This window comes from Arthrobacter rhombi, assembly GCF_900163545.1.
Lineage (GTDB): Bacteria > Actinomycetota > Actinomycetes > Actinomycetales > Micrococcaceae > Arthrobacter_H > Arthrobacter_H rhombi_A.
On the sequence record NZ_FUHW01000024.1, the window covers coordinates 1 to 56,329 of the forward strand.

General features: G+C 63.6%; 60 protein-coding genes (1 of these 60 cut by a window edge). 34 read left to right on the forward strand and 26 right to left on the reverse strand.

The window, feature by feature from the left end; translation table 11 throughout:
- Window positions 1-315 precede the first annotated feature (315 nt).
- Complete coding sequence (locus FM101_RS06140) at window positions 316-1,794, forward strand: DNA cytosine methyltransferase (RefSeq protein ID WP_086997004.1); 1,479 nt, start codon at window positions 316-318, stop codon at window positions 1,792-1,794.
- Here FM101_RS06140 and FM101_RS06145 read toward each other — a convergent pair.
- From FM101_RS06145 to FM101_RS06170, 6 genes are all read right to left on the reverse strand, one after another.
- The gene (locus tag FM101_RS06145; protein WP_143269233.1) at window positions 1,787-2,455 is read right to left on the reverse strand and encodes a hypothetical protein; all 669 of its coding nucleotides are present in this window, start codon (window positions 2,453-2,455) and stop codon (window positions 1,787-1,789) included. The two genes, FM101_RS06140 and FM101_RS06145, sit on opposite strands and share 8 nt — an antisense overlap.
- Window positions 2,456-2,547: 92 nt before the next feature.
- The gene (locus FM101_RS06150) at window positions 2,548-3,435 is read right to left on the reverse strand and encodes a hypothetical protein (RefSeq protein WP_086997010.1); all 888 of its coding nucleotides are present in this window, start codon (window positions 3,433-3,435) and stop codon (window positions 2,548-2,550) included.
- On the reverse strand, window positions 3,432-5,276 hold the full coding sequence (locus FM101_RS06155) for a hypothetical protein (protein ID WP_086997013.1): 1,845 nt from the start codon (window positions 5,274-5,276) through the stop codon (window positions 3,432-3,434). The genes FM101_RS06150 and FM101_RS06155 overlap by 4 nt, the downstream gene beginning before the upstream one ends.
- Complete coding sequence (locus FM101_RS06160) at window positions 5,273-6,268, reverse strand: PD-(D/E)XK motif protein (protein WP_086997016.1); 996 nt, start codon at window positions 6,266-6,268, stop codon at window positions 5,273-5,275. Before FM101_RS06160 ends, FM101_RS06155 begins: the two co-directional genes overlap by 4 nt.
- The gene (locus FM101_RS06165) at window positions 6,265-8,997 is read right to left on the reverse strand and encodes a Z1 domain-containing protein (protein WP_086997019.1); all 2,733 of its coding nucleotides are present in this window, start codon (window positions 8,995-8,997) and stop codon (window positions 6,265-6,267) included. The genes FM101_RS06160 and FM101_RS06165 overlap by 4 nt, the downstream gene beginning before the upstream one ends.
- Window positions 8,998-9,739: 742 nt before the next feature.
- Window positions 9,740-11,389 (reverse strand): MFS transporter, encoded by a 1,650-nt coding sequence (locus FM101_RS06170; protein WP_086997022.1) that lies wholly within the window; start codon window positions 11,387-11,389, stop codon window positions 9,740-9,742.
- A 103-nt stretch (window positions 11,390-11,492) separates the two neighbouring features.
- Between FM101_RS06170 and FM101_RS06175 the strand changes: the two genes are divergently transcribed.
- The 6 genes from FM101_RS06175 (at window position 11,493) to FM101_RS06200 (ending at window position 17,589) form a co-directional block, all read left to right on the forward strand.
- Window positions 11,493-12,722, forward strand: a complete 1,230-nt coding sequence (locus FM101_RS06175; protein ID WP_086997025.1) for an MFS transporter — start codon at window positions 11,493-11,495, stop codon at window positions 12,720-12,722.
- A gap of 224 nt (window positions 12,723-12,946) precedes the next feature.
- Entirely contained in the window at window positions 12,947-14,251 is a 1,305-nt protein-coding gene (locus FM101_RS06180; protein WP_342744367.1) for a TrkH family potassium uptake protein, read from the forward strand.
- On the forward strand, window positions 14,244-14,942 hold the full coding sequence (locus FM101_RS06185; protein WP_245806638.1) for a potassium channel family protein: 699 nt from the start codon (window positions 14,244-14,246) through the stop codon (window positions 14,940-14,942). The genes FM101_RS06180 and FM101_RS06185 overlap by 8 nt, the downstream gene beginning before the upstream one ends.
- Window positions 14,943-15,023: 81 nt before the next feature.
- Window positions 15,024-15,980, forward strand: a complete 957-nt coding sequence (locus tag FM101_RS06190; RefSeq protein ID WP_086997033.1) for a metal ABC transporter substrate-binding protein — start codon at window positions 15,024-15,026, stop codon at window positions 15,978-15,980.
- Window positions 15,977-16,717 carry a metal ABC transporter ATP-binding protein gene (locus FM101_RS06195; protein ID WP_086997036.1) on the forward strand — a complete coding sequence of 247 codons (741 nt, stop codon included), beginning with the start codon at window positions 15,977-15,979 and terminating at the stop codon, window positions 16,715-16,717. Before FM101_RS06190 ends, FM101_RS06195 begins: the two co-directional genes overlap by 4 nt.
- A 5-nt stretch (window positions 16,718-16,722) precedes the next feature.
- Window positions 16,723-17,589 carry a metal ABC transporter permease gene (locus FM101_RS06200; RefSeq protein ID WP_428844146.1) on the forward strand — a complete coding sequence of 289 codons (867 nt, stop codon included), beginning with the start codon at window positions 16,723-16,725 and terminating at the stop codon, window positions 17,587-17,589.
- Between the two features lie 7 nt (window positions 17,590-17,596).
- Here the strand turns inward: FM101_RS06200 and FM101_RS06205 are convergent, their stop codons facing one another.
- Window positions 17,597-18,280, reverse strand: coding sequence for a metal-dependent transcriptional regulator (locus tag FM101_RS06205; RefSeq protein ID WP_086997041.1), 684 nt, complete (start codon window positions 18,278-18,280; stop codon window positions 17,597-17,599).
- Between the two features lie 156 nt (window positions 18,281-18,436).
- Between FM101_RS06205 and FM101_RS06210 the strand changes: the two genes are divergently transcribed.
- The 9 genes from FM101_RS06210 (at window position 18,437) to FM101_RS06250 (ending at window position 22,497) form a co-directional block, all read left to right on the forward strand.
- The gene (locus FM101_RS06210) at window positions 18,437-19,012 is read left to right on the forward strand and encodes an RNA polymerase sigma factor (protein ID WP_086997044.1); all 576 of its coding nucleotides are present in this window, start codon (window positions 18,437-18,439) and stop codon (window positions 19,010-19,012) included.
- Window positions 19,003-19,578, forward strand: coding sequence for a hypothetical protein (locus tag FM101_RS06215; protein ID WP_143269234.1), 576 nt, complete (start codon window positions 19,003-19,005; stop codon window positions 19,576-19,578). Before FM101_RS06210 ends, FM101_RS06215 begins: the two co-directional genes overlap by 10 nt.
- Entirely contained in the window at window positions 19,571-19,924 is a 354-nt protein-coding gene (locus FM101_RS06220; RefSeq protein WP_086997050.1) for a hypothetical protein, read from the forward strand. The genes FM101_RS06215 and FM101_RS06220 overlap by 8 nt, the downstream gene beginning before the upstream one ends.
- 99 nt (window positions 19,925-20,023) lie before the next feature.
- A complete protein-coding gene (locus tag FM101_RS06225; RefSeq protein WP_086997053.1) occupies window positions 20,024-20,527 on the forward strand; it encodes an Asp23/Gls24 family envelope stress response protein in 504 nt (167 codons plus the stop codon).
- Between the two features lie 3 nt (window positions 20,528-20,530).
- Entirely contained in the window at window positions 20,531-20,713 is a 183-nt protein-coding gene (locus FM101_RS06230) for a DUF2273 domain-containing protein (RefSeq protein WP_086997056.1), read from the forward strand.
- A gap of 1 nt (window position 20,714) precedes the next feature.
- Entirely contained in the window at window positions 20,715-21,122 is a 408-nt protein-coding gene (locus FM101_RS06235) for a hypothetical protein (RefSeq protein ID WP_086997059.1), read from the forward strand.
- Window positions 21,119-21,676 carry a DUF6286 domain-containing protein gene (locus FM101_RS06240; RefSeq protein WP_086997062.1) on the forward strand — a complete coding sequence of 186 codons (558 nt, stop codon included), beginning with the start codon at window positions 21,119-21,121 and terminating at the stop codon, window positions 21,674-21,676. The genes FM101_RS06235 and FM101_RS06240 overlap by 4 nt, the downstream gene beginning before the upstream one ends.
- A complete protein-coding gene (amaP, locus tag FM101_RS06245) occupies window positions 21,673-22,263 on the forward strand; it encodes an alkaline shock response membrane anchor protein AmaP (protein WP_086997065.1) in 591 nt (196 codons plus the stop codon). The genes FM101_RS06240 and amaP overlap by 4 nt, the downstream gene beginning before the upstream one ends.
- A 48-nt stretch (window positions 22,264-22,311) precedes the next feature.
- Complete coding sequence (locus FM101_RS06250; protein ID WP_086997068.1) at window positions 22,312-22,497, forward strand: CsbD family protein; 186 nt, start codon at window positions 22,312-22,314, stop codon at window positions 22,495-22,497.
- A 72-nt stretch (window positions 22,498-22,569) separates the two neighbouring features.
- Here FM101_RS06250 and FM101_RS06255 read toward each other — a convergent pair whose 3' ends face one another.
- The 7 genes from FM101_RS06255 to FM101_RS06285 all read right to left on the reverse strand — a co-directional run bounded on the left by FM101_RS06255 (window position 22,570) and on the right by FM101_RS06285 (window position 29,097).
- Window positions 22,570-23,337: a sulfite exporter TauE/SafE family protein gene (locus tag FM101_RS06255; protein WP_086997071.1), complete on the reverse strand. Its 768-nt coding sequence runs from the start codon at window positions 23,335-23,337 to the stop codon at window positions 22,570-22,572.
- Between the two features lie 6 nt (window positions 23,338-23,343).
- Window positions 23,344-24,732, reverse strand: coding sequence for an MBL fold metallo-hydrolase (locus tag FM101_RS06260; RefSeq protein ID WP_086997073.1), 1,389 nt, complete (start codon window positions 24,730-24,732; stop codon window positions 23,344-23,346).
- 33 nt (window positions 24,733-24,765) lie between these two features.
- Window positions 24,766-25,962 carry an NAD(P)/FAD-dependent oxidoreductase gene (locus tag FM101_RS06265; RefSeq protein WP_086997076.1) on the reverse strand — a complete coding sequence of 399 codons (1,197 nt, stop codon included), beginning with the start codon at window positions 25,960-25,962 and terminating at the stop codon, window positions 24,766-24,768.
- Window positions 25,963-26,121: 159 nt separating this feature from the next.
- Complete coding sequence (locus FM101_RS06270; protein WP_245806639.1) at window positions 26,122-26,871, reverse strand: GntR family transcriptional regulator; 750 nt, start codon at window positions 26,869-26,871, stop codon at window positions 26,122-26,124.
- A 109-nt stretch (window positions 26,872-26,980) separates the two neighbouring features.
- A complete protein-coding gene (locus tag FM101_RS06275; RefSeq protein ID WP_086997079.1) occupies window positions 26,981-27,328 on the reverse strand; it encodes a DsrE family protein in 348 nt (115 codons plus the stop codon).
- The gene (locus tag FM101_RS06280) at window positions 27,325-28,290 is read right to left on the reverse strand and encodes a cytochrome c biogenesis CcdA family protein (protein WP_086997082.1); all 966 of its coding nucleotides are present in this window, start codon (window positions 28,288-28,290) and stop codon (window positions 27,325-27,327) included. The genes FM101_RS06275 and FM101_RS06280 overlap by 4 nt, the downstream gene beginning before the upstream one ends.
- The gene (locus FM101_RS06285) at window positions 28,291-29,097 is read right to left on the reverse strand and encodes a DsbA family protein (RefSeq protein WP_086997085.1); all 807 of its coding nucleotides are present in this window, start codon (window positions 29,095-29,097) and stop codon (window positions 28,291-28,293) included.
- Between the two features lie 213 nt (window positions 29,098-29,310).
- On the opposite strand from FM101_RS06285, the gene FM101_RS06290 reads away from it, so the two are divergent.
- From FM101_RS06290 to FM101_RS06310, 5 genes are all read left to right on the forward strand, one after another.
- Window positions 29,311-29,787 (forward strand): hypothetical protein, encoded by a 477-nt coding sequence (locus FM101_RS06290; protein WP_245806640.1) that lies wholly within the window; start codon window positions 29,311-29,313, stop codon window positions 29,785-29,787.
- The gene (locus FM101_RS06295; protein WP_179204256.1) at window positions 29,784-30,182 is read left to right on the forward strand and encodes a BlaI/MecI/CopY family transcriptional regulator; all 399 of its coding nucleotides are present in this window, start codon (window positions 29,784-29,786) and stop codon (window positions 30,180-30,182) included. The genes FM101_RS06290 and FM101_RS06295 overlap by 4 nt, the downstream gene beginning before the upstream one ends.
- Window positions 30,183-30,260: 78 nt before the next feature.
- Entirely contained in the window at window positions 30,261-32,186 is a 1,926-nt protein-coding gene (locus FM101_RS06300) for a glycerophosphodiester phosphodiesterase (RefSeq protein ID WP_086997091.1), read from the forward strand.
- A gap of 44 nt (window positions 32,187-32,230) precedes the next feature.
- A complete protein-coding gene (locus tag FM101_RS06305; RefSeq protein ID WP_086997094.1) occupies window positions 32,231-32,713 on the forward strand; it encodes a glutathione peroxidase in 483 nt (160 codons plus the stop codon).
- Window positions 32,714-32,741: 28 nt separating this feature from the next.
- Entirely contained in the window at window positions 32,742-33,644 is a 903-nt protein-coding gene (locus tag FM101_RS06310) for an alpha/beta hydrolase fold domain-containing protein (RefSeq protein ID WP_086997096.1), read from the forward strand.
- 28 nt (window positions 33,645-33,672) lie between these two features.
- Here FM101_RS06310 and FM101_RS06315 read toward each other — a convergent pair whose 3' ends face one another.
- Complete coding sequence (locus FM101_RS06315) at window positions 33,673-34,812, reverse strand: PQQ-dependent sugar dehydrogenase (protein WP_218778264.1); 1,140 nt, start codon at window positions 34,810-34,812, stop codon at window positions 33,673-33,675.
- Between the two features lie 247 nt (window positions 34,813-35,059).
- On the opposite strand from FM101_RS06315, the gene FM101_RS06320 reads away from it, so the two are divergent.
- A complete protein-coding gene (locus FM101_RS06320) occupies window positions 35,060-36,076 on the forward strand; it encodes a hypothetical protein (RefSeq protein WP_086997099.1) in 1,017 nt (338 codons plus the stop codon).
- Between the two features lie 30 nt (window positions 36,077-36,106).
- Here the strand turns inward: FM101_RS06320 and FM101_RS06325 are convergent, their stop codons facing one another.
- Entirely contained in the window at window positions 36,107-37,117 is a 1,011-nt protein-coding gene (locus FM101_RS06325; RefSeq protein WP_086997102.1) for an Lrp/AsnC family transcriptional regulator, read from the reverse strand.
- Between the two features lie 155 nt (window positions 37,118-37,272).
- On the opposite strand from FM101_RS06325, the gene FM101_RS06330 reads away from it, so the two are divergent.
- Window positions 37,273-38,691, forward strand: coding sequence for an MFS transporter (locus FM101_RS06330; protein WP_179204257.1), 1,419 nt, complete (start codon window positions 37,273-37,275; stop codon window positions 38,689-38,691).
- A complete protein-coding gene (locus tag FM101_RS06335) occupies window positions 38,688-39,884 on the forward strand; it encodes an amidohydrolase (protein WP_086997106.1) in 1,197 nt (398 codons plus the stop codon). Before FM101_RS06330 ends, FM101_RS06335 begins: the two co-directional genes overlap by 4 nt.
- Here FM101_RS06335 and FM101_RS06340 read toward each other — a convergent pair.
- Window positions 39,871-40,191: a DUF2316 family protein gene (locus FM101_RS06340; RefSeq protein ID WP_086997109.1), complete on the reverse strand. Its 321-nt coding sequence runs from the start codon at window positions 40,189-40,191 to the stop codon at window positions 39,871-39,873. The genes FM101_RS06335 and FM101_RS06340 overlap by 14 nt on opposite strands.
- 110 nt (window positions 40,192-40,301) lie before the next feature.
- Here FM101_RS06340 and FM101_RS06345 point away from each other — a divergent pair, with 110 nt between their 5' ends.
- From FM101_RS06345 to FM101_RS06360, 4 genes are all read left to right on the forward strand, one after another.
- A complete protein-coding gene (locus FM101_RS06345) occupies window positions 40,302-41,009 on the forward strand; it encodes a FadR/GntR family transcriptional regulator (protein WP_086997229.1) in 708 nt (235 codons plus the stop codon).
- Entirely contained in the window at window positions 41,006-41,968 is a 963-nt protein-coding gene (locus FM101_RS06350) for an asparaginase (protein WP_086997111.1), read from the forward strand. Before FM101_RS06345 ends, FM101_RS06350 begins: the two co-directional genes overlap by 4 nt.
- Before the next feature lie 91 nt (window positions 41,969-42,059).
- A complete protein-coding gene (locus tag FM101_RS06355; protein ID WP_086997114.1) occupies window positions 42,060-43,472 on the forward strand; it encodes an aspartate ammonia-lyase in 1,413 nt (470 codons plus the stop codon).
- A 79-nt stretch (window positions 43,473-43,551) separates the two neighbouring features.
- Entirely contained in the window at window positions 43,552-44,394 is an 843-nt protein-coding gene (locus FM101_RS06360) for an ArsR/SmtB family transcription factor (RefSeq protein WP_086997117.1), read from the forward strand.
- A 22-nt stretch (window positions 44,395-44,416) separates the two neighbouring features.
- Here the strand turns inward: FM101_RS06360 and FM101_RS06365 are convergent, their stop codons facing one another.
- The 3 genes from FM101_RS06365 to FM101_RS06375 form a co-directional block, all read right to left on the reverse strand.
- A complete protein-coding gene (locus tag FM101_RS06365; RefSeq protein WP_086997120.1) occupies window positions 44,417-46,129 on the reverse strand; it encodes an ABC1 kinase family protein in 1,713 nt (570 codons plus the stop codon).
- A 5-nt stretch (window positions 46,130-46,134) separates the two neighbouring features.
- Window positions 46,135-46,677, reverse strand: coding sequence for a PadR family transcriptional regulator (locus FM101_RS06370; RefSeq protein ID WP_086997124.1), 543 nt, complete (start codon window positions 46,675-46,677; stop codon window positions 46,135-46,137).
- Window positions 46,678-46,811: 134 nt separating this feature from the next.
- Window positions 46,812-47,216: a DUF3021 domain-containing protein gene (locus FM101_RS06375; RefSeq protein ID WP_086997128.1), complete on the reverse strand. Its 405-nt coding sequence runs from the start codon at window positions 47,214-47,216 to the stop codon at window positions 46,812-46,814.
- Window positions 47,217-47,360: 144 nt separating this feature from the next.
- Here FM101_RS06375 and FM101_RS15855 point away from each other — a divergent pair, with 144 nt between their 5' ends.
- Window positions 47,361-47,657 carry a hypothetical protein gene (locus tag FM101_RS15855; RefSeq protein WP_218778265.1) on the forward strand — a complete coding sequence of 99 codons (297 nt, stop codon included), beginning with the start codon at window positions 47,361-47,363 and terminating at the stop codon, window positions 47,655-47,657.
- A 241-nt stretch (window positions 47,658-47,898) separates the two neighbouring features.
- Here FM101_RS15855 and FM101_RS06385 read toward each other — a convergent pair whose 3' ends face one another.
- Window positions 47,899-48,357 (reverse strand): hypothetical protein, encoded by a 459-nt coding sequence (locus FM101_RS06385; protein WP_086997132.1) that lies wholly within the window; start codon window positions 48,355-48,357, stop codon window positions 47,899-47,901.
- A gap of 165 nt (window positions 48,358-48,522) precedes the next feature.
- Window positions 48,523-48,909, reverse strand: coding sequence for a nuclear transport factor 2 family protein (locus FM101_RS06390; RefSeq protein ID WP_143269235.1), 387 nt, complete (start codon window positions 48,907-48,909; stop codon window positions 48,523-48,525).
- A gap of 52 nt (window positions 48,910-48,961) precedes the next feature.
- On the opposite strand from FM101_RS06390, the gene FM101_RS06395 reads away from it, so the two are divergent.
- The 3 genes from FM101_RS06395 (at window position 48,962) to FM101_RS06405 (ending at window position 50,968) form a co-directional block, all read left to right on the forward strand.
- On the forward strand, window positions 48,962-49,486 hold the full coding sequence (locus tag FM101_RS06395) for a GNAT family N-acetyltransferase (RefSeq protein WP_086997138.1): 525 nt from the start codon (window positions 48,962-48,964) through the stop codon (window positions 49,484-49,486).
- Window positions 49,487-49,545: 59 nt separating this feature from the next.
- Window positions 49,546-49,833, forward strand: a complete 288-nt coding sequence (locus tag FM101_RS15935; RefSeq protein WP_245806641.1) for a class I SAM-dependent methyltransferase — start codon at window positions 49,546-49,548, stop codon at window positions 49,831-49,833.
- A 505-nt stretch (window positions 49,834-50,338) separates the two neighbouring features.
- Window positions 50,339-50,968, forward strand: a complete 630-nt coding sequence (locus tag FM101_RS06405) for a class I SAM-dependent methyltransferase (RefSeq protein ID WP_086997140.1) — start codon at window positions 50,339-50,341, stop codon at window positions 50,966-50,968.
- 31 nt (window positions 50,969-50,999) lie between these two features.
- Here the strand turns inward: FM101_RS06405 and FM101_RS06410 are convergent, their stop codons facing one another.
- Window positions 51,000-51,914 carry an EamA family transporter gene (locus tag FM101_RS06410; protein ID WP_179204258.1) on the reverse strand — a complete coding sequence of 305 codons (915 nt, stop codon included), beginning with the start codon at window positions 51,912-51,914 and terminating at the stop codon, window positions 51,000-51,002.
- An 83-nt stretch (window positions 51,915-51,997) separates the two neighbouring features.
- Here FM101_RS06410 and FM101_RS06415 point away from each other — a divergent pair, with 83 nt between their 5' ends.
- On the forward strand, window positions 51,998-52,924 hold the full coding sequence (locus tag FM101_RS06415; RefSeq protein WP_086997142.1) for a LysR family transcriptional regulator: 927 nt from the start codon (window positions 51,998-52,000) through the stop codon (window positions 52,922-52,924).
- Here FM101_RS06415 and FM101_RS06420 read toward each other — a convergent pair.
- A complete protein-coding gene (locus tag FM101_RS06420; RefSeq protein ID WP_218778266.1) occupies window positions 52,914-54,179 on the reverse strand; it encodes an MFS transporter in 1,266 nt (421 codons plus the stop codon). The two genes, FM101_RS06415 and FM101_RS06420, sit on opposite strands and share 11 nt — an antisense overlap.
- A 53-nt stretch (window positions 54,180-54,232) precedes the next feature.
- Here FM101_RS06420 and FM101_RS06425 point away from each other — a divergent pair, with 53 nt between their 5' ends.
- The gene (locus FM101_RS06425) at window positions 54,233-54,784 is read left to right on the forward strand and encodes a CGNR zinc finger domain-containing protein (protein ID WP_179204259.1); all 552 of its coding nucleotides are present in this window, start codon (window positions 54,233-54,235) and stop codon (window positions 54,782-54,784) included.
- A 48-nt stretch (window positions 54,785-54,832) separates the two neighbouring features.
- Here FM101_RS06425 and FM101_RS06430 read toward each other — a convergent pair whose 3' ends face one another.
- Together FM101_RS06430 and FM101_RS06435 are read right to left on the reverse strand one after the other, a co-directional pair.
- Window positions 54,833-55,516, reverse strand: coding sequence for an aspartate/glutamate racemase family protein (locus FM101_RS06430; protein ID WP_179204260.1), 684 nt, complete (start codon window positions 55,514-55,516; stop codon window positions 54,833-54,835).
- Window positions 55,513-56,329, reverse strand: the 3' portion of a protein-coding gene (locus tag FM101_RS06435) for an SDR family oxidoreductase (RefSeq protein ID WP_086997150.1). Its footprint extends 23 nt past the window's final position; the window shows 817 of its 840 coding nt (coding positions 24-840); its start codon lies beyond the right edge, outside the window; its stop codon occupies window positions 55,513-55,515. Before FM101_RS06435 ends, FM101_RS06430 begins: the two co-directional genes overlap by 4 nt.

Sequence of the window (56,329 nt, forward strand, 5' to 3'; positions counted from 1 at the left end):
CGGAATCGTGCTACCAACTGTCCAGACGTGCGCTACCGTCAAGCGCTACTCGCCACATTATCGAGAATCAGCATTCAAGACGTTGTGAGGCCTCCCATCAAACACCGCCAACAACCGCGGCGCACGACAGACAGGCGCCGCCCGTGTAGGTGTCCCCCGGAAGAAATACAGCGCGCCGGCTCCAACGCCACAAGGCCTTCCGGGTAGCTGAGTTCACTTCAGACAATATGCGCAGCGGTTCGCTTACGCGTCCAAACATTCCAATCACCACCTGGTAATGTTATGGGGCTAGTAGAAACCTAGGAGGTTTATCCGGTGATTCCGGTCATTGATGTTTTCGCCGGTCCCGGTGGTCTAAACGAAGGGTTTTCGAGCGTACTCGCCTCAGGCGATACTCCAGCATTTCATACGGTTGCTTCCATCGAGATGGAAGCATCGGCAGTTCGAACCCTGCGCTTCCGGAGTGCAATGCGCCACTTCCGTCGTTTGCATGGCGATGGCTCGGCAGCACTCGACGACTATTTGAATTTTCGAATCTCGCTGCACCAATTAGAACTAGACCCCGGTTTCAAAGAGGCCCTCCAGCTTGCTGACCTCGAGGTACACCAACACGAACTCGGGCCAGAAAATCACGAGGAAACAAGTAAAATCATCACGAACGCCCTCGGTGACAATGGCCAGCCGTGGGTACTAATCGGAGGGCCGCCATGCCAAGCGTATTCACTCGCCGGGCGTTCACGACGCACTAAAGACGCCACCTTCCAAGATGACCACAAACACTTTCTTTACCGCGAGTATTTGCAAATCATCAAATCTCATAGACCGACAGTATTCGTGATGGAAAACGTGAAGGGACTCCTTTCTGCGGTCAATCGCGGAGAACGAATGTTTGACCTAATTCGGGGGGACTTAGAAAATCCGGCGCCAGGACTGTCCTACGAACTACACTCCATGGTTTCCAATGACGTTTCGCCCCCGTCGGGGCAGGACTTCTTGATTCGCGCAGAAGACTACGGCGTGCCTCAAAAAAGACATCGCATCATCATTGTTGGTGTTCAAGTCGGCTCGGGCCTTTCTGCACCAGAAGCCCTAGAGCCTCGTCCCCGAATCTCCGTAGGCGAAGCCATTACAGACTTGCCCAAACTCCGCTCCACTCTTTCGCGAGGCGTGGATCCGTCTGGAGAGCACTGGAAGAAAGTCGCGTACCGCGTTCGAGATTTTTTGGGAAATGCTGGATCAGAGTTTGATCTTGCGCCAAATTTACCTTCGTCTTCCCGAGAACCAGTCAACGCTTCGGCTTACGTGAAGGACAGCGCCAAGGACTACTTTTCATTCGTGCGGCCGTCAAAAATTAGAAAACTGCCTACTTGGAATCATGAGGCACGCGGTCATATGGAAGCCGACCTCGTTCGATACGGAATGCTAAGTGCGCTCTCGAACAAAGCCGGGCGTAGTCTAAAGGTCAAAGACTTGGATAGGAGTTTTTGGCCGAACCACAAAAATATTGAAGCAGAAGTAGTCCCATTCCAAGACCGATTCCGTGTCCAGGTTCTACCATCCCCCTCCTCGACAATTGTTTCGCATATTGCCAAGGATGGTCACTACTTCATCCATCCCGATCCAGCACAAATGAGAAGCCTCACTGTCCGCGAAGCGGCACGGCTTCAATCATTTCCTGACGACTATATCTTTGTCGGGAACCGAACTGAACAGTTCACCCAAGTCGGCAATGCCGTTCCGCCTCTCCTAGCAAAACGCATCGGTGAAAACATCGCGGCGATAATGATCACCTAGATAAGACTATTGCCGCCTCACTTTCGGCGAAGGTTTCATCCACAAATTCAGCGAGCTCCAGTGTCGACAGTCCATAAATGCTGATAACCGCAAGTTTTCGCGTAAAACGCTTCATGGCATCCCGTAAGAGAATCATCTTCTGATCTGTCTCCTCCGAGACTAAATGTCGCTTAGCGATTGCAGAGCCTAGTCTTTGATATCCCCCTATCCGGGGGCGCTCAATTATCTGAACCGCTTCGTCTTCTCCTAGTTGGGACGCAGCATCATTTCCGAGTAAGTGTGCTCGCCACCACAGGCGACCAAATGTCGTGCGCGCAAAGCTGAATACCCGATCGTGAGCAACCGACCACTTCAATTCTGAGCTATTCCACGTACCGTAGCGCCACACCATCACGTCTGGGAGCAAGAGCAAGTTGAAAGCAATCCAGACTTCATTGCAAGACGCGTCTGCCGGGTGAATATCAACGGTGTCGTGCAAAACCTCGCACGCCGCCCTATCAAATTGAGTCCGTTCGTGACTACTGACTCTCGAGGGGAAGCCATGCTTCACCGCGACCCCGAGCACCCCGTCACGTATAGATTTAAACTCCGCGTTGGATACCCTCGACTTTGCAAGCGGGTAAAAGGTGGCGCCGTCTACGGTCGCGAGTTCGGCGCTCATTGAAAGCTCCGAAAGAGACCTCGATTGGAGCTCCGTCCATGTCATCGCCCCCTGGTGCACGCTCATCCGGGGAAAGCAGTGGTTCTGTCTGGTCATTTCTGCACCCTGTTAACGATCGCCTGAAGTTCTGTCTCGACTCTTCCCGCGTCCTCTTCGTATCTTGATCGCAGAACCTCAAGCGCCACTCCAAAGAGATTAACAAAACCGACAAGGAGCTCACCGAGCGAGCTCTCAGGGTAGTCCTCGTTCGAGTCAAGATCAGGAATTCGCAATGCCAGTTGCAGCAGTTGTCGTGAGAAATCAGTGCGTAAGAAATGCATCCACGCGCCAGCGAGCTCACCATCGGGCTCGTTTAGAAGCGGAGCCAAGGCAGAATTGTCGGTGTTTAGCCAGAGCCATATTGCGCCGTCTGCTGGCAAGTACAGATCGTGGGTCATGATCTTTAGCCACCACATCGCGGTGCTCGGATTTGGGAAATCCTGTCCGGCAAATGGAATGGGCAGGATAGGAACTTGGCCGCCGTCACCCTCGAGAACCAACTTATTTTCGGCCGAAAAGACGAGGCTACCAATTCTTGAAGGCGCTAGGACCGAGTCAAGAACGTTGGGAACCCACTTGACCACAATTTGAAATTCGATGGTGGCAATCCCGCCAACTGAATCTCCCGGAAGCTCAAGAGTCAGATGCTGCTCCCCTTCGCAGAGGATGATGGGTTCAGCTGCCGTGACTGCCGGGTTTCCTGTTGAACGGGCTACGAGGAATGCTCCTAAAACTGTTTCGCTTGGGAGCTCCAGTTCAGTCTTGATAGCTGCTAGATCAACAGTCACTTCAGTGCTGGCAGCAACCACAGAGTGGTAATTCCAGCCTTCAAGGACATCTCCCAACATCTCCATAGGATGTCCGTCCAATGAAAACGTCCAAGATACTGCAACGTTCCGCTCGTTCTCGACGACGAGGTGTCCGAGACTCACGTTCTTCACAGCCGCACCTCTCGCAATTCAACCGAGGCTCTCAGGGCCGTTTCACGCGGCTGCACAAATACTGCAGTGACCTCCGTATCGTCCGGGGTCTCCATGATTAGAGTTGATCGGAGTTCGCGCTCCTTCCCGTATCGCCAGCCAGCAAACTCAGGGGCAACGGCGGCTGCTGGACCTTCGTCGCGCTCAATTCCGCCACCCGCGACAACCACACGCGCGCTGGCTAGGAGTTCGACGCAATCCCCACGTTTGCCGCCACGAATCGCATACGTGAACCCTACATGGACTATGCCCTGGATCTGATGCAATCTAGGCGAGCGCACTTGCTGAATTGAGACACGCCTACTGAGCGAAGACTTGGAAGTGGAATCTCTCTCCGCAGCCTGCCCAAAACTCCTCACCGAATTGCCCGCGAAAGAGCCGATCAATGAACCCAAGCTGGCCGAAATACGGCTGGCCCCATGGGTATTCGACGCGCCTGTCGTATCACTGGCCACGGCTGAGGTCGCGGTGAAAGTCTCACGAACCCTCCTAAGCGCTAAGGACACAAAGTTTGCTCGCCTCGCAACGTGACTCATCGATGCGACCCAGTCATCGTGCGTTACAGGTTCGGCTTTCGCGAATTCACCATCCACCTCAGGATCAGCCAAAAATACACCGTATGCATCACCGTCGGCATCAATCGGTGCAACCGGCATGTACTTAACGATCATTCGTGGCTTCCGCATTAGGGCCACCGTATTCGCGTATCCGGCCGTTATCGACGAGCCAGATTCGGGCGTCCGCCGAACAACTAAGTGCCCCAATTGCTGCTTCGGGTTCTTGGACCAAATTTCCTTACCAAAACTTAGGCCATTCGGCGGGCCGAATTTTCCTTGAGACCACTTGTCAAGAGCCTGAAAAGCATGCGCAAAGTGCTTTGTCCGCGGATCCTCGAATGGACGTATCGGGGCCAGTTCAGAATCATCGCTTTTGAACACGAAAGAGACGTTGGGCCCCGCATCGGTCTCGATTGCGTGCGGCCAAGCCCACAGAAGGGCGGCTTCTCGCAAAGCATCAATACGCGATGCTGCGGGCGCCTGTTCCTCCAGTTCGGTGTACTCCAGCGGTACTAAGATCATGATTGACGTACCAGTCATATCGGGTTCCATCACCGGGATACCGAGAGCGATGGCTAATTGCCGCGCTTCGTCCCCGAGGACAGGGTCGACAACGTCGTCCGATGCAATCTCACCCCACCAATTCCTGCCTGTAAATTTATACCCGTCTTCGACGTAGTCCGAGTCGCCTCCAGATACGGCTATAAGCCTCGGCTCCACGACACCGTTGACTCTGGGTTGCGAGTAGACAATACATACGCCAACCTCACTTGCTGAGTACAAGGCCCCCTTGCCGAGACCGTAGGTGCCACCTTCCAACCCCTTTAGGTGCGAACGTCCAAAGTTTCTGATGAAGTCGGCGAAGTCACTTCGTTCGCCTTCCCCAGGAGCAACGTTCGCGCGTATTGGACCACCTAGACCGCGGGTACAAGTATCGGTTATTGTCAGGACCCGGAAACGATTCAACATGGACAGTCGCCTGATCTTTGTTGATTTCCCTTCAGGCGGCAGCTCAGCGAAAACCAAGTCTGTCACCACAGACATCTGGGAATCCGACAAGGTAAACTCAGAGATTTCGAACTGTATTTGTTCCAGAATTCGGGCATCCCAAGAATTCTGCAAAGTTTCCCGTAGCAAGACACTCCACATGTCGAGGCTAGTTCTACCCATGGCGTTGTTGATTGACTGAGCATCACCGCTGCCGGCAGCGTCCCATTGCTGTCTGTAGAGTCGCAGCTTCTTCATTCTCTAGCGCCCGTAAGTCTAAACATTTCCGGGTCACCCTCAACATCTGGTCTCTCAAATAAGTTAATCGAGTACTGCAGACCAGTCACGGCTTCCATGATCCACTTTGGAACCGTCTCTTCCGTGAGCCTAGGAAATTCTTCGTCGACCTCGACTGTCCGGCTTGTCAGCAGTTCGAATCGGCGGCCAGCGTAGAGGCCGGAATCCGATTCGTCGTATCCAAGATTTTTCACCGCGCTAAGGATCGCCACTCGGTTGAGACCCCGCTCATACAGGCGCTGCAAAACCTGCGGGACCGATTCCCCACTCGGACTAGCCTCAAACTGATACCCGCGAATAAGGAGTCTCCCCGACATGGGGACAACCAGTTGAGAAGCGCCGTGGACAGTAATCGGGAAAGTCTCCCGAACAGTCGTAGATTTCACTTCCACGGAGAGATCCTCAAACACGAAGTCGTGACGAGCACCGAATGGCCCCCTCCACGCTTGCATTGCCCCGGGCCCGCGCAAAAATCCGATCTCATCTAAGAACTTGAGCTCACCCAACAACCCAACTAACTGATTATCGGAGAGTACTGGCATCCGGTCGTCACGAAGTAGTTCTCGCCACCGTTCTAGGGTTTCGCGTGCAATCTGTGACGCATGGTCAGGCATCCGAACAACGGCCTCAAGTATGTCGTCGACCAATAAGCTGAACTGCGTCAGAAGGCGGAGATCCATACATTGCAGAACCACAAAATCCTGAGGCCCACTATTGGAAACAATCGTTCGACATTCGAAAGTGATCGTCCTATTTTGCCAGTCCGCGGGGCCCGGTTGTGGTTCATCAATAGGTATCAATAGCGAAGGATACCCACTTCCGTCGACGGCATGAAGGAGCGGGCCTTTGCTCGTTTCCACTTCCGTTATTCTGACTGTCAGTCCAGGGTTTGACGCTACTTGAGTAGACAGGTATTCAAAGATGGCGTGAGATGGCTCCGCTACAGTGTTCACTGGACTTGAGCCTCCTCTTCCGAAGCGCGCTTCTCGTCCAAGGAGTCGGCCTCTTCGGCTTCTGAATCAGCGTCCTCCAAGTAGCCGGGTGTTACCGGTGCGGAGTAGTAGTCGACAGTGTCAGCCTGGTTCTCGGCTTCTGGAAAGAGAATGCTGATTCCAACTACATGTTCCTTGGCTTGCAACGGTTCCCGAACAGGATCCTTTGGAGTGGACTGCTCATTTTTCACCTCGACTCCAGGATCAACCTCAGAATTTTTGTTGATCGGATAGATCACAAGCAACCCCGTGCGTCCAAGACCTTGCTGCCGTCGTACAAGCTTTAGGACTTCATCATTAACTTTATTTTGTTGTCCATCGAAGAACGTGTCTGCAATGCTCTGCTTCGAAAGTGAGAGATCGGCGACCCTGTCCCATCGGGAGGTGATGGCCTTCAAATTCGCGGTTCCGTCGTCGTTAGTCATGACCTTCCGGCGCCGAAGTAATTTCAGCGGCTCTGACAACCCAAGATTCAACCCCGAGGAAACCCCGTCTCGTCGCTCTACGAACACGACGTTCCAATCCTTAAGCGCGCCCTGCTCATTTTGTTTGCCGATGTATTTTGTAATCGATTCAGTATCGATGGTCCTGGCATCTTTATGCACCAAGTATGAACTCAAGAAGGCAATAATGCTCTCGACGTTGAGGCCCTTGAAACCGCGAATCGAGCTCCCAAGCTCTCGTTCGCTGTGGCCCTCCCTCAACGCAGTCTCTACCAGATTGATTACTGACCTTTGATTGGAGAGAAGCCATTTAGAGTCTTGGTCCCGGAAGAGTATGGTTTGAACTTTCCTGCCCGAGTAGCTCACCGAAGTTTTTGTGCCAGCACCCATTTTTGCCGCCGATGTAATTGCCATCTGCGGGTGAGTCCGGATCCGAACAGGCACTTGCAGAGGCGTCTTATTTTCCCTCGCATACACTTCAATATCACGACGGATCTCAAGCTCGACGGTTGCCAAGGCGATAAACCACTGGCGCAATTCGTTGGTCATCCATACCCTGACAAGATCCTCATAGCCTCGTCGATACCCAAACCATCGTCCCATTTGAAGCAGAGTGTCGTATGCCGTTGAAGCTCTAATGAAGTAGCTAGAAATCAAACCTTCTAGAGTCAACCCACGTGAAAGTGTGTTCCCTCCAACCACGATGACAGTCGCTGGTTTGTTGTCGTCATAGTTGAGCCGTTCCGAGGACAAATAGTTGTCAACTACGACATCGACAGCAAAAAGTGTTTTTTCAATGTCTTCCCGTAGCGCCTCGTATGTGTACTCCTCATTACCAAATTCGGCCCCTGTGACTCGCGCACTCTCGAGTTCCCAGATCGACCGTACTTCAGCTTCGAGCTTGCGGTCCGCCCGCAGGAAATCTGCTCGAATATCTTCGAGTTCTTCTTCGATGGAAGCCGCAGTTGCCATATGCGCCCGGGCAAGCATAGAGGTGTGAACGAGCATAGAAGAGTGTTTGGTCTCCCCTGACCTACGCCGACGGACAGTCGTTGCCAGCACAAACCACAACAAACTCCGTCGCAACGAGTCGGGGATGTCGGGCGCCCAAATTTCAAGGTCATCCTTCTTCTTCGGCGGCCTGACTGTATCCACGTCTTCAAGACTGACTATCCTGACGACATCCATACCGTCATCTGGCGTTTCGCCCTCGTCATGTTCCAAGGTCCCAAAAAGACGTTCGGGCCCGAAGTACGCGTCCGGCTTGGGAAGATTGACTATGAAATGTCTCGGATATAGTCCCCCTACATCAGCAGGATCGATCAACAAGTTGGCAAATGGCGTTGCCGTGTAGGCGATGTATGCAGCCTTTGGATGCGAAAGAACTTCGCCAATCAACGCATTAATCGTAGATTGACGTTTACTTCCTACATCGATCGATGCTTGATCTGCCTCATCGTCGATGACAAGAATTGGTAACTGGGCAATAGTTGTGGACGAAGCCCTATTCAGCCACGCGTTGAGTCGCCGGAGGCGCGCCGGGTTCTTCTTCACCACGGCGAGAAGTCGAAGATCTTTATTACTCAGGAGAGCGTTGGGATTCGTTGTTTCAGCAAAATCATGATCACTAGTTGTGAGCAAGTGAAATCTTGCGGAGCAGGGGTCCACGACATACTCACCTATGCGTTCCTGCGTTTGTTGCCGCAGGTTATCCGTAATACCTGAAAGAACGATAACGAGTCGATATCCGACATCGGCCGCCTTGGCGATGACAGACATGAAGTTTGTCGTCTTCCCGCTTTGGACATACCCGAGGACAAGGCCGCGCGTGTCGATTGTTTCGCTCCCCGGAGGCGATCCAAGACCGACTACACGCGACGATGAAGAATCGATCCCCTTTACAGCATCTTCCAGCTCAACAGACAAGCGGTTCCTCAGCGGCGGCCAGAAGTAGTCGTCGTGGCGTGGTCCTCCGTACCAACCCGCGAATGTGCTGGTTAACGTTCCTCCTCCGGCTTCGTCCTCGCCTCCGGGCCAAGTGTCGACCTTGCGAATTCGCCTTTCATATTCCGCTCGACCAGCCAAAACTAATGAACGTTCCAGCCTAAAAACGCCGCTTTCGAGCTTCTCGCACACCCTCGATACTTCTAGTCCTCCTCGGACCTGAACTTCGATGTGTTCCGCAACCTCACGGACTTCATCCTGCGCGAAATCGCTAGTGCCTTCCCCAACCGGATATACCGACATCCAACCCCCAAAAAACTCGTAGTCCTGTGACCATCGCTACTTTTCCTGATCATATCCAGGACTTACCAAATTTCATTGAAGTCGATGCCCCGTGTATGGCTAAGTCCAACTGACAGCCTGTGATTTCCGAGGCTCGCGTTTATCTGCGCTCGTCAGCTCAACCTCGATATCAATTACGACAAGCGTCCACGCACTAAAAACGTCGCACTTGTTGAGGATCTAGCCCACGAACTTCGGACTTCATTTGTCGTTCGCAACAACTCAATGGAGAACCGAAATGTCAAAGCGTCAACTGGCATATTCAATCCATGCGTCACTAAGTTGAAATCAGCTTCGAATGGGGAAGCCTAGCCTTCACCATTCCACGCACGTCTGATTTCGGGCCAAAGCAAGACGCCGACCTAGGTGCCTAGAGCGTATTCTGCGCCGAATCAGCTGAAGACAGCGTTGCTCATTCATTCCAACATTCGAAACGGCGGCCCCGAGCCCGAAAACGGTCTCCTCGTCCATTACTCCACCGCCGAAATCACTGCAGCCGCCCTCAAAAATTGACTGGACATTGTCAAAAGTGACCCAAGGATTCGGCCCAGACCGTTGAAGTCACTTCAAAACTAGGGCTCCATGGGGCGGTGCAAAAGTGGCTCCCACTCCTTGGCCTGATGTAGAAAGAGATGACAGTTGTAGGGTCATACTGCATCGAAGCTGCGTTGAGGGCACACATTCCGTCACGATCTACCCACTGTTATTTGCTATCGTCCGATGTCCCCGGGACAACCTTCCATAACGTCCAGACGACGTCGACGACATAGACGAAGACCCAGAGCCGCAGGGCAGCCGCCAGGAGGGCAACGAGGTCGAATGGCGCGGTAACGGCATGGACGACCGCGCGGAACGGGAGGATCGCTTCTTGCCCGATCCCGAGAAGCGCCTCCGGGTTCAACGAGGGCAGGAAGAGCAACCCGAGGAGGACGGCGGTCCCGAAGAGGGCCGTATGCCAGAACAGGTCCACCATGAGCTGCCGTCGGTTCTTCTCCGGTGTGGCTACCTCCGGGTCCACGGTCACTTTCTCTTCAGTGTCCACTTCCTTCTCCAGCGTGCTGTCCGGAGTCTCGATGGGCGTTGGGACCAGCGGTGTCGGCTCGAGAGTGCGGGGCTGATCCACCGCGCCGAGCCGGCGCACTGCCGCCGGCACCAGCGCCGCCCCGGAGAGGATGACCACTGCGAAAACGAGGCAGGCCATGAGCCAGGATCCGGCGTCGTACAAGAATCCTGCCGCCAGTGAACCGACCATGGCCCCGGCCAGTGTGCTGGCTTCATAGAGGCTCAGCCCGCGTCCCAGGTGGCGGGGGCCGACTGATTCGGCGATGACCGCCTGCTGGATGGGCATGATGGCCGCCCAGGCGGCCCCGGAGAGCACCCACAGCCCAGCGATCACCAAAGGATTGGGCGCTAAGCCGAGGCCCGCGGCGAAGATCGCACTGGCCACTGAACCGAGGATCAGGATTTTCCGGCGCCCGTACCTGACGACGGCACGGTGCAGAAGGGGTGGCAGGATACTCATGGCGATCGCCCCGGGCAGGAAGATCAGTGCGATTTGAAAGGGCTCTAGATCGAAGTGACGCTGCAGCTGCAGGATCATCAGCAGGCTGATGGCGGCTTCCGCGGCCTCGACGATGACCACTGCCAGCAGCATCGGTCGCAGTTTCCGGCCCACCCCACCCAGGTTCAGTGAGGTCAGCGCCGTTGCGGAATCGTTCTCGGCTCCTTCCTCCCCACCGCCGGCAGGTTCATCGGGCACGGCAGGTAGGACCCACCGCCCCGGTGAGGTGGCCAGCACCACGGCCGCTGCGAAGGAACAGAAGGCCAGCGCGAAGAACACCGACACGTAGTTGGTCACCGAGAGCAGGACGACCGCCGGAACGAACACGACCCAGCTGCCGTATTCCTCGGCCGAGAGCAGCTTGGCGAAGACGCCCGAGTCTATGTCCAACCGTTCGCCCACGATGGCCCGGATCGCCACCCACAGGAAAGCGCCTCCCACCCCGGACACGGCTGCTGCCGTCACCGCCAGAGGCAACCCGGAGGCCAGCCCGAAGAGCACGCAGCCGACACCGATGGTCGTTGCGCCTGCTGCCGCGATGCCGAGGCGTCCTCCGCGGTCGACCAGGGTCCCGGCGAACGGTCGGGTGAGCAGGGAGACCAGCACGTCCACGGCGAGCAGCACCCCGGTCTGGGAGGCCGAGAGCCCCAGCACGGCACCGGCGAACAGCGGCAGGACGAAGTCGATGAACGTCCCGGTTCCGCTGGTGAGTGTGGCACTGGTGAGCACCCGACGTTCGCGGCGCAGCAACGCCGGCGCAACGGTGTGATCCGCGTCATCGCGACGTACCATCAATACCCACCCCCATATCCGGCGCCATGTGCACCGTCACAGGCACTCTACGTGCCCCCGTCATGCAGAACGGTGAGAACTGAAAACAGCCTACGGTGGATACGTGACACCCGACCCACTTGAGACCGCAGACACCGCGACTGCCACCGGCCCTTCCATCACCGACCGGCGCGCGCGACTGGCTGTCTCACTGCTGTTCCTGACCAACGGTGCCCTGTTCGCCAACCTGCTCCCCCGCTATCCGGCCATCAAGGACGGACTCGGGCTCTCAAACGGTCAGTTCGGTGCCGCCGTCGCCGCCTTCCCGCTCGGAGCCCTCATTGCCGGCTTGGCGGCGGCCACCCTGATTCGCCGCTTCCGCTCCTCGAGGGTCGCCGTAGCTGGGACGATCCTCACCGGCACCGGCATCCTGCTGGCCGGACTGGCCCCGAGCTGGGCGTTGCTCGCCGGCGCACTGTTCATCGCCGGGGCCGCCGACGCGATCACCGATGTTGCCCAGAACTCCCACGGCCTGCGGGTCCAACGCCGTTATGGTCGGTCGATCCTGAACTCCTTCCACGCCGCCTGGAGTGTGGGCGCGGTCCTGGGCGGGCTGATGGGGGCCGCGGCCTCCGGAGCCGACATCCCACGCGGCATCCATTTGGGGCTCTCACTCATCCTCTTCAGCGCCCTCGCCCTCTACTGCCGACGCACTCTGCTTCCCGGTCCCGAACCGACCGGCCTGGACACCGCGGACCAGCACGACGACGGTATCCCCCGGGCCCGCATCTCCCGGCTGGCCACCTACGGGATCCTCGCGGCACTGGTCCTGGTCGCCACGGGCGGCTCGATCATCGAGGATGCCGGCAACTCCTGGTCGGCCATCTACCTGCACGATTCCCTCGGCGCCGTCGCACCGGTCACCGCGCTGGGCTTCGTGGCCCTCATCGGCTGCCAACTGGTGGGACGGCTCATCGGTGACCAGCTCTTCGATACCTTCGGCCAGCGACTCGTGGCCCGCGCCGGGGGTGCCATCGTCGTGGTCGGGATGGGGCTGGCGCTGGCCTTCCCGACCATCCCGGGCACCATCATCGGTTTCGGGCTCTCCGGCTTCGGCATGGCCACCCTGATCCCGGCGGCCATGCACGCCGCCGACGAACTCCCCGGCCTACGCCATGGCACCGGGCTGACCATCCTGGGCTGGCTGATGCGCGTGGGATTCCTCTTTTCCCCACCGATCGTGGGTTTCGTCGCCGACCGCACCAATCTGGCCACCGGGCTGCTCATCGTCCCGCTGGCAGGGCTGCTGGTCATCGTCTGCGCCGGGGTCCTCCCCCGCAAGACGAGGACGTAGACACTCTCCTCCCCCGGCACTGAGCCACCACCGACGAGTCCCCTGTTCCGGAGCACTCGGTGTGCTGCTACTTTGTATCCATGCACTTCAGGGCCCGCTGGAAGCGGCGAATACGCCGTGTCACCGCGCCGGTCCTTTCTCGAACCGCGACATGGACCCGACGTTGGCGTCCCCACCGGAGTACCGCGGAGCAGTTGCACCGACACCGACCGAATTCGCCGGCCTTGGCGATCGTCGCCGGTTTCTTCACCGCGCTGGTCATCGGAACCCTGCTGCTGATGCTCCCGATCTCCAAACGGGGCCCCGGGGGCGCCGACGGCCTGGACGCCTTATTCACTGCCACGTCGTCGGTATGCGTCACCGGTCTCATCACCGTGGACACCCCGACGTACTGGACCGGCTTCGGCCAGGTGGTCATCCTGGCCCTGATCCAGATCGGCGGATTCGGCGTCATGGCCTTCAGCGCCCTGCTGGGAGTCCTGCTGGCCGGGCGGCTGGGCCTGCGGGCCAAAATCCAGGTCGCTCAGGAGACCAAGTCCGCGGGATTGGGTCATGTGGGACGGGTCCTGGTCGGTGTTCTCAAGATCGGCCTGCTGACCGAGGCGGTCGTGGCAGTGCTCTTGGCGCTTCGATTCTTTCTGGGCTACGGCTATGCTCCCGCACGGGCAGTGTGGGAGGGGATCTTCCACGCGGTCTCTGCCTTCAACAACGCCGGTTTCGCCCTCTATACCGACAGCCTCAGCGGTTTCGTCGGCGACCCATGGATCTGTCTGCCGATTGCTGCAGCCGTCATCACCGGTGGGCTCGGCTTCCCCGTCCTGTTCGAGTTGCGCCGGCAGTATCGCCGGCCTGCCCGCTGGAGCATGCACACCAAGCTCGTGCTCTCGGGTTCGGCCCTCCTCCTCGTGGTCGGAACGGCGTTCTTCACCGTGGTCGAATGGACGAATCAGGCCACCCTGGCAGGATTGCCTACGGGCCAGCGGTTCCTGGCCGCCTTCTTCCAGTCGGTCGTCTCACGCACTGCAGGATTCAACAGCATCGACATTTCCCAGATGCACCCGGTGTCGTGGATGGGCACCGACATCCTGATGTTCATCGGCGGCGGGCCTGCGGGCACGGCAGGCGGCCTGAAGATCACCACCTTCGCTGTGTTGTTCTTCATCCTCTGGACAGAAATCAGGGGCGGGGCCGCCGTGAACATCTTCGGCAAACGACTTTCCAGGTCGGTCCACCGCCAAGCCATCACGGTGGTGTTGCTGGCCCTCGCACTGATCGTCATCTCCACCATGGTGCTGATGTTCCTCAGCGATTTCGGTCAGGAACGCCTCCTCTTCGAGGTCATCTCAGCGTTCGGAACCGTGGGCCTGTCCACCGGGATCACCGCTGCACTCCCCCCGGCCGGTCAGCTCATCCTCGTCGCCCTGATGTTCATTGGGCGACTGGGACCGGTGACCCTCGCCTCGGCTCTCGCGTTGCGCAGCCGCGCACCGCATTATGAATACCCCAAGGAAAGGCCGCTCATTGGCTAGGTCACCACGCGCAGGACGCCCACCTCAACTACCCAGGAAAGCCCGCACCGTCGCGGTCATCGGCCTGGGCAGGTTCGGGGGCGCGCTGGCCCTTGAACTTGAAGCCCAACGCACGCAGGTCCTGGGCATCGACCTCGATGAGGACACCGTCCAGTCGTTCAATGGGCTGCTCACCCACGTGGTCCGGGCCGATGGCACCCGCGAGGAGACCCTGCGCGAGCTCGGGGTCGATGAGATTGACGTCGTCGTGGTCGGGGTGGGCAACGACATCGAGGCCAGTATCCTCATTGCCTCGCGTCTGGTGAAGTTCGGCAACACCGAGATCTGGGCCAAGGCCATCACCGAACCCCATGCCGAAATTCTGGGGCAGCTTGGCATCACCCATGTCATCCGCCCTGAACACGATATGGGCCGGCGCACCGCCCACCTGGTACGCGGTGGCATGCTGGACTACCTCGAAATCGAAGGTGACTTCGTCATGGTCAGGACCCGCCCGCCGGAAGCTGCTCAGGACCGGCCGCTGGGTGTGCTGGGGCTGCGCGAAAAATACGGGGTCACCGTGGTCGCAGTCCGTGGACCTGATGGCGCCTGGCAGCACACCACGGCCCAAACAGTCCTGTATGCGGAGGACGAGATCATCGTCCAGGGCTATAAGGACGCCACCGAAGCGTTCTGCCTGCCCCGTACCTGAGTTTCTCGGCTTCCGCATCAAAACATAGTGTTTGGTGCTCCAAACTTTTGTTTTCTGAGTACTTGATCGTAAAGTACAGATATGCACATCCCTCACTTTCTCTGGCCAAAAACCGGTAGGCGCCGCCCCGCTGCCGCCGCCGCCCTGTTGGCCGCGACCCTAGGCCTGACGAGCTGCAGCGCGGCGGCCTCGTCCACCGGTGGCGACGACTCCGACCTGCCCGTGGTCCTGACGACGTTCACCGTCCTGTCGGACCTGGCCACCAATGTTGCCGGCGAGCACCTGCAGGTGGAGTCGATCACCAAGCCGGGCGCCGAAATCCATGGTTATGAGCCCACCCCCGGGGATATCAAGAAAGCCTCGAAGGCCGATCTGATCGTGGACAACGGCATGAACCTTGAAGCCTGGTTCGAAAAATTTGTGGACCACTTGGACGTCCCCCATATGGTGGCCAGTGAAGGCGTGGACGTCATCGACATCAGCGAGGACGAACAAGCCGGGCTGCCCAACCCGCACGCCTGGATGAGCCCCGACAACGCCCAGCTGTACGTCGACAACATGGCCGAGGCCTTCGGGGAACTCGCCCCCGAACATGCCGATGCTTTCCTCGCCAACGCCGAGGAATACAAAAACGAGATTCAGCAGGTCGGCGACGATCTCGAAGCCGATCTGTCCACGCTGCCGAAGAACGAACGGGCACTGGTCACCTGCGAGGGTGCCTTCTCCTACCTGGCCCGCGACGCCGGCCTGACCGAGCAGTACATCTGGGCGGTCAATGCCGAACAGCAGGCCCGGCCCAGCCAGATCGCCGCGGCCATCGAATTCGTGAAGGACCAGCAGGTGCCCGCGGTGTTCTGTGAATCCACGGTCTCCGATGCCCCGATGCAGCAGATCGTCGAAGCCACCGACGCCGACTTCGGCGGAACGCTCTACGTCGACTCGCTCTCCGGGCCCGACGGACCGGTCCCCACCTACCTGGATCTGCTGCGCCATGACGCCGACACCATTTCCTCGGCACTCACCGGGGCCACCTCGTGACCGCCGCGATCGACGTCCGCGAGGCCACCGTCCACTACGGGGAGGTCCTGGCCCTGGACCGCGCCACCGTGACCTTGCAGCCGGGCCGCATTTGCGGCCTGGTCGGCATGAATGGGTCCGGAAAATCCACGCTCTTCAAAACGATCATGGGTTCGGTGACGCCCGACCAGGGTTCGGTGCAGATCAACGGTGGGCACCCGGCTGCCGCCCGCAAGGCCGGCACCATCGGCTATGTTCCCCAAAGCGAGGAAGTGGACTGGGCCTTCCCGGTTTCCGTCCGCGATGTGGTGATGATGGGCCGCTACGCTCAAATGGGCATCACCCGCCGGCCACGGCCCGCGGACCGCGCCGCGGTCCAGGACGCCCTGGAGCGGGTGGAACTCACCGAATTTGCCGACCGGCAGATTGGTCAGCTTTCCGGCGGGCAGAAGAAACGGGCCTTCGTGGCCCGGGGTATCGCCCAAGGGGCGACCATCCTGCTGTTGGATGAGCCCTTCGCCGGCGTCGATAAGCGCACCGAGGCCACCATCACGTCCCTCTTGCGTGGACTCGCCGCCGAAGGGGCCACCGTCCTGGTCTCCACCCACGATCTGCACGCCTTGCCGGCGCTGGCCGATGAGGCCGTGCTACTGATGCGCAAGGTGCTCATGCATGCCTCCCCCGCGGAAGTCCTGCAACCCGAGAACCTCGCCCGCGCCTTCGGCCTGGACGTCATGGACCGGGAGGTGCTGGCGTGAATCTCATCGAACTCCTCGCCGAACCGCTGAGCTATGACTTCATGGTCCGCGCCTTGGCCACCACCGTCATCGCCTCGGTCGTCTGCGCCGTGCTCTCCTGCTGGCTGGTGCTGGTGGGCTGGTCGCTGATGGGTGACGCGGTCTCCCATGCGGTGCTTCCCGGCGTCGTCCTGGCCTACGTGGTCGGGGCACCCTTCGCCCTGGGAGCCATCGTTTTCGGGTTCCTGGCCGTCGCCCTGATCGGGGTGGTGCGTGACACCAGCCGGGTCAAGGAAGATGCGGCGATCGGCATCGTGTTCACCACGCTCTTTGCCTTGGGGTTGGCCCTGATCTCGGTGACCCCCTCGCAGACGGACCTGAACCACATCATCTTCGGCAACCTGCTCGGTGTGTCCCGGGCGGAGCTGTGGCAGGTGGGCATCCTGGGGGCCATCACCCTGGCGGTCCTGCTCCTGAAGCGCCGGGACTTCACGCTGTATGCCTTCGATCCCACCCACGCCCAGGCGATCGGGCTGAACCCCCGCCTGCTCGGTGCCGCCCTTTTGGGGCTGCTGGCCCTGACCTGCGTCGTGGCCCTGCAGGCGGTCGGCGTGGTGCTCGTGGTGGCCATGCTCATCATCCCGGGTGCCACGGCCTACCTGCTCACGGACCGGTTCTCCCGGATGCTGGTGCTCGCCCCACTGATTTCCGTGGTCTGCGCGGTGGCCGGACTGTATGTCAGCTACTACCTCGATACCGCTTCCGGGGCCATGGTGGTCCTGTCCCAGGGGGCGGCCTTCACGGTGGTGTACCTCTTCGGCCCGCGCCACGGACTGCTGGGCAAACGGTGGGCTGCACGGCGCCGCAAACGCCTGCTCACCACCGCGGCCTAGGGGGCACCTAGCCGGTGGCCACGGACACGAAGAGGGCATCGCTGGCCGTCTGGCCCAAACTCAACGGTTGCTGGCCTGAACCGTCCACCTGCACTTCCAACGTTCCCGAATACGGTTCGCCGGCACCGACGGTCAACCGGACACCACAGCTGATGTTCCGATCCCTGAAGTAGCCCAGCAGCTCGCTATCGGAATCGGAGATCCGCTCAACCACCACCACGGTTCCCGGTTCGACGCCGGTGAGCTGGACGGCATCGGGAACCTCCACGGTGCCGTCCGCTGCGGGGATGGGATCCCCGTGCGGGTCACGGGTGGGATGCTCCAGGATCGCGTCGATGCGTTCGATCATGAAGTCGGAGACGGCATGCTCGAGGACCTCGGCCTCATCGTGGACCTGTTCCCAGCCGTAGCCCAGCACCTCGACCAGGAACGATTCGATCAGCCGGTGCCGGCGGACCATCGCCACCGCGTGGATCCGTCCGGTTTCGGTCAATTCAACGGTGCCGTATTTGGCGTGGTTCAGGTATCCCTGCTCGGCGAGCTTGCGCACGGCATCGGAAACGGTGGAGATCCGCAGACCGGTTTTTTCGGCGATGTCCTTGGTCGTGACCGGTTCGCTGGTCCACTCCGAGAGACCCCAGACGGCTTTGAGATGGTTTTGGGCGCTGTCCGACAATTCAGTAACCGACATGCAGGCCAGTCTACGCAGCCCGCGCCCCGCACGCCCGTTGGGCCCCGTTGGAGCCGCTCCACCCGGTCCCGCGCACCTGCTAGCCTTCAAGTCATGGCCCTGCTGCAGCCCTGAAGCAACAGGTCCCGCGGTCGGCGGCAGTAACGAGGGGAATCTATGGACGGGACGATCACCGAGCTGGACGATCCGGTCCTGATCGCGCGCGCCCAGTCAGGAGATCTGGCGGCGTTCGAGGAGATCGTCCGCCGGTACCAACGCCCCATCCTGCGGTTCTGCCGTGGCATGCTCGGTCGCGGACCGGATGCCGAAGACGCCGTCCAGGACGTCATGGTCACCGCCTGGCGTCGGTTGCCGACCCTGCGCTCCGCCGAGGCGGCGTCGACGTGGTTGTACCGGATCGCCCGGCATAGTTGCATCGACCTGCTCAGGAAACGGCAGCCCGACGGCGGCGATCCAGCGGAGTACGAGGACCGCCAAACCCCGAGCGAATCATCTCGGCACCCCCTAGCGGGGCCCGCCGAGGACACCGAAACCCAGTTGGCTCTGGCCGAGCTGTGGCGCTTCGTCGCCACCATGCCTTGGGCCCAACGCGAAGCCTGGATGCTGCGCGAGATCCACGGGTTGAGCTACCAGGAAATCGCCGCTATCACCGGCGAAAAGCTGGCCACCGTCCGAGGACGCATATCGCGCGCCCGCACCACGTTGGCCGAAAGGATGGACCCGTGGAAATGACCACCGGAGGCGAGGAGGTGCCCGCTTGCGACCGCTCCGAAGAGGACATCTGGGAGCGCCTGGACCTGCCTCCCGACGAGCACGAACTCTCCTGCCCGCACTGTCAGGAACAACGCCGCCGGCTCCAACCCCTGCTGTTGGCGACCCGACGGCTCCGGGAGACCCCGCCGGAAGAGGCCGCCGAGGAGGACGCCGCCTTGGAGCGGATCCGCCATACCGCCATGGACGGCATTCGTGCCGAAATTCGGCGTGGCCGGCGCCTCGAGGTGCTGGTGACCCCGCACGGCCCCCTGGAGCTCAGTGTCTACGTGCTCAATGAGGTCATCCGCCGGGCCGCCGACGGTGTTCAGGGCATCAAACTGGGCCGCCACGGCACCACGGGGACGACGACGGATGCCGGGCTCCCCGCGGTGCTCTGCCACCTGTCGGTGCAGATGAACGCCGATGAACAGGTCCCGGAGGTCGCCGAACGACTCCGCGCGGCCACCCTGGCCGCCCTGGCCGACGAGCTGGGCGTCGTCCCCGCGGCCGTCGATATCACCGTGGAGGACATCACCCATGACTGAGCCAACCGTTGAGCCCACCCCCACCGAAGCGGCCCGCACGGCGGCCATCACCGAAGTCTTGGAAACCGACGGGGTGGCCGAGGTGTTCCCGCCGACCTTCGCCATCGTCCGCGCCCTGTCCTCCCGGCCGGCCTCCCCCACCGAAGCCCTGCGCCTGCGCCAGGGCACGGAAGGGACCGAGGCGCGGATCGACATCGGTGTGGAGGCCGGTCACCGGGCCACCGACGTCGCCCGGGCAGTGCAGCAAAAAATCCATACCGTCCTGCTCGGCCACGGTCTCAAGATGGCCTTCGTTGCTGTCACCGTCCTGGAACACGGTCGAGCCGACACGGGGCCGTGGAACTAGCGTCCAAAGTTTTTTTCGTTTCGACCGTGACGTTTTCCTCCCGAGCCCGTCTGTACTCATGAGACCGACGCACCGTGCGTTGGCACCAGGGAGGAAATCATGGCCGAGAACACGAACACGAACCTGCCGAAGACCACCGAGGAAGCACGCGCGAAACAGGCTTCCCAGCCGGCCCAGCAGTCCCCGCAAGCCCAGGGACCGCTGCAGACCGACCACGGCACCACCACCATTGCCGAGACCGTCGTGCAGAAGTTGGCCGGAATCGCTGCCCGCGAAGTTCCTGGCGTCTACGCCATGGGAGCCGCAGGCCGCCGCGCCCTGAACGCGATCTCCGAACGCATCCCCGGATCCCAGACCAATGTCAGTGGCGGGGTTTCCGTGGAGAAGGGTGACCTGCAGACGGCCATCGATGTGAGCATCGTCGTCGAATATGGTGTCTCCATTGCCGAGGTCGCCGAAGACATTCGCCGCAGCATCATCCAGGCCGTCGAGCACGGAACCTCCCTGGAGGTGATCGAGGTCAATGTGAACGTCACCGACGTGCACCTGCCCGAGGAAGACAACGACGACGCTGTTTCCGATCGCTCCGATCGTCTGGAGTAGACGATGACGAGCACACGCTTCTGCACCATTATCGGACTGGTCCTGGGGACCATCTGGGTGATCGCCGGATTCTGGGCGATGCTCTTGGTGGCCGTCGTCGCGGCGGTCGCCTTCGGCGTCGGCCGCGTCCTGGACGGACGTGTGGACCTGCAGGACTGGGCGGGCCGCATCCAAGGCCGGCGCTGATATGACCGCCTCCAGCCTCAGCGCCGCCACCACGCCGGAACCGGACGCACCCTCGTCCCCCGCAACCCGGGGTCGGCTGACCATCAGCGAACGGGTGGTCAGCCGCCTCGCGGCGAAATCCGCTGCCTCCCATCCGGCGGTGGGCGCCCGCTCCGGCGGCGTCCTGGGGGTCGGGGCCAACCAGGATTTCAGCGCACTGCCCCCGGCAACGGCGACGATCGCCGGGTCTTCGGCTTCCGTTTCCGTACGGATCGGGCTGCGGTTCCCCAGCGACATCCGCGCCACCACCGAGGAGGTGCGCCAGGGAATCATCACCGACCTTGAAAGATTCGCCGGCGTCACCGCCGCACCGGTGGACATCCAGGTGGAGTGGCTGGAAGCCGCACCACCGGCCAGGAGGGTCCTATGACGAAGACATCCTCGCTGCGGCCGCGCCCGGCCCGGGTCCTCCCGGCGACGATTGCTGCCGTGCTGCTCATCGCCGTCGGAGTTTTGCTCACCGGCCTGGCGATCATGCGGCTGCAGGACGGGCAGTGGCCCAGCGCCGCCACGTTCATGGCCGACGTCGGATCCCGTACCTGGGGTTCCCGCTCGGTAGCCGCAGGTGGTGGCCTCATCGCCATCGCCGGCCTGGTGTTGCTCCTCTGCGGGATCCTGCCCGGACGCCCGTCCCCACGTTCATCGCCGAGCCCGCAACGGTCCGATTCCGTCGGTTCCTCGGAGGCCGTGGTGACCCGCCGTGGGACCGAACGCCTGGTCGAGAACCGGGTCAACGCGATGGACGGGGTGGGGACCTGCAAGGCCCGGATGAAGGGCACTTCCCTTTCCCTCACCGTGCGCACCCCCTTGCGTGAGCATGGGCAGTTATCCGAGGCCGTGAAAACTGCGGCCCGGGAGATCCTGTCCGAAAACCTCGTCGGTGCTCTCCCGGCACTGAACGTCAGGATGGTGAGTACCTCATGAGATCCTTTCCCGCCACGTTGAACCGCACGCTACTGATCATCATCGGCTTCGTGATGCTGGCCGGTGGGCTCTGGCTGATCTGGCCCTGGTTCCAGACCACCGTGGGTCTGCGGGTCCCGGAAGGCGCCTCGGGGTTGCTGGCCGATCCCTCGGCCGACCTGGCGCCGGGTGCCACCGATGTTCTGGAACAGTCGTGGATGCCCGCGGCGCTGATCGTCGTGGGCATGATCGTGCTGTTGCTCGGGCTGGCCTGGCTTGGACGTCAGGTGCCGCGCTCGCGGCGGGCAGAAACCCTGCGTTTCACCGCCGACCCGGGTGCTGGAACCACCACCTTGGACCCGAAGGTTCTGGAATCTGCCGTCTCCCAAGCGGCCGCAGCGTTGCCACAAGTGGCCGCCGCGAAGGCCATGCTCAGGGGGAGCGTCGGTGCCCCCGACCTGCTCCTGCAGGTCCACGCGGAGCCGGCTGCCCACCTGCCCCACCTCACGGCAACCCTCACCGAGCAGATCGCGGCCGACGTCGTGCTCTGCCTGGGCCATCCGCTGGAACACTTCGCCATCGAGTATTCGGTCGAGAAATCCAGCTGAGAACGCCCCACCACTAGACCCAACCCCCCAACACCAAAGGAGAAACACATGGGACTCGGAGACAAGATCAGCAATAAGGCCCAGGAAGCCACCGGCAAGGCCAAGGAGGCCGTCGGCGACGCCACCAACAAGGAAGACCTGCAGGCCGAAGGCGTGGCCGACCAGGCCGCCGCCCAGGCCAAGCAGGCCGGCGAGCACGTCAAGGACGCCGCGAAGGATGCCTTCGACAAGTAGCATGCCCAACGCACCCGTCGTCATGGTTCCGACCAGGACGACGGGGGCGTTGTCATGTCCTGATGATTCCGGCTAGAAGTCCAGGACCACGCGGAGCACCACGTAAGCGGCGACCACGAAGACCAAGGAGGCGAAACCGCGTTTGAGTACCCGTTCGGGCAAGGAGCGTCCGATGTGCCCGGCAATAGAGGACGCCACCATGGCGGTACCGGCGAAGGCCCCGGTCAGTCCCCAGTCCAGGTCGAGGCTTCCGATATGGGAGATGAACCCTCCGATGGAGTTCACCACCACGATGACCAGCGAGGTCCCCACTGCCATGGTCATCGGCAGCCCCAGGATCAGCGCCAGAGCCGGAACAATGAGGAACCCTCCCCCGACACCGAGCAATCCGGTCAGGAATCCGACGACGACGCCGGTAGCCACCGCCTTGGGCAGACGGCGACGCCAGATGACCGTTCCATCGGCAGCATAGTCGTGGCCGGCTCGAGAGCCCACGGGAAGCAGCATGCGGATGCCGGCCAGCACCATGATCGCGGCGAAAACGATCAGCAGGACCTGCTGATCGAGCAGCTGGTTCACCGCGGTGCCGGCAAAGGCCGTCGCCCCACCGGTGGCCCCGATGATCAGGGCCAGCCGCCAATCCACATCGCGTCGGATGCGGGGCAGCACCGCCATCGTCGATGAGGCGCCCACGACGACCAAGGAGCTGGGGATGGCCGCCGACAGCGGCATCCCCACCCCGTAGACCAGTGCAGGCACCGCCAGGATGGAGCCACCCCCGCCGACGAGCCCCAGCAGCCCGCCGACAATTAGCCCGAAGACCAGGGCGGCACCGATCACCGCTGGCTACTTGGCCTGCTGGGCGGCCCAGGCGGCATAGCTGCCCTCGAGCTCGACGACGTCGTAGCCGGCATGGCGCAGGGTGCTGGCGACCACCGAGCTACGCACCCCGGACTGGCAATAGGTGACGATGGTGCCGCTGTTCGGCAGTTTCTCCAGGTTCCAGAGCACCCGGCCACCGTGGAGTTGCTCCGAACCGGGGACCTTCCCGGCCTCGTGCTCGGATTTTGCCCTCACGTCCAGCAACAGGGCCTTGTCGAAGTCGGCGACCTCATCCGGCTGCACCAATCTCGGTGTGTGGTGTGGCAGGCCCTCGATGCTGGTGACATAGCCGGAGACGTCGTCGATGCCCACCCGGATCAGGTGGTCCCACATCGCCTGGGCCGATGCGGGACCGTCGGCCAACAGGACCAGCGGGCGCCGGTCACGTTCGGGGTCGATGGCCCAGGCACCATAGGTGGCCATGGATTTGATCGCCGGGATGTTCACCGATCCGGCGACCGTGCCCCGATGGACGTCGGTCTGGGACCGGGTGTCCACGAAGGTCGCCTCGTTGGCGGCCAGCCAGGCGGCGACCTGCGCCGCGTCGAGCTCGGCCAACGGCTGGCGTTCCCCCAGGACCGCCGGGCCGGCGAGGTTCTGGCGCTTCATGCGTCCGAAGTATGCCGGGGCGTCGGGCTGGCCCTCGAGCAATTCGGCGACGAAGCCTTCCTCATCGTCGGCTTCCAGGTATTTGCCCCACCAGGCGTTGAGTCGTTCATAGCCCACGGTGCTGGAGGGAACGGCGCCCAGGGCCTTGCCGCAGGCGCTGCCGGCCCCATGTGCCGGGTGAACCTGGACATGGTCGGGCAGGGTGAGGAATCGATCCCGCAGGCTGGCGAACATCTGTTGCGCCCCGATGAACCGGGTGTCCACGCCGCCGGCTGCCTCGTCGAGCAGATCGGGGCGGCCCAGATCTCCACAGAACACGAAGTCGCCGGTCAGGGCGTAACCCGGGTCCTGGGAGAAGGCACCATCGGTGACCAGGAACATCAGGTGCTCCGGGGTGTGCCCCGGGGTATGGGCGGCGGTGAGCGTGATGTTGCCCAGGGTGATCGTTCCGCCGTCGGTGAGCAGGCTGGCCTCGAAGTCATAGAGCCAGTCGGGTCCGCCCTCGCCGGAAACATACATGGTGGCCCCGGTATCCGCCGCCAGTTCGCGGGTCCCCGAGAGGTAGTCGGCGTGGACGTGGGTTTCGGTCACCGCGACGATCTTCAGGCCGTTGGCCGCGGCGATCCGGTGGTAGACGTCGGTATCGCGTCGGGCGTCGATGACCACTGCCTCCCCGTTGGACTGGCAGCCGATGACGTAGCTGGCCTGGGCCAGATCGGTGTCGTAGATGCGTTCAAAGAACACGTGTGCGCTCCTTAATGGTGGCGGGGGCCCGCATCAGGCGCGGCCCTTGAGGATGAGGTTCCAGTACATGAACGGCAGCCCGTAACGCTTGAGATACCACATGTCCTTGCGTTCATGGGTGGTGTCGATGAACGGGATGCTCGGCGCCGGACGCATGCTGTAGTCGAATTCGGCCAGCAGCATCGTGTGCCGGGAGGTGGTCAGCGGGCAGGAGGCATAACCCCCGTAGCTGGCCGACGGCGTCTTGCCGGTCATCGCGGCCAGCAGGTTCTTCACCAGCACCGGTGCCTGCTTGCGAATGGCCGCCCCGGTTTTGGAGTTCGGGCTCGAGCCGGCGTCGCCCAGGGCGAAGACCTCCGGATATTTGGTGTGCCGCAGCGTGTTCTTGTCGATCGCCACGTAGCCGGCAGGGTTGTCCGGGTCGGCCAGAGCGCTGTTCTTGAGCCAATCCGGCGCCGACTGTGGGGGCACCGCATGGAGGAAGTCGTAACCGAGGTCTTCGCTGGCTTCGGTGGTGTTGTTGCGCACCGAGACGGTTTTGGCCTCCGCGTCGATGGAGGTGACTTCGCTGGAAAAACGGACTTCAATACCGTAGTCGGCGACGACCCGGTCGAGTTCGTCGGAGAATTCCTTGACCCCGAACATCCCGGGTGTCGGCAGGACCAACACCATGCGGATAGCGTCCAGGACCCCTTGTTCACGCCAGTAGTCGGCGGCCAGGTAGGCGATCTTCTGGGGTGCCCCGGCACATTTGATCGGTCCGGCCGGCATGGTGAACACCGCGGTGCCCGAGCGCAGGGCGCGGATCATGTTCCAGGTCTTGGGGGCCAACTCGAAGCGGTAATTGCTCGACACCGCGGGGGTCTCCAGGGCTTCGGACAGGCCGGGTAGCTGGTCCCAGTCGAGCTGGATGCCGGGGCAGACCACGAGGTAGTCGTATCCGACGACGGCCCCGGAAGCGAGGGTGACGGTCTTCGCCTCGGGATTGGTTTCCGTGGCGGCGTCCTTGATCCAGGCGACGCCCTGGGGCATCACCGAGGCCTGGTGCCTGACGGATTCCTTCGCCGGGGCCCGTCCACCGCCGACCAGGGTCCATAGCGGCTGGTAGTAGTGCTGGTCGCTGGGTTCGACGACGGCGATGTCGTCCTGACCGGCGTGGCGCAGCCGGGCGGCCACGCTCAGTCCGGCGTTGCCGCCGCCGATGATCACGATGCGATGGTGCAGGCCCATATGAAACGTCTCCACTTCGTTCGGCTCTGCCCGCCGGATGTGGCATACGGCGGGGAAGCGCCGGGGATCACAGCACCTCATGACCTAATGTACGTACATTTACCGTTGAGGGGAAGCCCCTGGGCGGCGAGGATGATCGAGAGGCCGGGCTCCGCCGGTTCAGCGCCCGGCCGCAGGGGCCGCGGGATACGAGGTGGTGACGGTGAAACGGTCCCCCCGGATGAGGGTTTCGCGCCACTCCACTGCTTGTTCCCCGGCCAGGCCGAGACGTTCGATGAAGAAGACAGCCGTCCCGGCAGGGCAGGCCAGGCGCCGGGACTGCTGCGCATCGGCGGCCAGGGCGTGCAGGGTTTCGTGTCCGGCGCTCAGGGTGATCGAACATTTGCGGCGCAGCACCTCGTAGAGGGCGGTATGGCTCAGGTCGGCGCCCAGGACCGGGGCCGCGACGTTTGCGGGCAGCCAGGTGTCGTCTACGGCGATGACATCGCGGTCCGCATAGCGGGTTCGGGAGATGAAGACGAGGTCGGCGTCGGCGTCCAGGCCCAGGTGCGCGGCCGCCGTAGCGGACCGGCGCAGTTCGGCGATTTCGACGACGCTGCGCTGGGTCATGCCGGCATTTTCGACGGCGGCGAAGAGGCTGTAGACGGGGCCGAAGCGCTGTTCGTCGACGACGTTGACCACCGAGGACTGCCTACCCCGTTGGGCCGAGAGCAATCCGGCCCGACGCAGCGGTGCCAGGGCGGAACGAATCGTGGACCGGCTGACCTCGTATTCATCGGCCAGGGCCATTTCGCCGGGAAACCCGTCGGCGAATTCTCCGCGGCCGATCCGTTCCTGGAGCTGGTCCTGCACCGATTGCCACAGGGGGACCTTGCGCCCTGATCGATCTCGCTGCCCGGTGGCCATCATCTCCCCGCCTCGCTGTCTGGGGTGCCGGCCGGATGCCGGACGCGTGGCCGCCAGGTCTTGACCAGCCACTCCCGTGACCGATGCTATCGCGGGGCAGCCGTCGAGGACGTCAGATGCGGACGTAAGCGGCGCCGTCGCCCTGCCGTCGGGCCAGGTGGGCAATGGCGGCAGGAACGACCCGGACCCCGCCGGCCAGGCTCGCAGCGCCCACCGCTGCCGAGCGCAGGCTGTTGGCACATGCGCTGATCGCCACGTTTCCCGCTCCGGTCAGCTCCGCGACGCGCGCCGCGTCCTGGGCCGATGCCAGCAGTTGGGTCACCGCCGGGCCCTGGACAACGATCTCCACCTCGGCCCCAGGTAATTCGTCCAGGGCATTGGCGGCGACCTTCAACGCCGTGGCCAGGTCGGGGAACGGTGCCTGTCCCGGACCTGCCAGATGCAGCAGCAGGGCGCTCACGGTGTCTCCTGTCCCGCGGCGCCGGCAGCGCGCTCGCACGGCCGGCCCGAAGCAACCTCCTGCGGGCCGGCGTCATGTGATCCGGCGTCACGTGAGTCGACGTCGCTCCGGGGGCTTTCGTCGTGTCCTGATGCTTCGGCCTGCAGGTGACGGCGAACCGCCACGACCCACCAGCCCAAGAGCACCAGTCCCAGCAGTGCCGGCCAGGCCCAGCCCGGTAGCGCCGCATCAATGGAGCTGGCCGCTGCGGAGATCTGGTCCATCAGCGAAGCGGAGATCAGTTCATTGGAGGTCACGAGTCCTCCGGTGGCCAGCATGATGACCCCGACGGCCACGGTGACCACTCCGGCGATCAGCATATTGGTGTTGAAACGGAATCTGCCCAGGGACAGGGTCCGGCCGCGCAGCCAGCCGGCCTTGAAGGCCCCGGTCCTGCGGATGATGCCGGCCACTGCCAGCACCGGGATCACCATGCCCAGGGCATACATGGCCAACAGCAGGCCTCCCGAAACGGCGCTGCCTTGGGCCAACACGAGCGTGAGGATCGCCCCCAGCACGGGGCCGGTGCAGAATCCTGCCACGCCGGCGGCGGTGCCCAAGAGGACTGCCCCACCCAGCGACGGGGTCGCCGGACCCTTGCGACGGGCCCAGTTCGGCAGCAATCTGCTGACGTCGAATCCCCCGCCGAGGATCTGCACGAGGCCCAGGGCGATAATGACCCAGGCGGCGACGACGATCAGGGCCCGGCGGTCCACCGAGATGGTGCCTCCGAGCCAGCCGATGCCCAGGCCGAGCGGGACCAGGGTGGCGAGCATGCCGATCAGGAAGGCCAACCCCAGGGCCGAGAGCCTGCGGGTGGAGGTTGCCGCGTGGGCGAAGAACGCCGGAAGGAGCAGGGCGTTACAGGGACTGAACAGCCCCAGCACTCCCCCGACGAAGGCAAAGACCAGTCCTGCTTCCATCTACTGATCGTCCTTCTCGGCGGCCTTGATTTCCTTGTCAATGGCCTCGATGAAGTTCTCGGTGGGCTGGGCGCCGACGAAGGGGGTCTTATTGAGCAGGAAGGACGGGGTGCTGGTCACACCCAGTTCCATGGCTTCGTCGATGTTCTGCTGGACGACGTCGGGGGCGTGGACCCCGTTCATGTCCTTGATGAGCTGATCGCCATCCATCCCGAGTTTCTCGGCGGTGGCCTTCAGGTTCTTATCCTCGAAGGCGGAGGCCTTGGCAATTTTGCCGCCCTTGGACATCTCCTCATGGAAGTCGAGGTAGCCGTCTTGCATGGCTGCCGCCTGGGCGGCTTCGGCGGCCTTCAGGGACTCATCACCGAAGATGTCCAGATCGCGCCATTCAATGCGCAGCTTTCCGGTTTCGACGTATTTGTCCATCAGGGTCGGCAGTGTGTTGGCCGTCCACTTGGCGCAGTACGGGCATTGGAAGTCCGAATAGGCCACCATGACCACCGGAGCATCCACGTCACCCACGGCGGTGGGGTCTTCGGGGTCCACGCGGGCCATATCGGGGACCTCCACCTCCTCGCCCGGCGCTTGCTGCTGCTGCGGTGGTTGCTGTTGTTCCTGCGGCGCGGCGTCCGGAGCCGGCTCGGAGGCGGCGCCATTGCCGAAGGGCAGCTGGATGCCGATCAGCAGGCCGATGATCAGGGCCACGGGGATCGGGATGATCCACACCCAGGGCAGTTTCCTGCTCCTGGCTCCGTGATTCCGGCGGGCCGGTGTCGACGGATCGTCGGGCACTGGTGTTTCAGGCATGGGGGTGCTGCTTTCGATCGATTAGTTACTATGTTGCATAGTATCTCTACTATCCTTGATAGTAGATAGAGCGGCGACGATCAAGTTTTCCGTTCAACATCACAGACCAGCCCAGGAGCCAGAACCCATGTCACGCCCCTCACGACCGCGCATCGGCCTCACACGCCGCTTCACGTTGGCCGCGACCGCCCTGCGGTACTGGGGGCCCCGGCAATGGGTCATCTCAGCCGTCGGGCCCTGGCCATCGGCGTGCTGCTCGGCGTGGCCACCGTCCTGATCCCCAACGACTTCTTCACCCGGGACATCGCCCCGACGGCATGGAATCGTCCGGTGTGGATGGTGACCTCCTTGCTGTCCGGACTGTTGATCGGCAGCTATGTCAGTGCCCGCGGAGCGCCTGCGGCACCGGAAAACCCGTCAACCGATAGCGGCTCGCGGTGGGGATTGGCCGGTGGGCTGCTGGCCTGGTTCGCCATCGGCTGCCCGGTCTGCAATAAAATTGCCCTCCTGGCCTTGGGCTACTCCGGCGCCTTGGCCTACTTCGCCCCCTTGCAGCCCTGGATGGCCGGGCTGGCCCTGGTCATGACCTTCGGCGCCGTGATCTTCCGCCTCTCGGGGCAGGTCGAATGCCCGGTGTCCATCCCCCGGGCCGAGTCACCGCAGGAAGCAGTGGAAAGGACCCAAGCATGAGCACGACGACCGCCCAGGAAGCTGCCTTGCCTTTCGAACCGGGAGAGGCTCCGCAGGTGGGCACGCTGGAACGCCGGGTCCTGGATGTGCTGTGGAAGACCAAGCAGGCCCACACCACCCGCAGCGTCCTGGAGGTCCTCACCTCCGACGCTGCACCGCATCCCGCCTACACCACGGTGGCCACCGTCTTGGGGCATCTAGTGGATAAGCAGTTGGCCACCCGTGAACTGATCGGTCAGGTCTGGTCCTATACCGCCGCGTTGAGCGGCTGCGAGTTCTCCGCGGCCCATATGGTCAGGGCGTTGGGTGAAACCAATGACCGCCGCCGGTGTCTGGCCAGTTTCGCCACATCACTGGATCCTGCCGACCGGGCCTACCTGAAATCGCTGCTGTAGCCACCGAAACCGTGAGGATGCGTCCGCATCCGCCCCGCCTTGCTAAAATGGTACGGATCTTTTAACCCCTCACGTTAAGTGAGGTCCAGGAGCCACCGACACAGGGACGGAAAAACCATCGGCAGCCACGACCAGGACGAGCAACCGGCCGTCCTCGGTGCTGCCGCGAGCACACCAACCGGGCGCCGTCGGGAGTTTTTGACCGGCCTGTCGGTGCCTGCCGGGGTCCTCGTGCTCTGGCAGGGAATCATCCTGGTCTTCGTGCTGCCGCTGGTGAATTTCTTGTTCACCCACGCGTTGGCCCTGGCCGGGACCCCGAATCTGACCGACAGGAACTTCCCACGAATCCTGCATAGTCCCTCGTCGGTGCTGTTGTTCCTGGCCATCGGGTTCATCGCCTTGGGCGCCCTGGCCTTGCAGTACACCTCGGTCATCGCCCTGGTGGGCAGGATCCGTGCCGGTTCCGAGCATCCGGGAACGACGGCGGGACGCCAAGCCTGGCGCGCTACCGGCAGGGCCCTGGGGTTCCAGGCACCGTTGGTGGCCGTCTACGTTTTTTTGCTCATGCCGTTGGGCGGTCTGGCCGAGCTCTCCCCGCTGACCCGCGAGATCGGCGTCGCCCCGTTCGTGACGGCCGAGTATCTGAAGAAACCGTTGAGCCTGAGCTTGTACCTCTCGATGATCAGCGCGCTGGTCTATCTGAACCTGCGCCTGTTGCTGACCATCCCCCTGCTGGTGACGCGCGGGCTGAGCCCGCTGCGGGCCATGCTCAGCAGCTGGCAGGCCACCTGGCACCGGCGGCTTCGCTGGCCCGGGATCCTGGCTTCCCCGCTGCTGGCCGCTGCCTTGATGTTCGGTGTCCCCGGCCGCACCGTGGCCTGGCTGGCCACGCTGCCCGGAGCCTTGATGAAGACCGACTCCCATCTGGTCGCCACCCTGGGTTTGGGGGCCGCCCGGGCCACGGCCTTCGTCCTCATGGTCGTCACCACGGTGGCGTTCATCCGGTGGGCACTCGCCTGGCTGGACCGGAACGTCCCCGGGGGCAGGGCCACCGACTCGACGGAATCCCCAACGGTGCACCGGGCGCGGTCCCCTCGCCCCGGCAACCCTCCGACCCGCGGCCCCGGTGGGCGTCGGCTGGCCCTGCGCACCACGGCGGGAGCTGCCGTGGTGGCCATCGCCATCATGGGCGCTCCCGCGGTGGCCGCCGCTCCGCCACCGACTTCCGAACCTCTGGTCATCGCCCACCGTGGTTGGATGTGGGGCGGGGTCGAGAACACCCTCGGCGCCTTGGAATCCGCGGCAACCCAGGACCCCGAGCTGGTGGAAGTCGACGTCCAGCAGACGAAGGACGGACACTTCGTCGCCAGCCACGACACGAATCTGCTGTTGCTCTCGGGGCATAACGTGAACATCTACGATCTGACCCTCGCCGAGGCCGAAGCCACCACGGTCAGTGCCCGCGGCTTCACCGACCACATCCCCTCGATGGTCGATTATGTCCGCCGGGCCCGGGAGCTGGGGGTCAAGCTGCTCATCGAACCCAAGGTCCACGGCCACGAAACCGCCGACTATGTGGACCGGTTCGAGGAGGAACTGGCCTCGGTGGGCCCGCTGGAGAATAATATTTACCACTCCTTGGATGCCGACCTCGTGGAGTCGCTCAAGGCCAGACGCCCCGATCTATCCGTCGGCTACACCATCGCCATGACCGTCGGCGGCGTCCCCGACGTGAACTGCGATTTCCTGGTCGTGGAGCAGGCCTCCTATTCGAAGCGGTTCCTCGACCAGGCCCACGCGGCACATCTGCCCGTCTACGTGTGGACGGTCAACCGCGAGGACCGGATCCGCAACTATCTCTACGACGGGGTCGACGGCATCGTCACCGACCACCCGCAACGGGCCACGACCCAACGTTCCCGGGTAGAGGCCCACCCCGCCACGGCGTTCCCGCTCCGCGACGTGGTCAAGCATCTGGCCAGCGTGATGCCGACGTCGCGTTAGGTCGGTGCGGGAATGCCCCGGGCGCCGCAGGGGTTGGCCACAGCATGGACCTGACCACGATTCCCCTCACCACCATGGATGAGCACACCACGACCCTCAACGACTATGCCGGACAAGTAGTGATGGTGGTGAACGTCGCCTCCCGCTGCGGCCTCTCCGGGCAATACGAGCAGCTCGAGGAACTACAACGCACGTATGGCGATCGTGGCTTCACCGTTTTGGGTTTTCCCAGCAACCAGTTCCTCCAGGAGCTGGGCAGCAACGAGGCAGTGCTTGAGTATTGTTCGACGACGTACGGCATCACCTTTCCGATCTTCGACCGGGTGCGGGTGAACGGGCGGCGCGAACATCCGCTGTATACCGAGTTGAAGAAGACGAAGGACGCAGCGGGGAAGGCAGGACGGGTGAGCTGGAACTTCGAGAAGTTCCTCCTGCTACCCTCCGGTGAGAGGCTGCGGTTCCGACCGCGGACCACACCCGACGCCCCGGAAATCATCGCAGCGATCGAAGCGAATCTCCCCGGCTAGCCACCCCCGAACCGATGCGGAGCCACCGATGATTCTTCCTCAGGCACTCATTCCCGTCGCCCTGAAGGCCACCAGTGCCGGCGCCCCCTTCATCACGGAGGCAGCTGCCCGCCGGCGACTGCACCGACGGACGCTCCGCCCAGCTTCCTACGGCCCACCCCGGGGGCTGCGGAAAGACGTCGTCATCTCCGCTTCCCGCACCGAAGCCGGGTGGCCCGCCTATACGCTCGCTCCCCGCAGCACCGGGGCCCGGGGACACGTCGTCTACGCCCACGGTGGTGGGTGGGTTAGCGAGATCGCCCGGCAGCACTGGCAACTGGCTGCACAGATCGCCGCCGAGGCACGGACCGCCGTCCACGTTTTGATCTATCCCCTGGTCCCCTTCGGCACGGCCCGGCAGGTCGTCGACGGGTTCACGACAGAGGTCCTCACGTGCTTGGAAAGCGCTGAACCAACGGTTCTGGCCGGCGATTCGGCAGGAGGGCAGATCGTCCTCTCCACGCTCCTACAGTTGCGTGACCAGCACGGGGTCACCCTGCCCCGGACAATCGCCATCGCCCCGGCAGTTGATCTGTCCATGAAGAACCCGGAGATCGCCATCGTCCAACCCAGCGACCCATGGCTCGGCACCCGGGGAACCCAGGTCTTCATCGACCTCTGGAAAGACACCCTGGACGTGGACAACCCAGTGGTCAGCCCGCTCAACGGGAAGCTGGACGGCCTAGGGCCCATCACGCTGTTTACCGGAACCCGCGATATTCTCAACCCCGATGGGCGGCTCTTTGCAGAGCAGGCTTCCGCAGCCGGCGTCGAGATCGAATACCTTGAAAAGCAGGGGCAAATTCACGTGTATCCACTGCTGCCCACGGTGATCGGACGTACTGCCCGTCAGCACATCGTGGCCCGGGTCCGCGAAGCGACCACGCGCTAGACCCCGAACCGCAGGACCTGCAGGGGTTTCAGCTGCCGCGGATCCCGACGCTGATGATCTGGTCGTCTTCGGGCCCGGGGCTGCCGCGCCCGTCGGTGTTATTGGTCAGGAACCAGAGGTCCCCATCCGGCGCGACGACCGCTTGCCGGAGTCGGCCGAACTGGCCCACATAGTGTTCGTTCGACGTCCCATCCTCGGCCACCGGCACCACTCGCAGGGCTGCCCCCCGCAGGTTGGCGATGAAAATCGCTCCGGCGGTAATGGCCATCCCGCTGGGGCTGGCCTCCGCGGGCTCCCATTCTTGGACGGGGTCGGTGAAACCCTCCTCGTCGGCGATGCCTTCCACCGCGGGCCACCCGTAGTTGGCCCCGGCGGTAATCACATTGAGCTCGTCCCAGGCGCTCTGCCCGAATTCGGTGGCATATAGGGTGCCCACCGCATCCCAGGCCAGCCCCTGCGGGTTGCGGTGCCCATAGCTGTAGACGTAGGAGTCGTCGAAGGGGTTCGACGCCGGAATACCGCCGTCGGGTTCCATCCTCAAGATTTTCCCGCCTAGACTTTCGCGGTCCTGGGCCAGGGACCGGTCACCACTGTCCCCGGTGGTGGCATAGAGCATCTTGTCGGGGCCGAATCCCAGCCGCCCGCCATTATGGTTGGTGCCGGCAGGAATTCCGTCGAGCAGGGTGGTGACACCGCCCAACGCCAAGGACCCCGGTTGACCAAGGAGTTCAAAACGCTGGATCCGGTTGCCGTCGGCACCCGTGGAATAGGCGTACAGCTGTTCGGTACCGCGCATCGCCAACCCCAGCAGACCACCTTCCCCGCCATGAACCACCCCGGGAACGACGCCGATCTCCCGGGTTCCACCGTTCTCCTCCAGTTCAAGGATGCGCCCGCTATCGCGCTCACTGATCAGGGCTGTCTGCTCGCGGAAGACCACCGACCACGGTGCTTCCAGATTCTCGGCGACTACGTCGTGACCGTCCGTGATCATCGACGTGGTCGGGGCAGCCTCGACGGGCTGAGCCGGAGAGCTGGCAGGTACCGAATCGCTCATCGCTGCCGTGGACGTCGCCTGTCCCGCGGTTGGTCCCGGTGTACAGCAGGTCAGAGCCAGGCTGGTGGTGATCCCCGCGACGGCGAGAAGCGAACCGCGGCGCATCCGCATGCATGGCCTCCTGGCCGGATGGCTCTTCACCAGGCGTCGGCAGCTACCTCGCTGGCGGGAACACCGCAACCGGCTCCGACGGCTCCCCTTCCGCCCAGTATGGACGCTGGACCACAAAAGTGCACCAGTTGTCGACCATCGGCAGGTCCCCCCCTACGCACAGGCCACGAGTCCGCGTTGACGACCGGCCCCCTGACTGAAAGGGTTAGTCCTCTTCGACCGCCTAACCTCCAGGGGACCCCAACAGATGAAAATCGTGACGTACCTGGCCACCCTCCTCGGTGGCCTGGTCTTCACTACCGGTTTACTGGCCTGGGTGCTCGCCACCTCCTCGGCCATGGCTCCGGGAGCCGTGCTCTTAGCGGCGCTGGCACCGACGGCCTTCGTGGGGGCCGCCTGGCTATTGGGAACCAGTCGCGTCCGCGGGAAGGAACAAACACCAGCACGGACACGGACAGGAACCGAGCCAGAGACAGTACCCCCTGGTTCGTGGTGGCAACGGAGCGGCCGAGCCTTGCTGGCGATCGGAATCCTGGCCACCCTCCTCCACGCTCTGCTCAGCGCAAACTCCCTACGGCCCACCGTCGTCATCTTGGGTAGTGGCTTCGCCCTGGCCGGCCTCGGGATAGCTGCCGGTCGGTGGATCGCCACCCACCGTCCTGATGATCTGGTCTCCGAACAATTGAGGATGCCCACAGCCGAGCGCCTACAACGGCAGATGGCGTGCCTGGTCGCCGTCGGTTCGCAGGCCATCTTCTGGATTTCTCTGCTGGCCGGCGCTCCCTCCCGCCCGCGGGGCGACACCGTGCAACTGGTCTACCACCTGCTGGGAAACACCCAGCTGGCCTTATACGGCACCGGCATCGCCGCCCTGATTTGCGGGGCGTACCTGCGCGATCAGATCCTCCACGACGCCCGGGTCAACAGGGACCAGACGGCCCTGCTGCGCCGGGTCATCTTCGGGAGCACGCCGCTGCCCCAGGACGCGGAACTCCGCCGACAAGCCCTGAGGTATTCGGTGGCCATGCCCTATCAGTCGTTCTTCCGGCTCATGGTGATCCCGCTCCTTTTCCTGGCGCAGGCCCTGCAGTATTACGTGGGCATCATCCGGGGCGAGGGCTCGCTCTTCGGCCAAATCACCTCGGTGGCCTTGGCGATTGCCTTGGTCCTCTCCACGGTCCACTTCCTGCGGTTGGGCCGGGCGGCCCGACGCTTCGCCCGCGAGCAGATGCAAGACCCACCGGTGAGGACCACGCAGGGCTGAACGGCAGGGACCGTGGTCGTGCCTGGCGCTTCAACGCCCGACATCGGCCTCCCACAGGGGCACCGGCACCGTGCCCCACGAGCGTCCACTGGCATCGAGGAGGCGACCCGCCCGCTTATAACGCCTCACGGTGGCCTGCCGAGACACCACGGTGGACTCGGGGGACCTGCGGGCCAGCTCCACCTCGAGTTCACGGACCTCTGAGAAATGATGCACCCACAGGGTGACCAATAGATTCGCTGCCCCCAGCACCTCGGCGCTGAGTCGACAATTGGGCAGATCCCCCAGATAGGCTCCGATAGCTTCCACAGAGGTCGCCGGAACGCTGAGGAGCAGGGAGACCTCCCGCTGCCCGGCACCGATCTCCACTGCGGCATCGCAGCGCAGTGAGAGGAACCCCGCATCGAGGATGCGACCGATCCGGCGTTTGGCTGTCTGCGCGGATACCCCGCACTCCTGCCCCAACCGGACCCACGACATCCGGCCGTCGGCGGCAAGCCCCGCCACCAGTCGGGTGTCTAGCGCATCCGGGACGTGCCCTGCCCTCACCGGATGTGCCGGGGCTGAGAGTTGACGCACCTGGGCTGGTTCCAGCGTCCCGCTGCGCCATTCGGATGCCCCACGGTGCAGGGTGGTGGAAAACAGCACGTCACGATGAACCAACCCGGGAAGTCTCGCGAAGGAGCGGGTCAGCGTCCGGATCAGTTCGTCGTGGGAGGAGGCATAGCAATCCACCAACACATCGTGAGGACCCGAGATCAGCGAAACGGTGGCGAAGGCCGGGTCCTGGCACAGCTGTTCCACCAATTCTTCCTGCCGTGCCGGCGTCGAGGTCAGGTAAGCGAAAGCCGACCACCCGGCGTCGAGATACCGCGGCCCGGGAAACGGGGTCACCCAGGCGATGCCCGCCTCGCGCAGGGCCTCCCAACGCCGGGCCAGGGTCACCGCCGAGACGCCCAGCACCGTCCCGAGATGCTCCCAGTCGACGCGGGGAGAGATCTGCAAGGCATGGACGATTTTGAGATCAAGTTCCGAAATCATGAACTATTCCTTCGCATGTAGTTCAAAAGATAACTTTTCCATTGAATTTTCCGTGTGCTGAACATACACCTTCAATATAGGTGATGTACCCCACATTGGTCGTTCGAGCCTCTCGGCCGAGCTGCCTACACAGCCCACCCCACCAAGGAATTCCCATGCGAACCACCTCAGAGGCATCCGCACCAGTGGTGCGGCGGACTATCACCGGCATGATCGTGGCCATGGCCCTGATCGAGTCGCTCAGCGGCGTCACGCAGGGCTATCTGAACCCGATTCTGCCGGCCCTGGGTCCGGTCCTGAACATCGATGACCCCACCATTAACGGGATCTTCCTGATCTCCAACGTTTCCTTCGCTGTGATGACCCCGATCATCTCCCGATTGGGTGACAGGTTCGGCTATCGACTGGTCCTGCGCTGTTCGACGGTCGCCGTCGCAGCAGGCGTCATGCTGATGGCCTTGATGCCGACTTTGCTCACCGTGAGCATTGGCGTCGTCATGCTCACCTGCGTCGTAGGATTCATCCCCCTGATGATGGGCATCCTGCGCGTGACCAGCTCTGCCGACACCCGGCGCGGAGTCAGTGTCATGATCGGCACTTTGATGATCACCGTCGGGTTCGGCGGACTGTTGGCCGGCCTAGTCGGGGCACACGACCCGGCCCGCGGGTTCTGGGTCGGCGTTCCGTTCGCGCTACTGGCCCTGCTGATGACGTTCTTCCTGCCCGATGCCGGTGTCCCCACCCGGGAGCCGGTCGCCCTCCTGCCGATGATCTGCTGCTCGCTGGGCCTCGTGGGTCTGGTCACCGCCCTGTCCATGGGTCCTGACTGGGGCTGGCTGTCGTTGAAAACCCTGCTCTCAGGTCTCGCCGGGGTGGGCCTGCTGCTGTGGTGGACCCGCATCGACGCTCGTGCTGAGAAACAGTTCATCAACCTGCGCCTGCTCTCAGTTCCCCGGGTGCGCAGCGTCTCGCTGGCCACCTTCTTCTTCGGATTCGCCTCGATCAGCTATTTCGGCACCAACGGGATCTTCCTGCATTCCGATGCCGCGGTTACCGGATACGGTTTCGCGCTTAATCCACTGGCCATCGCCGTCGTCCTCGCTCTCTCCTCGGTCCTCGGGCTCGGTTCATCACTGCTGACCGGTCGAGCCCTGACGACCATCGGCGAGCGCACCACGCTGATGCTGGCCGGGATAATCCTCGCCTCGGGGTTCGTTGTCATGGCAGTGGGCCATGGCTCCTTCGTCGGATACTGTGTGGGCTTCGCCCTGTTCAACGTGGGGCTGGGCACCTACCAGTCGGCCACCCGGGCACTATCCGTCGAAGGGGTCCCGCTGGAGGAGACGGCCACGGCCGCCGGGCTGAACGAACTGGCACTCTCCGTGGGCATCGCCGTGGGCGCCGCGGTGGTCAAAATGCTCTCCTCCACCTTCGCCGCCGACGGACATATCCTGATGCAGGGGATGATCGCCATCTGGATCAGCCTGGCCCTTGCTGCCCTGGTCGCCACCTGGTTTTCCCGTGGGTACACCCCGGTCACCGCATCCGTTACCACCGAAGAGGCCACAGCATGAATCCACCACGCACCCAGCACGACGCCGGCACCCGCACCCAGGTCCTGGCCTCCACGATTACTCGAACTCTTGAGCGCGAGCGATCCACCGTGCTTGAACTCAGCCACTGCCTCCATGCCGACCCGGAGCTCGGCGGGAACGAGCACCGTTCCGCAGCACGGGTACGCACCGTCCTAGCCGAGGCCGGCTTCGACTTCCCGGACCACCAGCCGGGCTCGCCCACCGCCTTCCATGCCACCACCGGAGGCGGCGATCTGGTCGTGGCCGTCTGCGTTGAATACGATGCGCTGCCGGGGATCGGCCACGCCTGCGGACATAACGTCAATGGAGCCATGGCGGTGGCCGCCGCGCTGGCGCTCGCCGACGTCGCCGATCAGCTGGGTCTGACGGTCGCGGTTTTCGGCACCCCCGCGGAGGAGACCACCGGAGGCAAGGTCGACCTGATCAACGAGGGCTTCTTTTCCGGAGTCCATCTGGCCCTGATGGGTCATGCCGCCGATACGGACGGGGTGGGGTCCGCTTCTTTGGCACTGGGCTGTTGGGACGCCTATTTCTCGGGGGTTCCGGCCCATGCGGCGATGAACCCCGCGGCAGGGGTCAACGCCCTGGATGCGGTGGTGGTCGCCCAGACGGCGATCGGATTGGCGCGTCAGCAGCTGCCGGCAGGGGCCATCGTCTCCTTGGTGGTCCTCGAGGGCGGTACCGCAGTGAACATCATTCCGGCCAGGGCCCACGCCCGGGTGGAAATGCGGGCGCCGACGGCCGAGACGTTAGAGCTCATCCAGACCAAGATCCGCGCATGCCTCGAAGCCGGAGCCTTGGCCAGTGGGGCCACGTTGGAGATCGAACCGCAGGGCCACGACTTCGCGGACCTACGTCAGGACCGTTTCCTGGCCGAGTCCTATGCCGCAGCCATGACCGATCGGGGCCGGGACGTCCCCCTGCTGGATGCCCCCGCGGCGTCCACCGATATGGGCAACGTCTCCCATCTGGTCGCTGCGATCCACCCGTTGGTCGGCTACGAGACGCACGGGGCCACTCCCCACACGGCCGAGTTCGCTTCCTTCGGGACCAGCGAGGGGGCCGATCGGGCGGTGCTCGACGGAGCCTACGGTTTGGCCATGGCTGCGGTAGCCGCCGCAACGGATCCGAAGCAGCGGGCCCGCCTGCAGGCAGGGTTCACTCTGCGGTGACCCCCGTGCCGGCCTGCGGTGCCTGGCGTAGTTCGAACCATTTATAGGCTTCGGTTCTGGCTTCTTCGGTCAGCGCCGTGTAGGCGGCGGGTTCGGCGCCGGCATCGCGGGCCGCCTGCTCGAGGTAGTCACGCAATACCCACACATCGACCGGGTCCACCATCTCGCGCAACTCCAGTGCTGCTTCGAGGGCATGGTCGCTGAATTCAAGATCTTCGCAGATCTGCTCCCGGCTCAGACCGGACAACGACAAGTTGGCGGCAAGTTCCTCGCTGGTGGCCTGTCGTTCGGCTGGTTTCAACGTCATGGGTGGCTCCTTCGGCTGATGGGGTCCTTCTCTTGAACCCTACTCGTCCACGTCAAGCCGTGGCCCTCCCGTTTTGACCTGAGACTGTGAGCGGTGCCATCCTACTGTTCATGAACCTGTCAGACAGCTGGACAGCAGGACAGCAGCCGATCGATCGCACGAGTGCCTCCGAGTCGGTCTTCGTTTCGCTGCGATCAGCCATCGAAGCTGGCGATCTGCCGGTGGGCACCAAGCTCAGTTCCGAGGCGGCCCTGGGCTCCCGCTTCGGGGTCAGCCGTTCGGTGATCCGCGAGGCGCTGCGCTCCTGCGCCGCCCTGGGCCTCACCCGCACCGAGACCGGCCGGGGCACCTTCGTCATCGCCGAACAAGCCACCGCCGACCTGGTGCTGGGCACCTTCTCCTCCACCGACCTACTCGAAGCCCGCCCACATATTGAAGGCCCCGCCGCCCGGCTCGCCGCCCAACGACGCACTGATGCGGATCTTGAACGCCTGGAATCGCTGATGGATCAGATGCGCAGCGAGGACGACGCCGAAGCCTGGGTCGAATTAGACACCACCTTCCACTTGGCGATCGCCGCCGCCGGAGGCAACGGCGTCTTCATCAAGGTCCTCTCGGATATCCGCGATGCCCTGGCCCGGCAGTCGGAGACCTTGAACCTGGCCTCGGGCCGGAGGAACCCCTCGGATGCCGAACACCAGCTCATCGTCGCGGCCATCGAAGCCCGCAACCCCGACGCCGCCGAATCTGCCATGCAAGAACACCTCGGGGCCGTCCACGGCGCCGTCGACCATCTCGTGAAGAACGGATATCAGTGAAGCTCCCCGCCCACGCCCCACTCGCCGTCCAGACCCGCGGCGACGCCGTCGAATCCATCCATTACGGATCCCTCGTCACCACGGGGCCGGATGGGACGGTGACCTCCAGCATCGGCGACGCCCGGGCGGGGTTCTACCCACGCTCGGCCTTGAAACCTCTCTTCGCCGTGGGCCTGGTGCGCGCCGGGCTGGCCCTGTCCAGCGAACAACTCGCCCTGGCAGCGGCCAGCCATTCGGGCTCCGAACGCCACCAGCGCATCGCCGCCTCCACCCTGGCCGACGCGGGCCTCGATGCCTCTGCCCTGGCCAACAGCACCGACCTGCCCTACGGCGTCGAAGAGCAGAAGGCCTGGCTGCGCGACGGAAACGGGCTCACCCGGTTGGCCCAAAACTGCTCGGGCAAGCACGCGGCGCTGGCCTCCCTCTGTGTGACGCGTGGTTGGCCGGTTCAGGGCTACCTCGACACGTCCCACCCCATCAACGAACTGCTACGCAGCACCGTCGAGGAGCTGACCGGCGAAGCCGTGGGTGCGACCAGCACCGATGGTTGCGGCACTCCGGTCTACACCCTGTCCCTGGTCGGGATGTCCCGCGCCTTCGGCCGCTTGGCCGCCGCGGCCGACGGGACAGCTGAACGTGCCGTGGCCGATGCCATGCGCGCCCACCCCGAACTGGTCGCCGGCGAAGGGCGCGATGTCACAGCCATCATGCGGGCCGTACCGGGACTGATCGCCAAGGACGGATTCGAAGGCATCCAAGCCATCGGCCTGCCCGACGGAACGGGACTGGCCCTGAAGATCTCCGACGGTGGCGACCGGGCCCGGATGCCGGTCGCCGCGGCAGCCCTCACGCGGCTGGCCGATGACCGCTCCGTGCGCGCTGCCGTGGAACCGTTCCTGTCCGTCGGCGCCCTCGGCGGCGGCGAGCAGGTCGGCGAACTCACCGCCGTCACCGCCTAAACCCTTCACGGGCCGTCGGCACCGCCGGCGTCTCCTCCCCCGCTTTTTCCTTGTACCCACCCAGAGCAACACCCTTCAGGAGCATCACCCCATGTCCATCAGCACCCAGGCCGCCACCCGTCTCGAACACGATCTGATCGGTGACCGTGACGTCCCGGCCGAGGCCTACTGGGGCGTGCACACACTGCGCGCTTCGGAAAATTTCCACATCACCGGGCAGCAGGTGGGTTCGAACCCGCATCTGATCCGCGCCCTGGCACTGGTCAAGCAGGCAGCGGCCCGGGCGAACCGCGAACTCGGTCTCCTCGATGCCACCCGCGCCGAAGCCATCGATGCCGCCTGCACCGAAATCGCCGGGGGCGCCCTGCATGACCAGTTCATCGTCGATGTCCTCCAGGGGGGTGCCGGGACCAGCACGAACATGAACGCCAACGAGGTCATCGCCAACCGGGCCCTGGAGATCCTCGGCCACGCACGCGGGGACTACCAGCACCTGCACCCCAACGACCACGTGAACCTCTCCCAGTCCACCAACGACGTCTACCCGACGGCAGTGAATGTGGCGACCTCCTTCACCGCTGCCCCGCTGCTGGCGGCCATCGAAGAGCTTGAAACAGCGTTCCAGGCCAAGGCCAGCCAATTCCGCACCGTGGTGAAGATGGGCCGCACCCAGCTCCAGGATGCCGTGCCGATGACCCTGGGCCAGGAGTTCGGCACCTATGCGGTGACCATCCGCGAGGACCACGATCGGTTGGCCGAGTCCCTGGAGCTGGTCCATGAGATCAATCTGGGCGCCACGGCGATCGGCACCTCACTGAACGCCCCCGACGGCTATACCGAGGCCGCCTGCCGGCACCTGGTCGAACTGACCGGCCTACCGCTGACCACCTCCCCCGACCTGATCGAAGCCACCCAGGACGTGGGCGCCTTCGTGCACCTTTCCGGCGTGCTCAAGCGCGTGGCCGTGAAGCTCTCCAAGATCTGCAACGACCTGCGCCTGCTGTCCTCCGGCCCACGGGTGGGCTTCAACGAGATCAACCTGCCGGCCGTTCAAGCAGGTTCCTCGATCATGCCCGGCAAGGTCAACCCGGTGATCCCCGAGGTTGTCAACCAGGTCGCCTACCAGGTCGTCGGGCACGATGTGACGATCTCCATGGCCGCCGAGTCAGGACAGCTCCAGCTCAACGCCTTCGAACCGGTGATCGTGCACTCCCTATCGATGTCGATGCGCCATCTGGAAGCCGGCTGCCTGACGCTGGCCCGCAACTGCGTCACGGGCATCACCGCCAATGAGGAGCTGCTGCGGGCCAACGTGGAAAACTCGATTGGCCTGGTGACGGCGCTGACCCCGCAGCTGGGGTACGCCACGTCGACGGCGATCGCCATGGAGGCCTTGCATTCCGGCCGCGGGATTGCCGAATTGGTGCTGGAGCAGAACCTGCTCAGCCGCACCGAACTGGAGGAACTGCTGCGCCCGGCACGCCTGGCCAACCTCTCCGAATAGTCCCTGTTCCCCGGGGCCACGCGCCGCCCCGGGGATCGACGGGCCTTGACTTTGAATTCCTGGGTTGAAGAATCAGAGGATGAGCACCCCCGTAACCCAGACGTTCTCCGCCTTGGGAGACCCGGTGAGATCGACGATGATCGACCACCTCTCCGCCACAGACGCCACCGTCGGTGAGCTGGCCGCGCTGTTCGAGATCTCCCAGAGATCTCTCTCGCGGCATCTGGGCGTGCTGGAACGCGCTGGCCTGATCACCCGCCACCGGGAGGGCAGAACACGCCGCGTCCGGTTGGAAGAGCAGACCCTGGATGCCGCCCACCACTGGATCCAGGAGCAGCGACGACGACTCGAACACCGCCACCGACGCCTCGGTGCCGTACTGGCCCGCCATCCTGAGCGATCCGACCCAACTGCCCTACGGGAAAAGATGAACTCTCACGACATCCACCAACCGGGACTGACCGAACACCGTCGGGTCGGTGAACAGAGCGTCGTGCACCGCCGCGAATTCGCCGCCCCTGCGGCCCTGGTCCAGCGCGCCCACACGGACGTGGAACTATTCAGGCAGTGGATGGGTCCGCGCGGGACCACAGTCCGTGTGGAGCGATTCGATCCGGTCACCGGAGGAGCCTTCCACTACGTCGTCGAAGCCGACGGTGGCGGCAGCTGGCCGTTCCACGGCTCGTATCACGTGGTCTCCCCCGGCCTGATGGTGCATACCTGGGAGTACGAGGATGACCACGACGTCACCTTGGAGACCCTGCATTTCGTCGATCACGGCGACGGTTCCAGTGCCTTGGAGGCCACCTCCACCTACACGTCCAAGCAGACCTGCGACGCCATGATCGATTCGGGCCTGGACGCCGGGATGGACGAGAACTTCGAACAGCTCGACGCTGTTCTCAAGGAGGCCCTCCGCTGAATCCTTCGGTGAGCTTGCCGCCTCAGGGCCTTCGTCGCCCCGCCCACAGTCCCATGAGCAGCGGGACGACAGAGACCGACATCATCACGTTGCCCAACACCACGTCATCGGGACGGACCAGTGAACCGGCGATCAGCACCGCTCCGAAGACCACGACGGCGACCGCGCGTTGGACGGTGCGCTGGAGTCTGGCGACCTGCCGTTCGAGCCGGGGGCTGCCCACCGACAGGGAACCGTCTTCGAGCCCGGTGATGAGCCCATCCAGGCGCTTCGGTAGGCGGAGTGCGACTTTGGCGACGTCGAACCCTTGCTGCGCCAAGTCCTGAACCACGTTGCCGCGTTCGTCACGCACCAGCTGCGCCGCATAGGGCTCGACGGAGTCCCACAGATTGAATCGGGGATCCAGCGTGCTACAGACCCCGGAGGTCAACGACATGGCCCGGATGATGAGCAGGAAGTTCTCCGGTAGCTGGAACGGGAGCGAGCGAACAACGTCACCGAATTCGACGGCGAACTCACGGAACTCCTGCGGATCCACGTCCTTGAGTTCGGCGAAACCCATTCCTCCGAACCGGGCGAAGAGCTGGACCATCGCGCGCTCCAATTCGACCGTGTCGGCAGAGGACACCAATACTCCGACGTCGTTGATCGCGGAAACCAATCCTTTTCCGTCGCGGGACGCGGCGGCGATCAGCAGTTTCCTCAAGCCGCGACGCGTACTGGGTGGAACGTCCCCCATCATGCCGAAGTCGATGAACGTCAGCTTCCACGGGTGTTCCGCAGAGGAGTCGCCGGTTGGGGTGACGAAGATGTTCCCGGGGTGGGGATCAGCATGGAAGAAGCCGTTCGTGAACATCTGGTCGAACATCACCGAAGCGAAAACCGGTGCCACCTTCACTGGGTCGATGCCGGCAGCGCGCAGCGCCGCTGCATCGGTGATCTTGATGGCCGTGACATCCTCCAGCGTCAGGACGCGTCGGGTGCACCGCTCCCAGACGACCTCGGGCACGGCCACCCGGTCGTCGTCAGCGAAATCGACGGCAAAACGCTCCGAGTTTGCCGCCTCCTGCAAATAGTCGATTTCTTCGAGGCTGGTCTGGGCAAACTCCTCGACCAAAGCGGGCATATCCGCGCGCTTCGACACCAGACGCACGTGACTGAGCCAGCGTCCGACCTTCCGCAAGGCCGCAAGATCGACATCGACGATCAAATCGATGCCTGGTCGTTGGACCTTCACCACCACGTTCTCGAGCCCGGTGTCTTCCGCGTTTGCTGGCAGAAGCCTGGCCTGGTGCGCCTGTCCGAGGGAGGCTGCAGCGATGGGTATCTCCTCGATCGAAGCAAACACCAGCTCCAACGGCGCACCCAGTTGCGCCTCGGCTAAGGCACGAATGGCCGGGAACGGGACGGGAGGCACCTCGTCCTGAAGCCCCTCCAATTCGGCAGTGATCTCCGGCGGGAGCACATCGAGTCTGGACGACAGGAACTGGCCCACCTTGATCATGAGTCCGCCCAGTTCCACGGCGAGCCGATGGAAACGCTGTGCGAAATTGAGCATGCGCTTGGTCCGGGTACGTTCGGCGATCTTGGCCAGCCCGATACGAGGCAGGAACAGTTCGAACCACCAGGTCACCGATAGATGCCAAGCCGCGAAACGCAGGATACGCCGATAGCGGGCGCGGGTGTTCCCCGCGCCCACCGTCGGATCCGCCCGGCTTCGACGAACCGATGCCACCCGTGTCAGCCTTGTGCGAGGATCGAGTACAGCCGACGCCGGGCCTCGTCGAGCACCGTCACGGCTTCCTGCACCTGTTCCGGAGTTCCGGTGCGACCGACCTGTGACGCTGCCTGCGCGAGCTCGACGCCGGCCTTGGGCAGCGCCGCGAATCCGGGTCCTGAGGCTGCCCCGGAGTTATCCCAGAGAGCCGGCTCATCGTTAGCGGCCACATCCTCGCGCCCAGCCTCGGTCAGCGAGTAGACCTTGCGTCCGTTGGTTTCCTCGGCGCTGATGAAACCCTCGTCGGCGAGCAGCTGCAAGGTGGGGTAGACAGAGCCGGCACTGGGCTTCCAGTTACCGCCGCTGCGTTCCTCGATTTCGCGGATGATCTGGTATCCGTGCATGGGGCGTTCCGCGAGCAAGGCCAGGACGGCAGTGCGTACCTCGCCCCGTCCTGCACGTGTTCCCGGGCGCTTTCCGAAGCGGGCACGCAGTTCTTCAACGGCTTGCCACATGCCATCCATGTTGTTGCCGTCGAATCCACCTGACGGATATGAATTACGCATTCTGCTCTCCTTCTGAAATCGCCAACGATGTACAGCGATACTCAACGATATATCGCGATACACGTAAAGCCAAGGGAATGCGGCCCCGAGTACCTTCTCGCGCTCCGAATCCACGATGGGGGTGATCACTGGCCTTATTGCTGGCTGGCTGACGTGCTGCCCCGTTTTTGAAGACGCGGAACGACGATACCGAAAACACAATACGCAAGAACCCAAGCGACGAGCCCGACAATCAGAAAGTACCCTCCGATGACCAGAATGTCCGCAGCTGTCTGTGCGGGGAACCAGCCACTCAAGCACAGAGCGGGAAAAACCGTCAGGGCCATCGCCAAAAAGTGAACGACCGTCTGGCGCCTCAGGGACCAAGCTTCAACGTCGTAGATCACCGAGGCCGCCATGATCGAAGCGACGATGACACCGGCAGTCAGCGTGCCGCGTGCGTCTGATGTCTTGTCCAACGCCGCCAGTCTCGCCGCAATACCCGACATGATCACGAGCGGAATACTGCCCCGTAGCACTGCTTTCCCCCAGAGCTTCATGGCTCAATCGTAGCCGGATCGGCAATCCCGAGTCGGCGGGCCATAGCTGAAGGCACGATGGACTCCTGGACGAAAACCACGCACGGCTCGGCACCCTCCCGAAAAACGTATCCGCTGCCAGCGCCCTCCGGTATCTTGTCCTCCATGGTCCTCAACGTGCATGAGCGAAGAATTGCCGCACCCCCAGCAGTGGTCGCCCAGTTGATCGATTCCCTGGCCAGCTCCGATGATCGGCTCTGGCCCTGCAGTGAGTGGCCTGCCATGCGCCTGGACCGAGGACTCGAGGTAGGTTCCGCCGGCAGGCACGGCCCGGTCCGTTACGTCATCAAGCACTATGAACCCGGCCAGCGGGTGGAGTTCCGATTCACTGGCCCAGCGGGCTTCCACGGACACCATTCCTTTGCGGCCTTCAGTAACCCAAAGGACTCAACGCTGCTCTGACACGAACTGTTCTTGAGGCCACGGGGTATCGCGATCATCTCCTGGCCGTTGTTTTTCAGCCCCCTCCACAACGCCCTCGTGGAAGAAAGCCAGGATCGCACCGAAACGGAATGCGGTGCTCCAGCCAGCTCGCCCTTTCGGCGAACTTTATGGACCAGAGTGCTTCGGGCCGCATTCTCGAAGCGACTCACACTGCACCGAAGTAACAGTTAAGGATTCCTGGGCCCCTCCGGGTCAGTGTTCAGAGTGACGAATCGTCAGTGGCCAGAGTTTCGATCTGCGCGCGCGGCAGGAAAACAACATAGGCACAGATCGCCGCGATAAATAGAGACACGAAACCCAGCAAGCCCCAGCCCACCGAATCGCTCGACACCTCGTTGGGCGCAACGCCGACGATGGCCAAAATGCTGGCCACCGCAAAACCAATCAAACCGAAGCCACCGGCCTCCATCCCGACGGCGATGGATTTCTCGGTTTGATACCAATGGCTTTCCTTCAAGAAGCCCCTTGCTGTCGCACCACCGATGATGAACGCCACCGCTGCGAGGGAACAGGCCCCTGCCAGCAGGAGTGAAAGAGAACCATATTCGACGCTGTCGGTGCCGACATGGACAACTGCCCGGCTCGGTAGCCATGGGTTCACGGCCAGATATAGGAGGGGGACCAGGACGATGGAACTTGCGGGGGCAGCGATCAACAAGGCAATTGCCCTGGACCTGCCAATAGTCCTTGAGGACTCCGATCCGTCACGAAGTTCAGTCATTGCCCGCTACATCCCCCTCTGTAGTGGCCAAGCATCTGCAGCTTCGGCCATCGTATGACACGGATAAGTGGTGAAAATCTTTCCGCGCCTCGTCACGTTCCTCTACGATTCCCCGGAGACTTTGATGAGGTAGCTGTTGATGTCGGCGACCTTCGCGGTTTTCGCCGTGCTCTTGAAACGCAGGACATGGCAAAACGCGGTTTCTCCTCCATCAGCCAGCCGAAGCACTCCATCGACCCCGGCCCCACGCCCATGGGTCAGGAACGTTCCGAACGTCAACTCGTCGACTGGTGGAAGGGCCAGCGCCATTCCCCGGGCCGCTACGCGCCCGGACACGGTCTGCTCCCCGACGACTGTCCATGAAACGTCTTCGTCAAGGACCGCCGCCAGGTGTTCGACGTCCCGTTGCGCGAGAGCAACCACCAGATCCCTGAGGATTTCCTTGCGCGGGGAGTTTCCGCAGTCCGGTTCTTCGTGAATGGTGACCATGCGCCGAGTGTACTCAGCATCGGCTGCCCCACCGTCGTCGTACGATCGAACCATGGCCCTTCGAATTCGCTCTGCAACCCCAGCAGATGAGGCGTCGGTCGAAGCGATAGAGAACGATGCCGACCGGATCCTGATCAAATGGTTGTCTCCCGATCATTGGCCTCCTGCCCCGTCCGGTGCCTCGAGGGCGTCCGAGAACGGATACCTCTTGGTTGCCGAAGAAAGCAATTCACCCGCCTTTGTCGGCTTCGTCCATGTCCTGGAAGCCGAGGGGCTTGCCCATCTGGAACAGATGTCCGTGGCACGCGCCTACGGTCGACGTGGCTACGGTCGACTCCTCCTCGACGCAGCTCTCGATGAAGCCCGGGAACGCGGCTACGACCGCATCTCCTTGCGGACCTACGCAGACATCCCCTGGAACGCACCGTTCTACGCACGCGCAGGCTTTGTTGAACAGGCTCCCGAAACGAACTTTCACCGTGGCTTGATCGATATCGAAGAGGATCTCGGGCTGCCTGGCTACGGGCGTCGCATCCAGATGACGGCATCACTGAACGACCGTACCGTGGGGCCATGACTTCACCCTTGACCTGAGAACAGCTCACCGCCCTCTACGACGCAGAGAACCTGTGGTCGGTGGACGACGCGTTCTTCTTGTCCGTCATCAACGAACTCCCCAGCAGCCAGGTTCTTGATCTGGGATGCGGCACTGGACGACTCACCCGGGCCGCCGCTGCCGATGGTCATCACGTCGTCGGCATCGATCCGGATGCCGACGCCCTTGACGCCGCACAGAGGAAACCGGACACCGAGAACATCAGGTGGGTTCACGGAACATCCACCCGGATCCCCGACGGGGTTCTCTTCGATACCGCCATCATGACCTCCCACATGGCCCAAGCCATTAGCGACGAGGCGGCCTGAGCCCAAACCCTTGAAGATCTTCATCGAGCACTGGTCCCCGGTGGACGTTTAGCCTTCGACTCCCGCGATCCTGCGGCCCGGGTCTGGGAGCGGTGGACTCCGGCCAACACACGGGATACCTACACACTCCCCGATGGCACAATCGTCGAAACGTGGATTGATGGCACTGTCCCACGCGACGGGCTGGCACTTCTGACTGAACACCGGCTCCGTCGCGGCCACGAGGAAGAGACCGCTACGCTGGTTCTCGCCTTCCGCCCTGAAGCACAGCTGCGCCAGGATCTCAGGGCAGCCGGGTTCACTTTCGAACAGGTGCTCGGCGGTTGGGCTGGCGAAGTCGTCGGGGAAGGCCAGGGTGAACTGATCGTGATCGACGGCAAGCGAAGCTGAATAAGAGCAACAGCTGGGCCCACGACATATCCATTCGCGCCCCTGCTCCTGGGGGCCTGGCTTGCGGGCACTCACAGCTCCAGGATTCATTGCCACCCCATGTCAGACTGGATCGATGATCCCCCAGCCCGACTACCGCAACTACGCAGCAAAAATGCGGCACCTCGTACTATCTGGAATTGATATGGAAGTCGAGGCCCGCTTCGTCGACATGATCAGCGTTCGCGGTGCCCGGATCCTCGACGTCGGCTGCGGGATCGGCACTGCCGTTGCTGCCTTGCGCAGCAGAGGCCACGCAGCCTACGGGATCGATCCCACTCCCACCGTCCTCGACGTGGCAGTAGAGCTTTACGAGCCCTCATGGTTTCTCGCTCTCGGCGCCGTGGAGATCGCCCCGTCACAGCTGGTTCGCCAGGGCCTTCCCGGCTCCTACGACGTCATCCTCATGTCGGGAAACGTCCCGGCATTCCTCTCCGGGGACGAACTCGAGGAAGTCTTCGGGCACGTGGCCGCCCTGTTGAATCCCGGCGGAACGCTGGTGGTCGGAACCACCACCGCAGTCCGCGGTGGGCCCGGCGATCAGGATCGGGCTGTGGCATCAGCCGGGCTGGAGCTGGCTCAGCGCTACGCCGACTGGCATCTGGGCCCCTTGAGCGCCGACTCCCCCTGGTCGGTCAGCGTTTTCTCGGCACCCGGCACACAGGATCCGCCCCAGGGGCCCGACGGGATCTTCCTCTTGGCCTGATGGACTCACCTGCTGCACCGAAGAGCAGGCTCTACCGTCCCTCCCCCACATCGCCCGCCGTGGCAGCAACCGTGGAGGTATCGGGGGTCGTGCGTCGTTGGCCGGTTCTGGTGGCCCCGATCCCTGCGGCGATGACCAGGACGACCCCGATGACTGCTGCCGGACGCGGGACCTGATGCAGGATGGTCAACCCGATCAGCACGGCGATCGCCGGTTCCAGGCACATCAACGTTCCGAAGGCTGCGGTGGTCAGCTTCCGCAGGGCCAGCATTTCGAGACTGAAAGGGATGACGGGCAGGAGCAGGGCCAAGCCGAACCCCCCGAGCAGGATCGGCCAGCCCAGGTCTCCGAGGACGGAGGGACCGACCGCGAGGGTGGCCACGACTCCGGCCACCGGCATAGAAATCGCCAGCGCACTGATTCCCGAGACGGCGTCACCGGCCTTTTGGGTGAACAGCACGTAACCGGCCCAGCAGGCGGCAGCGCAGAGTGCGAAGCAGATCCCTACCGGATCCGTGGCCCCCAGCCAGGGTTCGGTCAGTCCCAGGACACCGGCCCCGGCGACCAGTGCCCACCAGCGTGCTGCGCCCCGTCCCTGGACGATGGCGACGGAAAGCGGTCCGAGGAACTCCAGCGCGCTGGCGGTGCCCAACGGAATCCGTTCGACGGCGAACATGAAGAAGATCGTCACCCCTCCAGTCGCCACCCCCAGCAAGGCACTGGTGCCCAAAGCCGCCCGACTGTACGCAACCTTCCACGGGCGTCCCACCACGACCAGGATCACCGCGGCCCAGCACAGGCGCAGCCAGGCGACCCCGGCTGGACCCAACGTGTCGATGAGTCCGACGGAGACGGCCAGCCCCAACTGGACGCAGACCATCGCGGCGAGCGCCATCAGCGAGCCGGTGCCTGCCGAGCTCTGTGCCAGGCGGGGTGAGGAGTTCATGAGTCCATTGGAACGGAAACACTCCGTCAACGTCCACGTGACAATCCTCAACAGATCGTCCAGTATTCCTGCACAATAGAAGGATGGAAACCCGGCGTCTGCAATATCTCTATGAACTCTCCCGGATGGGCTCGATGCGCGGGGTGGCCGATCTCTTGGGCACGACGACGTCGACCGTCTCCCAGCAGATCGCCTTCCTAGCGCGGGAGACCGGCGCCCGGCTTCTGGAACCCGCAGGTCGCGGAGTGCGCCTGACTCCCGCAGGACGCAGGCTGGCCGATCACGCCGAGGCCATCCTGACCGCCGTCGACTCGGCCCGACTCGATCTGGTCCCGGGGGCGGCCCCCTCGGGGACCCTGCGGGTGGCCGGCTTCGCCACGGCGATCCGCACGACCTTGATGCCGGTCATCGCCGAATTGGCCGACCGCCACCCCAGCATGGACATCGTGGTCTTCGAACACGAACCGGCGGAGGCAATGAAGCTCCTGGGCGTGGACCAGATCGATCTGGCCCTGACCTATGACTACAACCTGGCACCCGACCAGGTCGATGCCGGAGTGGACACTCTGCCGCTGTGGAGCACCCCGTGGGGCCTCGGCGTACCGACGGCCGACGCCCGCCGGCTAGGGTTCCTTCCCGCTCCAGGCACTCACGACGCGCCGGGATCCGCCGCCCCGGATGCGGCCACGGTGTTCTCCGCGTTCCGCGACCACGACTGGATCGGGAATTCACGCAATATCGCCGATGAGACGGTGCTGCGCATCATTTCTTCGATGGCCGGATTCGAACCGGCGCTGCGCCATCAATCCGACAGCTTGGATCTGGTCGAGGACCTCATCCTGGCCGGCCTCGGCGTCGGGTTGCTCCCCGAGAACCGGCCGCCCCGGGAGGGGATCACCATCCTGGAACTCCATGATCCCGATATCAGGTTGCGCGCCTTCGCCCGCATCCGCCGCGGTCGCAGTGCGTGGCCGGCGCTGGCCCTGGTCCTCGATCGGATCAGTGCCTGACGTAGCCGCTGCGTCCGGCCACCATCCCCGCCGGGAGTTGGACGATCAGAGCCGCGAGCAGAACCCAGAGCAACGCCGTCCAGCTTCCCGTCAGGTCGTGCAGCACCCCCGCCAACAGCGGCCCGCTGGCCGACATCGAGTAGCCAATGGTCTGGGACATGGCCCCCAGCTCCGCGGTCGCCGAGCCGCCGCGGGCCCGCAGCAAGGGCAAGGAGAAGCCGACGCCGGTCATGATGCCGAAGCCCACGCCCAGCAGCAGCATCCACAGCAGGGTCAGCCCGGTGGGCGCCGCCAGGACGCCGATGATTCCCGCAACGGTCAGCAGGGTTCCCGCCACGGCCCCGCCGATCTGTGAATGGTGGCGGGCGACGGCGATCGAGGAGATCAGGGCGGGAATAATGGCCGCCAGGTTGGCGATCGACAGGGCATTGCCTGCTTCGGCGGCAGGCAGGGCTGCATCCATGAGGATCACGGGCAACCAAGCGTTGGCCGTATAGAAGACCAGCGAAAGCACCGCGAAATACAGGGTCACCGCCCAGGCCAGCGGCTGCCGCCAGACGGAGACCCCGCCGTCGTGCGTTTGAAGATGTCCGGCACCGGTGGCCGGTTGCTTGCTTCCACGTAGGAAAGGCATCCAGACGACCAACCCGATGATCGGCAGGATCCCCCACAGGGCCAGCGCCCCGGACCAATCCAGCCCCAGCGCGCGCTGCAGCGGCAAGGTCAGGCCGGCGGCTGCTGCCGGACCGGTGAACAGGGCCGTGGTGTACAGCCCGGTGAGGATCCCGGTGCGTCCGGCATAGTCGCGTTTGATCAGAGCCGGGAGCAGGACGTTACCGAAGGTGATGCCCACGCCGACCAGCGCCATCCCGGCGAAGAGGAACCCGGTGCCCGGGAGCATTCGCAGCCCGGTGCCGGCCAGAATGACGACCAGCGCGGCGGATATGGTGCGTTCGATGCCGAAGCGGCGGCCGATCCGTGGTGCCTGGGAAGAGAGCAGGACGAAGCTGAGCAGCGGGGTGGAGGTCACCAGCCCGGCGATGGCCGAAGAGAAGCCCAGCGAATCCTGGATCTGCCCGATCAACGGGGCCACGGCGGTGATCGGCGGGCGGAGGTTCAGACCCACCACGACGACGGCTACCGCGGCGAACCACAACGGCACTAGCGTGCGGTGCGCGGCGGCGGTGGGAACTTTTGCTTCGGTTCCGGCACCGGGTGTTGCGGTGGATGGCGCTGTCTCTGCTGGGTTCATCATCGTCCTTCGTCTGGGGCACGCCCAGCCTAGGAAGACCCTGCTATTCTTGCAACATGGCCAATAACGATTTTGAGCATTACAAGGGATGGGCGGTGGACCTCGCCATCGACCTCGTGAATACGGCGGCCACCGATGATGACCGGCTGGCCCATGCCGGGGACGTGGCCGAACTCCTGGCCAGGCACCATGTAGCAGCGCGCCGGCGGGCCAGCGACGACGACGCCACCCACCTGAGGGCCGTCCGGGGGCAACTGCGCGCCGTGATGGACGCCGACGACATCGCTCAGGCGGCTCCCTCACTGAACTCGCTGGCCGCCGAGGGTGGCTGCACCCCGCGGCTTTCCAACCACGACGGGCACGATTGGCATCTGGATCACCACATTCCGGGGGACCTGCTGTGGAGGCACGTGGCCGCCGAATGTGCCGCCGGGCTCATGGACTTCGTGCTGCGGCATTCACCGCGAAGGCTACGCAGCTGCGCAGCCTCGGACTGTTCGCGCTACTTCGCCGACCGCACCCGCAACGCGTCGGCGCGCTTCTGCCCGCAACGCGGCTGTGCGAACAGGACCCGGGTGCGCAGGCACCGCCAGGCCAGGGAACTGTAATGCCCTAAATTTCCGCTGGGACGTTCCCCGGTGGTGAAGAACACACGATCAGAGGAGTTCGCGGATCAGGGCGCAGGCACTGGGGATCGGTTCGATGATCTCCACCGCACCGCCCGCCGCTAGTCGACGCGCGGACTCACTCAACGGCCCCCCGGCGATGATGACGGCGCGGGCGCCGGCCGCCCAGGAGCGCAGTGCCGCGCTCTGCAGTTCGGCAAATTGGGCTTCGGGGTCGCTGGCGAGCTGCACCGGGCCCGAGGCAGTGGTCTCGACCCCGCAGAAAAGCCCTGCCTCGGCATGCTCGTGTGCGAGCCGCTCCAAGGAGGGAACCAGTCGAGGGGTGGTGGTGGCCATCCCAAATCGTCGGCCTCCCCGCGCAGCGGCCAGGATGGAGGCCTGGCCGATGCCAACGACAGGGATTCCGATCTCCCGGGCCAGCGTGCTGCGGCCCGGGTCGCCGAAAGCTGCGACGATGACCGCGGCCACCCGGGCGCCCTGTTCAGAGGCCAGGACTTCGTGGACGGTGCGCCGCACCTGCTCTCCGGCCTCGGTCAGGGCCCTGGAGTCCACGATCATCCGTGGTCCCGATGGGACGGTCACCGCGAGCAGCCCGAACCCGGAACCGGCGAACTCCCCCTCGGCAAGGGTGGCCATCAGGGAGGTGGTGTCCTCGTTGGTGTTCGGATTGATCAGCAGCACCAAGCCGCCGGAGCGGGGAGGGGCAGTTCTCACGGGTGGCGAACCCCGTGCCCGTCGAGGACCGCCGCGTAGCCTTCCCGGTAGCTCGGATAGGCGAATGCGAAGCCGGTGGCGCGCAGCAAATCTCCACGCAGTCTCTTACCGGCGGGCTGGCCCTCAGACGGAACCTCCTGCCATGGCACCCCCAGTCGCCCGGCGAGGAAGGAGAGCACCTGAAGTTGGCTGACCGGCTCCTCGTCCACGCCCAGATACAGCCGACCCGGCTGATCCACGGCCGTGGCCAGATGGACGATCGCAGCTGCCGCGTCGTCACGGTGGATGCGGTTGGTATAGCGCGGGGCGGCGGCCGGGTCGGCCGTTCCGTTGCGCACCTGGTCGATCAGGCGCGTCCTGCCGGGCCCATAAATACCTGACAGGCGCAGCACGGTGCCCTGCGGGGCCCGGGCGGCCAGCAGTTCTTCGGTTTCGCAGAGCACCGCTGCCGTAGCGGTCGGCGGGTCCAGGGGGCTGTTCTCGTCCATCCACACGCCATCGACATTGGGGTAGACCGCAGTGGAGGAGACGACGATGATGCGCTCGGGGTGCACACCGTCTCGTTCCAGTGCATCCAGGACGTTGGCCAGCCCCTCCAGGTAGACCTGCCGGTAGGTCTCTTCGCTCCGCTCCCCTGCCGCCGGGGCCACGACGACGATGCTGGTGTCGGCCGGCACGGGAGGCAATTCGCCGGTCAGGTCCGCCGCCACGGGCTCGATGGCTTCCGGCAGCTTCGCTGCCGAGCGTCGCCAGCCGATGACCCGGTGCCCGAGAGCCGCAAAACGCAGCCCGGTTTCGGTCCCCACATCGCCA

Coding starts and splice junctions, on each gene's coding strand:
- FM101_RS06145 (WP_143269233.1), bottom strand. CDS start 2,455: ATGAGCGCCGAACTCGCGACCGTAGACGGCGCCACCTTTTACCCGCTT.
- FM101_RS06155 (WP_086997013.1), bottom strand. CDS start 5,276: ATGAAGAAGCTGCGACTCTACAGACAGCAATGGGACGCTGCCGGCAGC.
- FM101_RS06165 (WP_086997019.1), bottom strand. CDS start 8,997: ATGTCGGTATATCCGGTTGGGGAAGGCACTAGCGATTTCGCGCAGGAT.
- FM101_RS06170 (WP_086997022.1), bottom strand. CDS start 11,389: ATGGTACGTCGCGATGACGCGGATCACACCGTTGCGCCGGCGTTGCTG.
- FM101_RS06190 (WP_086997033.1), top strand. CDS start 15,024: ATGCACATCCCTCACTTTCTCTGGCCAAAAACCGGTAGGCGCCGCCCC.
- FM101_RS06205 (WP_086997041.1), bottom strand. CDS start 18,280: ATGTCGGTTACTGAATTGTCGGACAGCGCCCAAAACCATCTCAAAGCC.
- FM101_RS06210 (WP_086997044.1), top strand. CDS start 18,437: ATGGACGGGACGATCACCGAGCTGGACGATCCGGTCCTGATCGCGCGC.
- FM101_RS06220 (WP_086997050.1), top strand. CDS start 19,571: ATGACTGAGCCAACCGTTGAGCCCACCCCCACCGAAGCGGCCCGCACG.
- FM101_RS06225 (WP_086997053.1), top strand. CDS start 20,024: ATGGCCGAGAACACGAACACGAACCTGCCGAAGACCACCGAGGAAGCA.
- FM101_RS06230 (WP_086997056.1), top strand. CDS start 20,531: ATGACGAGCACACGCTTCTGCACCATTATCGGACTGGTCCTGGGGACC.
- FM101_RS06235 (WP_086997059.1), top strand. CDS start 20,715: ATGACCGCCTCCAGCCTCAGCGCCGCCACCACGCCGGAACCGGACGCA.
- FM101_RS06240 (WP_086997062.1), top strand. CDS start 21,119: ATGACGAAGACATCCTCGCTGCGGCCGCGCCCGGCCCGGGTCCTCCCG.
- amaP (WP_086997065.1), top strand. CDS start 21,673: ATGAGATCCTTTCCCGCCACGTTGAACCGCACGCTACTGATCATCATC.
- FM101_RS06250 (WP_086997068.1), top strand. CDS start 22,312: ATGGGACTCGGAGACAAGATCAGCAATAAGGCCCAGGAAGCCACCGGC.
- FM101_RS06265 (WP_086997076.1), bottom strand. CDS start 25,962: ATGGGCCTGCACCATCGCATCGTGATCATCGGCGGCGGCAACGCCGGA.
- FM101_RS06270 (WP_245806639.1), bottom strand. CDS start 26,871: ATGATGGCCACCGGGCAGCGAGATCGATCAGGGCGCAAGGTCCCCCTG.
- FM101_RS06280 (WP_086997082.1), bottom strand. CDS start 28,290: ATGGAAGCAGGACTGGTCTTTGCCTTCGTCGGGGGAGTGCTGGGGCTG.
- FM101_RS06285 (WP_086997085.1), bottom strand. CDS start 29,097: ATGCCTGAAACACCAGTGCCCGACGATCCGTCGACACCGGCCCGCCGG.
- FM101_RS06290 (WP_245806640.1), top strand. CDS start 29,311: ATGGGTCATCTCAGCCGTCGGGCCCTGGCCATCGGCGTGCTGCTCGGC.
- FM101_RS06295 (WP_179204256.1), top strand. CDS start 29,784: ATGAGCACGACGACCGCCCAGGAAGCTGCCTTGCCTTTCGAACCGGGA.
- FM101_RS06305 (WP_086997094.1), top strand. CDS start 32,231: ATGGACCTGACCACGATTCCCCTCACCACCATGGATGAGCACACCACG.
- FM101_RS06310 (WP_086997096.1), top strand. CDS start 32,742: ATGATTCTTCCTCAGGCACTCATTCCCGTCGCCCTGAAGGCCACCAGT.
- FM101_RS06315 (WP_218778264.1), bottom strand. CDS start 34,812: ATGCGGATGCGCCGCGGTTCGCTTCTCGCCGTCGCGGGGATCACCACC.
- FM101_RS06320 (WP_086997099.1), top strand. CDS start 35,060: ATGAAAATCGTGACGTACCTGGCCACCCTCCTCGGTGGCCTGGTCTTC.
- FM101_RS06325 (WP_086997102.1), bottom strand. CDS start 37,117: ATGATTTCGGAACTTGATCTCAAAATCGTCCATGCCTTGCAGATCTCT.
- FM101_RS06330 (WP_179204257.1), top strand. CDS start 37,273: ATGCGAACCACCTCAGAGGCATCCGCACCAGTGGTGCGGCGGACTATC.
- FM101_RS06335 (WP_086997106.1), top strand. CDS start 38,688: ATGAATCCACCACGCACCCAGCACGACGCCGGCACCCGCACCCAGGTC.
- FM101_RS06340 (WP_086997109.1), bottom strand. CDS start 40,191: ATGACGTTGAAACCAGCCGAACGACAGGCCACCAGCGAGGAACTTGCC.
- FM101_RS06345 (WP_086997229.1), top strand. CDS start 40,302: ATGAACCTGTCAGACAGCTGGACAGCAGGACAGCAGCCGATCGATCGC.
- FM101_RS06355 (WP_086997114.1), top strand. CDS start 42,060: ATGTCCATCAGCACCCAGGCCGCCACCCGTCTCGAACACGATCTGATC.
- FM101_RS06360 (WP_086997117.1), top strand. CDS start 43,552: ATGAGCACCCCCGTAACCCAGACGTTCTCCGCCTTGGGAGACCCGGTG.
- FM101_RS06370 (WP_086997124.1), bottom strand. CDS start 46,677: ATGCGTAATTCATATCCGTCAGGTGGATTCGACGGCAACAACATGGAT.
- FM101_RS06375 (WP_086997128.1), bottom strand. CDS start 47,216: ATGAAGCTCTGGGGGAAAGCAGTGCTACGGGGCAGTATTCCGCTCGTG.
- FM101_RS15855 (WP_218778265.1), top strand. CDS start 47,361: ATGGTCCTCAACGTGCATGAGCGAAGAATTGCCGCACCCCCAGCAGTG.
- FM101_RS06390 (WP_143269235.1), bottom strand. CDS start 48,909: ATGGTCACCATTCACGAAGAACCGGACTGCGGAAACTCCCCGCGCAAG.
- FM101_RS06395 (WP_086997138.1), top strand. CDS start 48,962: ATGGCCCTTCGAATTCGCTCTGCAACCCCAGCAGATGAGGCGTCGGTC.
- FM101_RS06405 (WP_086997140.1), top strand. CDS start 50,339: ATGATCCCCCAGCCCGACTACCGCAACTACGCAGCAAAAATGCGGCAC.
- FM101_RS06410 (WP_179204258.1), bottom strand. CDS start 51,914: ATGAACTCCTCACCCCGCCTGGCACAGAGCTCGGCAGGCACCGGCTCG.
- FM101_RS06415 (WP_086997142.1), top strand. CDS start 51,998: ATGGAAACCCGGCGTCTGCAATATCTCTATGAACTCTCCCGGATGGGC.
- FM101_RS06420 (WP_218778266.1), bottom strand. CDS start 54,179: ATGATGAACCCAGCAGAGACAGCGCCATCCACCGCAACACCCGGTGCC.
- FM101_RS06425 (WP_179204259.1), top strand. CDS start 54,233: ATGGCCAATAACGATTTTGAGCATTACAAGGGATGGGCGGTGGACCTC.